This window comes from Metabacillus sp. 22489, from assembly GCF_052044855.1.
Taxonomy (GTDB): Bacteria; Bacillota; Bacilli; order Bacillales; family Bacillaceae; genus Metabacillus; species Metabacillus niabensis.
In genome coordinates this window covers 115343-172504 of sequence record NZ_JBQENT010000006.1, presented here as the reverse complement: position 1 = coordinate 172504, position 57162 = coordinate 115343, and the positions used below count along the sequence as shown (strand labels likewise).

The following is a 57162-nucleotide window of genomic DNA, read 5'->3' as shown; positions in this document are numbered from 1 at the left end:
TTTCAAGTGTAGAAATAAGCTCCATTTTCCCTGAAATTGTTGGGATGAAGAATTTTTGGACAGCGAGATCCTTTTTTGCTAAGACATCGTCTATGTTTTCAAAGATTTTAACTGTATCTGTTTCTTTAGGTTGTTCAGTTAAAAATTTATATTCTTTTGAAGATAAATTGTTACAAAATTCTTTGTTTTCCTCTAAAAATGCTAATATCCGTTCAGTCCAAGATGAAGCAACATAAATGCCGTGACTTGTATAAACTTTAAATGGATATTTTTTTTCATTTAGAATCTGTGCGACTGTGTTAACATTTTCTTTATTAATCGAGATTTGACTTAGTAGTTTTCCGTCGGCAACAACCATTGTCCCATTGCTCCCTGCTAATGGGCATGATAGGGGAGTTTTAGCAAGAACGTTCTTAATATCCTCTGGTGCACGACCGGAACAAATCATAACGATATGACCAGCATCTTGTGCTTTTTGGATAGCTTGGACATTTTCTTGAGATATCTCGATATGGGATGACAATAATGTGCCATCAAGGTCGATTGCGATTAGTTTTTTCATTTGTTTGTCTCCTTTACTACTTGTCATTTCTTAGGCTATGTAGTGTGATTCATTCCCCTATTATGACATATTTTTAGTCAGAAGGTAAGGTGACAACTAGTAAAGTTCTACTAGCTGATAAAGTCAAATCTTTTTCTTCTTTGAAAAAAGCGATATACTGTCCAAAGAAAAAGCTTTTGGAGGGATTTTAATGGTTCGTTTCGGAATTATCGGTACAAACTGGATTACAGAGCGATTTTTACAAGCTGCGAGTAAGGTTGAGGATTTTTCACTTACAGCGGTTTATTCAAGAACAGAGGAGAAGGCAGTTGAATTTGCTAAGAAATATGAGATTCAACATACATATACAGATTTAACGGAATTTGCACGAAGTCAGGAATTCGATGCAGTTTATATAGCAAGCCCGAATTCATTACATGCTGAGCAGGCAATTCTTTGTATGACAAATGGCAAACATGTTCTTTGTGAAAAACCGATTGCTTCAAATACAAAGGAAATAGAAGAAATGATTTCTGTTGCTAAAAAGCATTCAGTTGTTTTAATGGAAGCAATGAAAACAACATTGTTGCCGAATTTTCTTCAAATTAAGGAATCGTTACATAAAATTGGGAAAATCCGCAGATATTTTGCAAGCTATTGTCAATATTCATCTCGTTATGACAAATATAAAGAAGGAATTGTCCTAAATGCATTTAAGCCGGAATTTTCAAATGGTTCTTTAATGGATATTGGGATTTATTGTGTATATCCCGCGGTCACACTATTTGGTGAACCAAACAAAATTCAAGCTTCAAGCTATATGCTAGAATCAGGTGTCGATGGTGAAGGGAGCATGCTATTAACTTACGATGAGATGGATGCTGTCATTATGTATTCGAAAATTACAGATTCTCATATCCCATCAGAAATTCAAGGGGAAAATGGTAGTATCATTATTGATAAAATTCATACCCCAGAGAAGGTGACGATTCGATACAAGGATGGAACGGAAGAGGATATGACAGTCGCACAGGATGAAAATAGCATGTACTATGAAGCAAAGGAATTTGTCAGCCTAGTTAAGAAGAATCAGATCGAATCAGAAATAAATTCACATGAAAACACGTTGATAACTGGGAGAATAATTGAAGAGGCTAGGAAACAGATTGGGCTAACGTTTCCTGCAGATAAATAAAGATTAGAAAATACTTGGGACCTTCTCCAAGTATTTTTTTATGTAAAATTTCGGATATTAATTAAAAAATAGGAAACATTAACTAGTGGAATAAATCCATGTATAAGACATTCGAGGAGGTTTAGAAATGACAACGGATAATACAAATCCAACAAATGAGGAACATGAGGATACGTTAACAAATAGGCAAGGACATCCTGTGACAAATAACCAAAATATTAGAACAGTTGGGAACCGTGGTCCTGCAACATTAGAAAATTATGATTTTATCGAAAAAATAAGCCATTTTGACCGTGAACGGATCCCTGAACGGGTTGTTCATGCAAGAGGTGCCGGAGCACATGGATATTTTGAAGCATATGGAACAGCAGGTGATGAACCTGTATCAAAGTATACAAGAGCAAAGCTATTCCAAGAAAAGGGGAAAAGAACCCCTGTATTTGTTCGATTTTCATCTGTTATTCATGGCGGACATTCGCCTGAAACACTACGTGACCCTAGAGGATTTGCTGTCAAATTTTATACCGAAGATGGAAACTGGGATTTAGTCGGTAATAACTTGAAAATCTTTTTTATTCGTGATGCACTTAAATTTCCAGATATGATTCATGCGTTTAAGCCAGACCCTGTTACAAATATTCAGGATAGTGAACGCTTTTTTGATTTTTGTGCAAATTCACCGGAAAGCTTTCACATGGTTACATTTGTTTATTCTCCTTGGGGAATACCAGCAAATTACCGCATGATGCAAGGATCTGGAGTAAATACATACAAATGGGTTAACAGTGAAGGGGAAGCGGTTCTTGTTAAATATCATTGGGAGCCAAAACAAGGAATTAAAAATTTAACACAAAAAGAGGCAGAGGAAATTCAAGCGAAAAACTTTAATCATGCAACACAGGATTTATATGAAGCAATTGAACGTGGCGATTATCCAGAGTGGGAGTTGCTCGTTCAAATTATGAGTGATGATGACCATCCAGAACTAGACTTTGACCCATTAGATGATACAAAACTATGGCCAGAAGACCAGTTCCCATGGCTTCCAGTTGGAAGAATGGTTTTAAATAAGAACCCTGAGGACTATTTTACGGAAGTCGAGCAAGCGGCATTCGGTACAGGGGTTTTAGTTGATGGTTTAGATTTTTCGGATGATAAAATGCTCCAAGGACGGACATTCTCATATTCAGATACACAAAGATATCGTGTTGGCGCCAACTATTTACAATTGCCGATCAATGCGCCGAAAAAACGAGTTGCTACAAATCAAAGTGGCGGACAAATGCAATATAAGGTTGATCGTGCACCTGGGCAAAATCCGCATATTAACTATGAACCATCTATTTTAGGCGGATTAAAAGAAGCAAAGCAAAATGGAAAAGAATATACGCCAAAGGTTGAAGGTCGTCTCGTCCGTGAATCGATTGACCGTCAAAGCAATACGAAGCAGGCTGGTGAAACATACCGTCGCTTTGAAGAATGGGAAAGAACAGAGCTTATTACAAATCTTGTGAATGATTTATCAAAATGTGATCCGAGAATTCAAGAAAAAATGATTGCTCTAGCGGAGGAAGCCGATGAGGAATACGGAAGACGTTTGAAAGAAGGGCTTGCCAATGCTTCTAAGGAAGGGTCAACACAAAAGCCTCTTGGCAATCGTGATGGTGATAAATCTGTAGAATTAGCAGAAGAGCTAGGACATGACGCTGATCCATACTAATTAAGGACAAAAAGTTGCATAGGAGGGGAAAGAATGGCTAGAAGAAGCAATCATAAAAATCAACAAAAGCAAGTAAAAAAGGCGAGCGATGCCATTGCTACTGACAGAGATTTTGGCAATGATTTAGCTGAAAAGAATCATAACGAGAAAAAGTAAAAGGAAACATTAAAATTGAGAAAAATATGAAAAAAGTGGTAATAAACTATGTGTCCTCCTACTATCATTTGTGTAGATACTAGTTTGTACCACTTTTTCATTTACATAAGGACGTAATGGGCGGAATGCATATCAGTCCTTATTTTTGAACATATACGATATAATGTTTCTTAAGCGCTTGAAAATAATTAAATGAATTAAAGCATCCATTTAGTTTATTTAAATATTTTTTAAGCTTTAACAAGAGAAAAAAAGAAATTAATGAATGAAGGGGGAAATATATGACAGAAATACCGATGGAATTGAAGGAACAGTTAAAAAAACATCAGGGCTCTTCAAAATCAAAGATCGCCAAACGTGCTTTTTTTATCTTTATTGGTGCGGTGTTAATGGCGGTTGGATTAGAAATATTTTTAGTACCGAATAATGTAATCGACGGAGGAATTGTTGGGATTTCCATCATTCTTTCACATTTATTAGGGATGAATCTTGGACTGTTCATTTTCATTTTAAATATCCCGTTCTTTTTCATAGGCTATAAACAAATTGGTAAAACCTTTGCATTGTCTACATTGTTTGGGATATCTGTTTTATCGATTGCAACAGCTATTTTTCATCCAGTACCAGCGTTTACCGAGGATATCCTCTTAGCAACAGTGTTTGGTGGGATTATTCTAGGTGCTGGGGTCGGAATGGTGATTCGCTATGGTGGCTCACTTGATGGAACCGAAATATTAGCAATCTTGTTTAATAAAAAGCTTCCGTTTTCTGTTGGTGAAATTATTATGTTTTTTAATATATTTATTCTCGGAAGTGCTGGTTTTGTCTTTGGCTGGAATCGCGCGATGTATTCCTTAATAGCCTACTTTGTTGCCTTTAAAACGATTGATATTGTCCTTGAGGGACTTGATGAATCGAAGTCAGCGTGGATAATAAGTGAGCAATATCAAGAAATAGGAGATGCGATCATCGCACGATTAGGTCGAGGCGTAACTTACCTAAATGGGGAAGGTGCTTATACGGGCGATGATAAAAAGGTTATTTTCTGTGTCATCACTCGTCTTGAGGAGGCAAAGCTAAAATCAATTGTTGAGGATCATGACCCAACAGCGTTTTTAGCTGTAGGTAACATTGCGGAAGTCCGTGGTGGCCGGTTTAAGAAAAAGGATATTCATTAAAACTCTGTCATAGGCAGAGTTTTTTTCTTTTCGAAATGGGAACATGATATTGTATTTTGTCGAATGACAGATTTTTATTGAAAGTTGACAAATTATTTTCTAAAGTTGGGAGATTTAAACGTATAGTTGATAGATTTCACGTAAAAGTTGACAGATTTTTTTAAAAACGACCGTGCTAGAGGATTTTTCGGCTAAAATAGATGGATTTTCAATAAAAGTATCTCTTTACAAAAAATAAGTTATTTTGAAAAAAATCGCTCATACGATAGTAAGGACAAGGAATGCTTGGACGAAATTGAAGATAGGGTGTGAACGGACGAATGGAGGAAGCGATTCTACGTTTGTTAGAATGGGTAACAGACCTAGGGTATTTTGGTATTGCCCTTGGATTAATGCTTGAAATTATACCGAGCGAAATTGTCCTTGCTTACGGTGGGTATATGGTTCTCTTAGGAAAGATAGATTTTGTCGGAGCTGTCATCGCAGGTGTTGTCGGTGGAACAATTGCACAGTTATTTTTATATTGGCTAGGAAGCTATGGAGGGAGACCTTTTCTTGAAAAGTATGGCAAGTTTCTTTTCATCAATAAACACCATTTAGATGTTTCGGAGCAATGGTTTGAAAAGTATGGAACAGGTGTCATCTTTGGGGCGAGATTTATCCCGGTTGTAAGACATGCCATTAGTATTCCTGCGGGCATCGCGAAAATGTCAGTTTGGAAGTTTATGATTTATACAACGGCAGCAATGATTCCTTGGACAATCTTCTTTTTATATTTAGGAGTAGAATTAGGTAGTAACTGGATGTATATTAAAGAAGTAGCAAGACCGTATCTTATTCCGATTATGTGCTTTGCGTTTTGTATGGCAATCGTTTATATTCTAGTAAAAAAATTCAAACGGCCAAAATTAAATTAAGCGGATAAACTAAAAAAGGGTCAGACCCCTCAACAAACACTAGTATAAACTTATCATTAGTTTATATATTGTGTTTAGGGGTCAGACCCTTTCGTTTTGAACCACTTTCAGCCCTGTTAATTCATTCCTAGATAAATGAGAATCGCATCGCGTAAAAACTTCGTACCACCTTTTACGGTTTTGTCATAGTAAGCGGTGAATCGTTCATCGGCAACGTACATTTCAGCGAGCCCGGCATGTGCTTCCTTCGAATAACTTGACCATGAATACATTAGCCATTCTTTATGCTTTGCAGCAAGCTCCTGTGCTAATTCTGATGAAGGGTCACCCGTTTCATAGGCTTTCTTAAGTAAGGTGTTGATTTCCTCACCTAAGCTTGTCATTGCTTCATATTTCTCTTGTGACATCCCCATTAGCTTCGCATTGCTGGCATCAACTGTTTCATCACCATATTTTTCACGAATTTCCTTACCGTATTTCGCTTCATTTTCTTCGATCATTTTTTCCTTTAATCCTTCAAATTTATCTTTATCTTGCATATCAATTCCTCCTTCTTTACTCGCAATCGTTTTTTCGATCGTTTCAATCATTTTGTCAAGACGGTCCCGTTTTTTTGTAAGATTTTTATAGTGATTTTTCAATGCCTCTGTTTCATTAAAACTAGGCTTGGAGATGATGTTCATAATGTCCTCCAGGCTTACTTCTAATTCGCGATAAAATAAGATTTGTTGAAGAAGATCGACTTCCTTATCACTATAAATACGGTATCCAGATTCATTGATTCTAGCTGGCTTCAGTAAACCTATTTGGTCGTAGTATCTAAGTGTGCGGCCGCTAACACCTGATAACTGAGCAAGCTTGTTGACTGTATATTCCATTGCTAACCCTCCTGACAGTTTCATCATAAACGTTGACGTTGCGTAAAGGTCAATAGGAGAAAATAAAAATTTTACATTTGTTTTTTCATTAATAGTCTGGATTGAAAATTGTACTTTAGCTTTAACCGTTGAGCTTTAGAAGAGTCCTCATTACTTTAAAAGAACAATCATTCTAAAAGTGTACCATTTATTTATTAGGATAATCATAATAAAAAGACCAAATCGTAGGAGATTTGGTCAAAGCTTATTACAAGTCATCAAAGCCATTATCAACATGGTTTACCTTAGTATATTGTCGAGATTTTTGTTCGAAGAAGTCTGATTTACCTAAATCAACTTCTTCGTATGCTTTAATCCATTTTAATGGGTTTGTTCGATAGCCTTCATATGGACGATCAAATCCAAGCTGATTACAACGGACATTTGTGTAAAATTTAATATAATCCTCAACATCCTGCATATTAATTCCATCAATTTTGTTTCCGATGATTGTGCGGCCCCATTCAATTTCAAGCTCTGCTGCTTTCATAAACGTTTCTTTTACAAATGTAGCGAGCTCTTCATTATCATATTCTGGGTTTTCCCTTAATACTTCTTTAAAGATTTTAACGAATAAATCAACATGGATTTGCTCATCACGATTAATGTAGTTAATCATTGTGCTCGTTGCAACCATTTTTTGATTACGAGCAAGGTTATAAAAGAATGCAAAGCCGGAATAGAAGAATAGCCCTTCTAAAATGACGTCATAGACAATTGATTTTAGAAGGTTTTCTACTGTCGGGTTCTCAGCAAAGTCTTGATAGCCTTGAGTTACAAATTCATTTCGCTTACGAAGTGTAGGCTCACTTCGCCAATATTCAAATACATCGTCCTGTACTTGTTTTGGGACTATGCTTGAAAGGACATATGAATACGAATGATTATGAATAACTTCCTGTTGAGCGAGAATAATCATTAATGCATTTATACTTGAATCTGTTAAATAATCTGCTACTTTCCCAGCATAGTCTGTTTGAATACTATCGAGAAGGGCAAGGAGGCCGATAATTTTAAGAAAGGCATCCTTTTCATTATCTGAAAGGCTAGGATATTGCTTCGTATCCTGTGCCATATTGATTTCAAATGGTGTCCAGAAGTTGCTTAGCATTTTTTTATATTTAGGAAATGCCCATGAATACGCAACATCATCCCAGTTTAAGACATTAGAGCTTTCGCCGTTAACAATCGCAGTTGAACGATTAGGTGCATCTGCATCCATAATTTTTCGTTTTGTTAATAGTTTTTCCGTCATTTAATATGTCTCCTTTATAGAAGGTTTCCTCATCTTAAAACATGCTTGTCCAATTTAATAAATCGTAAACTCCTAGCAAACTAAATGTAGCTTAGCTTGCACAGGAGTCACATTCTTCAATTGTGCTTGAAGTAGAGCGGACATAGTAGGTAGTCTTTAAACCTTCCTTCCATGCAGTTAAATGCAACTCTAATAAATCTTTCGCTTTAATAGTGTTTTGTACATAAAAGTTAAAGGAAATAGATTGGTCAATATGTCGTTGACGAGCAGCATTTTGTTTAATGCTCCAACGTTGGTCAATTAAATAGGCTGATTTGTAAAACCATGTTGTCGTCGGATTTAAATCAGGCACAGTTACCGGAATCTTATAATCTTTCTTTTCCTCTGAATAAACCTTTTGGAAGATTGGATCAATACTTGCAGTACTTCCAGCAAGAATCGATGTTGAAGCATTCGGAGCAACCGCCATTAGATAGCCGTTACGGATTCCATGCTTGCTTATCTCAGACTTTAATGAGTCCCAATCAAGGCTGCTGTTATCTGAGCGATAGCCTTTTTTGTCAAAATAAGCTCCAGTTTCCCAATCAGAACCTTTAAATACCGGGTAAGAACCCTTTTCTTTGGCAAGCTCTAAGCTTGCTTTAATCGTTAAGTAGGAGATTTTTTCATAAAGCTCATCAGCATAATGAACTGCTTCGTCATTTTCCCACTTTAATTGTTTTAATGCTAATAAATGATGCCAGCCGAACGTACCTAAGCCAATTGCACGATATTTTTGATTCGTTAATTTCGCTTGCAGTACAGGGATTGTGTTTAAATCTATGACATTATCAAGCATTCTTACTTGAATACTTATTAATTTTTCAAGAACATCTTCAGTAACTGCTTTCGCAAGATTAATAGAGGAAAGATTACATACAACAAAATCACCTGGTGTTTTCACCGTGATAATTTTACCATCCTCTGTGTATTGCTCTTCTACTGTTGTTGGACTTTGGTTTTGCGTAATTTCTGTGCAAAGATTGCTGCAGTAAATCATTCCTTGATGAGAATTCGCATTATGACGATTTACTTCATCACGATAGAACATATAAGGAGTGCCACTTTCTAACTGACTGATCATAATTCGTTTCATAATTTCAATTGCAGGCACTTTTTCCTTTGATAGCTGTTCATTTTCTACACATTCCCAATATTTTTCGCGGAACGAACCATTGCCTTTTTGCTCATCATAAAAATCCTCAATGCTATAGCCCATCACTTGGCGAACCTCATGTGGATCAAATAAATACCAGTCACCACGTGCTTCTACCTGTTCCATAAAGATATCTGGAATACAAACACCAGTGAATAAGTCATGTGTTCGCAACCGTTCGTCACCATTATTAAGCTTTGCATCTAAAAAGGAGAAAATATCTTTATGCCAAACGTCTAAATAAACAGCAATTGCTCCTTTTCGTTGCCCGAGCTGATCAACACTTACTGCTGTATTATTAAGCTGCTTCATCCACGGAATGACACCTGAAGAAACACCTTTGAAGCCTTTTATATCACTGCCACGGCTACGGATTTTACCGAAATATGCTCCGATTCCGCCACCTGATTTAGATAAATTGGCAATATCGGTATTGCTGTCAAAAATGCCTTGAAGACTATCATCGATCGTATCGATGAAACAGCTAGATAATTGGCCTACAGGCTTTCCAGCATTTGATAAAGTTGGTGTAGCTACTGTCATATATAAATTACTCATTGCCCAGTAGGCTTGTTCAATTAAGGCAAGACGATTTTCCTTCTTTTCATTTGCCATTAAAGTCATCGCAATGATTAAAAAGCGCTCCTGTGGAAGCTCGAAAATCTCTTTTGTAAAATCGCGTGTCAAATAACGATCAGCTAAAGTACGGAGACCGATGTATGTAAATAATTGATCTCTTTCAGGCACAATGAATTTACCGATTTCTTCAATTTCTGATTTCGAATAATTCTCTAATAGCATTTTATTGTAAAGACCCTTTGAAACAAGAGTTTGAATCAATTCGTAAAAGTCGCCATATTGTTTTTCTCTATCATAGCCTCTATTTGCAGCAGCTTCCTTATAAAGCTTTTTTAAATAGATGTGTGCACAAAAGTATGTCCACTCTGGCTCTTGTTCATTGATACGGGAGAGCCCTTCTAAAATTAAGAGATTCGTAAGTTGATCAACCGTGTACGTATCACGTTGCATAACTGTATGAATGATTCGATTAAGATAGTCATCAATATGTAGTGTTGGATAATGCTGATGGATGTTTTTTATAAAAGAAGTTAATTTTTTTTCATCAAAAGGGATCTCGTTGTTGTTGCTATCAATAATAATTGGTGAGTAAGTGGTTGTAGTCATAGTATTTCCTCCATCTGTGTTCAATTAGTGCTCAGGGGATTAAGCGACAAAACGACAGATAAGAGCAGAGTGTTAAACCCTGTTTAAAAACTTACTATCGTTCCCGCTTCTCATTCCCCGGAGAAGGTGAAACTTTAGCGAATACTAGGCAGGTCTCCTGACTTATGCTCTTCCTACTATGAGTCCTTCCCATACTTGATGTACAGTGGTTATCTCAGTTCGTCACACTTACAGTTGCGGGGACAGCTCTGGACTTTCACCAGATTCCCTTATTAAGCCTATTTTGGCACCTATCATTCGCAAAGAATACAATATATAGTTATTTTATCAAGAAAACTATCAATATATAGTTTTCGTTGAGTTCTATTTACAATCATAATGCAGAAGAATAAATTAATCAACTAATAGTTATTAAATGTCGAAACATATTGTGACAATTAATCTAAAAAAAGAAAGCTGCCATAATTTTCACGGGGGAAACCCTTATGAGGCAACTTTCTATAGCCATACTATTTATGCTTACTCATATATCCAAATAAAATCGAAAAGAGTGGAGATAAATACAAAAAGAAAACATATGGTAAATAATCAATAACCTCTACGCCAAGTGTTTGAGCAAAGAATGCTCCACTCACCGCCCATGGGAATAACGGATTGACTAATGTTCCAGCATCCTCGAGGGTTCTTGACATATACTTACGACTGATTTGCATATTATCATATAAGCCTTTAAACGATTGTCCAGGTATAAGGATGGACAAATATTGCTCTCCAGTTAATAGGTTGACGCCAAAAGAGGAGGCTGCTGTTGATAAAATAAGCTGTCCCTTTGTTTTGATTCGTTTCATTAATCCATTTAATAGAACAGGAATAATCTTTAAAACATCAAGTAGTCCACCAAAAGCAAAGGCAATCATGATAAGGGAAATTGACCACATCATCGATTGAAGCCCGCCACGATTGAGCATGGACATAAGCAATTCGTTATCAATGGAATAGGATGTCCCAAATTGTAAGATCGTAAGGAATTTCCCTATTGATACTCCTTGTAATGCTCCTGCAGTCACACCGGCAGTAATAATTCCTATGATGAGAGAAGGAATCACAGGTACCTTTCGAATAGCTAGAATAACAACTAATAAAGGAGATAATAGCGTAAGAGCATTAATATCAATTTCACTTTCAATGATTGTCACCATCTTCGCAATTTCAGAAAATGATGCTGTCTCAATCGGAGTGATTTTGCCTAGTACGATAAAAATAATCGTTGTTATGATGATGCTTGGCACAGTTGTGATTGTCATATGACGAATATGTGTGAACAAAGGAACAGAGCTTACACCTGAAGCAAAATTTGTCGTATCAGACATAGGTGACATTTTATCCCCAAAGCAAGCTCCAGAAATAACGGCTCCAGCAACCCATTCAACAGGTAAGCCAATTGCCATTCCAACCCCCATTAAAGCAACCCCAACTGTGCTAACAGTCGTAAAGGAGCTACCAACAAGACTTGAAATAACCATACAAGAAAACAAGCTAGTCACTAATAAATAGCTAGGGTCAATAATTGATAAAGCATAGACCATAACAGTAGGAATCGTTCCACTAGCCATCCATGCGCCAATTAACATTCCGATTAAGCCTAGGACGATGATTGGTTGGATTCCGTTTTGGATTCCTTTCACGATGCCTGCTTCTAAGTCACTCCAATTAAATCCTTTTAGAAGTCCGATGAGAGAAATCACGATAATACAAAGTAATAAAGCTAAATGCGGCTCTGACTTTAATAAAAATAAACTAGTAAAAATAATAGCTAAAATAAATACAACTAATAGTAATGCTTCACTTGTTTTGAAACTTTTATTTTTAGAAATCATTTGTTTGCTCCTATATTAATTAAATTTCGTCATTGCTGAATAATAAGCCATAATGCTAAGTTAGTTAGAATGTATGGCGTAAGACACGTATATCAATGTTTAGTTAACAATGCCTTTAAAACAATTGGTTTACGTTAATCCTTTAGCTACTTTATAACTTAAACGCTTTTATGCATAAAAGTATTATATCAATCTAATAAAAGAAGTCAAATGAAATCTTAAAATTATAGGAAAAATAATATTGTGGTTGTAGTTGTGGAAAAATAATACTTTACTAAGATAGAATGTTTCATAAACTACCTCAGCTGGATATCTGATACATTGGGGAAATACTAGCAAAATTTGTTGAACGATTCATAAAGAACCTTCATTGACGGTGATATCACTTGAGAGGTATAATTCAACTCAGATAATTGGAAACGGTAACAAAGGGGAATTTTGGTATGTCCTTTCATTCTCAATTTTAAAGTGATGTAAAAATAAATACGTGTTCATCTTTAAATAAATGGGAGAAGATTCTAATAGTTAAGTGAGAATAAGGCTTTTGATGGAAAATAAATTGAGGTTCTTTTCGAGCAAAAGAGAACATAGTTATACCGTATATTTCTATTGAATAAACGCGCGTTTATTAAAAAGTGAATTATCTGGCATATTAAGTGCCTTTTTTAGGAGAGGAATCATGTGAAAGAGATTAATAGTACAGAAATTGCAAAAATAGCAGGAGTTTCAAGAAGTACGGTAAGTAGGGTAATAAATAATTATCCAAATGTGCCGGAAAAAACTCGAAAAAAAGTTATGGAAATCATTCAGCAATATAATTATTATCCGAATTTATCTGCACAGGTGCTTGCAGGTAAGCGAACAAGTACACTAGGACTTTTCATGATCGAAAGAGGGCAAGTTTCTGCTGATAGTCTATCAAACTTATTAATTACAAGTATTATTGAAAGCGCTTCTTCACTTGGCTATTATGTGTTAACGAATATTATCCGTGATACGAATCACCCAAAAACTATTGAAAGTATGAAAGAGGTATTTTTTCAAAGAAGAGTCGACGGTGGAATTTTTATAGGTGCGAACAATTATGAGCCATTAATTGAGGAATTAATTAAAGAAGGTTTTTTTATCGGTATTGTTGATCAGAAATTGCCTGGAGCGAATGAATCGAATCGAATTGTTTCTAATTTTGACAATGAACAAGGTGCACGAAAGGCAGTTGAGTATTTAGCAAATTTAGGACATCGAAAAATAGGTGTTATTAATGGGAATATGAATAGAATTGCAGGACCTCAAAAGTTTCAAGGGTATTTAAAGGCGTTAAAAAAATTTGGCATTCCCGTAAATGAGGATTGGATCCTTGATGGAGATTTTAGTAAACAAAGCGGATATGAGGCGATAAAAGGATTGTTAGAAAAAGACATTGCATTACCAACTGCTTTTTTTGCAGCGAATGATAGTACAGCTTTTGGAGCAATGCAAGCCTTTAAAGAGCATGAGATTCGTATTCCAGATGATATATCAATTATTGGCTTTGATGACCATATGTTAAGTGAGCATACGAGTCCAACCTTGACAACAATGCGAGTTGATTTTACAGAAATGATGGAAAAGCTGACAACAAATGTCGTGAATGCTGTTGAAGGAAAACAACTTGAAGCAAATTATTTTAAAGTTGGAGCATCTCTCATTGTGAGAGACTCCTGTAAGGAAGTTAGGGTTTAGTAAGGGAAAAGCTCATTTTACCCCGTGAAACTAACTTGTAAAAGTATGCCTTTCAATAGTTTAAGATGGGCTATGCCTCTGCTATGGCTTGGGTTCTCTTCATTATCGCTTTATCTATTACATTCGTTTTCTTTAAGCTTTCTAAAAAATGGGGCTTTGAAAATTGAAAAATATTATTAAATGAATTGAAGGAGAGATGGATGATGTTAAAGGATGTACTAGGTACAAAGGTGATTACGCAGATAGGGATTATCGTTCATGATATTGAAAAAACATCACAGGCATATGCAGACTTTTTTGGGGTAGAAAAGCCCCAAGCTTCTTGGACAGATGCAGTCGATGTAGCTCAAACAAAATATAAAGGTGAGTCATCACCAGCTAGAGCAAAGCTAGCGTTTTTCGATATGGGGTCACTTCAGCTTGAATTAATACAGCCTGATGAGCATAAAAGCACGTGGAGGGATTATTTAGAGGAGCATGGTGAAGGTGTGCAGCATATTGCATTTGTTGTCGATGGACTAAAAGACAAAGTGAAAATAATGGAAGCAGGTGGGATGTCACTTATTCAAAAGGGTGAGTATACCGGTGGGAGATATGCATATATGGATACGTTAAAAGACTTAAAGGTGATTTTTGAATTGTTGGAGAATGATTAATGTAAGGAGGGGAAAGTGTAGGATGAATATTTTAATTACTGGTGCTAACCGAGGGCTAGGCTACCATTTAGCAAAGGTAGGCTTAGAGAGAGGGCATTTTATCTTTGCTAGTGTAAGGGCGAGCACTCCACAAGCAATACAGCAACTAGAGCAGCTAAAGAACGATTTTCCGCAAAATATTGAGATTATTGAGCTAGATGTTAGCTGCGAGGAATCGGTTAAACGGGCAGCTCAAATCGTAGCGGAAAACGAGCAGCATCTCGATTCAATTATCAATAATGCTGGGATTCTTCTTGAGCGCGACAAGCAAATTGATGAATTAAATATTGATGAAGTGACAAGATCGTTGGATATTAACACAATCGGACCAATTCGTGTCATTAAGCATTTCTTAGCTTTATTAGAGAAGGGGAAAAAACAATCGATTATAAATATTTCCTCAGAGGCAGGTAGTTTAACAAATGCTTATAGTGGTGACTTTCCATATGGTTTATCGAAGGCTGCGCTTAATATGTTATCTGAGAAGCTTCACGTCGCTTTAAAAGATAAGGATATTCATGTCTATTCGATCCACCCTGGTTGGATGAAAACGGACATGGGTGGGAATAAGGCACCAACTGAGCCAAGCGATACCGCAAAAGGGATTTTCGAGATAATTGAGCGAAAACTAGAAATTCAAAGCCAATATGTGTTTATTGATTATAAAGGTCAACCGATGACCATTTAGAGGTGAGGAGATGACAAAACGAATTGTCGCAGTATTAGGAGATTATTATCATGATGCTGAGCTTTCAAAGAATGCGCTACAATTAGCAGTTCAGCAAATAAATGATGTTGAGGTTGAATACAGGACTGTACAGGAACTAAATAGCTGCTTGAAACAAGCGCCTGATGCAGTCGTTCTCTTTGCAGAAAATCGTTTAAACCCTCAGGATGAGATCATTAATACGTGGATGGATGAGCAAATTGCTAAAAATATTTCTCAATATGTCCGTTCAGGTGGTGGATGGCTCGCATGGCATTCAGGTCTTGCCGGATATGAAATAGTTGAGGAGTACGTTGAGATGACACATGGTTATTTTGAGTACCATCCAAAACAGCATGAAATGGTAACATACTCATTTGATCAGAACAGTGAGTTTTTTCAAAAAGGGGAATTTGCTTTTCTTGATGAGCATTATTTTGTTAAATGTGATGAAGAAAAGACAAATGTTTTTTTAACCTCTACATCTGTTGATGGGAAATCAATTGCTGGCTGGCATCATCAATTTGGGAACGGAAGAGTTGTCTGCTTAACACCTGCACATTTAAAAGAGGGATTGGATCATCCCGTTTTAGTACAGCTTTTAGCTGATTCGATGAAACGAATTATTTCTTAAACGAGAAACGCTCTAATTATAGTTGGTTAACCATTGATTAGAGCGTTCCCTTTTGAATACATTATATATTTTTTGCAAGCTCTTTTAAGCTCTCGGAAGTTTCAGCAATTTGAATAATCGATGTAGATACATCATCCATCACAGCGGATATATTTGTTATTTCAGTCTTTGCATGTTCACTTTGTTTTTTAGAATTGTTCATCATTTCTAAAATTGTATCAAAAAACGAATTCATCTCATTCATTTGTGCGGAGCCTTTAGTTGATAGGTCAGCGACATGGTTAATTGATTCGGACATACTATCAATTTGTGTATGAATCGTTGAAATTAAATTTGATACACCTTGTACAGATTTTTTTGTTTCCTCTGCAAGCTTTCTCACTTCACTGGCAACGACGGCAAACCCTTTTCCATATTCTCCAGCACGTGCAGATTCAATTGCAGCATTTAGAGCAAGTAAATTCGTTTGCTCTGCAATTGACGTAACAATTGCTACAACATCATTTATCTTTTCCGAAGTTTGTTCCAACACTTTCATTTGCTTTAAAATTTGGCTTGTATTTGATTCAATAAATGTCATGATTTCATTTTGCTTTTCTAAATCCTTTTTACCGCTAAGTGCTTGATTTTCTGCAGAAGCAGCTACCTGATGGTCACCAATTGCGTTATAGGCAACTTCTTTTGATTTCGCAAGGAGCTCTTGGACAGAAGAGCTTGTTTCCTCACTTGCGCTTGCAAGGTTCAAGGCGAGCTGGTTAACCTCTAAACGGATCTTTTCCTTTTCAGACTCGTTTTCTCTTCGAATTGATTCATATTCTTTATCATATGCTTCGAGAACGATTTGTTGCTCAAGACTAAATAGTTTTGTACAGCTTTGAATGGCATTGAGTAGCTCAAGTTTTGTTTGGAAATGAGGCTCAATGGCTTCGATAATTTTTGATAATAATGGTTGGAACGCTGCCATATACCACTTAGCCTCAAGGCCGATTTTGACATGAATATGAGCAATTCTGCGAATACGTGCAACATCCTCTTGTGTAAATTGACCATTGAACAGTTTTATGAAATGTTTGGATAAAGTTGTTTTTAATTTATCAACAGAACTATACGTATTAATGATTGTTATGAGTGCTTGCTCTGATTCAAAGGATGCATAGAAGGCATTAACAATCTCGTCTATTTTCTCCTCGATATAAGGCTTTAGCTTATAAGAAATGAAAAGATCCTCTTTTGTTAAACTGATCATTTGAATTTGCCTTTGCAAGGAAGGCTCATCAATTTGTAAGACGATCTGCTGCAATAAAGTTTGCTCATCCTCAGTTGAACGAGTTGCTGTTAAATTTTTTTTGTTTTTTTGAAACGAAATAATCCCCATAGACTTATGCTCCCTTAAAATGATGTTAGTGATAATTATATCGGCAAAATTTCACGATTTTAAATCCCTTTGGCAAAAAAAGTAATTAGCGATATTTTTTTGCTTAGTTGTTATGATGGGAGTGAGGGGAAAGGAGGTTGCAGATGGAGAGAATAAAAAAAATTAGTATGATGACTGCAGTCTTCACTCAAATTTTAGGAATTATCTTTTTATTTGTTCAAGTGAAAATAGCTCTTTGTTTATTTTTACTGTATGGAATTTCTTTATTTGTGTTGTTTTTAGTGCTTATTAAACAAAGGCTGGATGAGAAAAGGGAGGATGAACAAAATGATTATCGTAACTACTGAAGCTGTACCAGGTAAAGCAACGAAGGAATATAAGGGCTTTGTGAAGGGAAGTACGGTGCAATCAAAGCATATCGGAAAAGACATTATGGCGGGGTTAAAGACAATTGTAGGGGGAGAGCTAACAGAATACACGGAAATGATGGAAGAGGCACGAAAGAAGGCAATCGCAAGAATGGTTGACGATGCAAAAGCAAAAGGTGCGAATGCGATAGTATGTATGAGACTAGAATCATCTTCCGTGATGCAAAATGCTTCAGAAATTATTGCATACGGTACTGCTGTTTATGTTGAGGAATAATCATAAATCTTCTGTTCGTTTAGAGGCTTGGGATATTCCAAGCCTTTTTATATATTGCTTTAATTTATCGCTATAGGATGAGTAAAAAAGAAAAGAAATGTTGAACAGGATATAGAAGGTATATGATTTTGAAGAAAAAGGGAGAAGGGAAGAAGCTATTTCAGTTCATCATCGTGCTTTTTTTGTACCTCCCAATAATAAAGCTGTGGAAAACGGATGTGCACAACATATTCATGGAATAACGTAAACCCAACAAACCCAACCAACTTCCAATCGATTGCATCAAACATGTAATCCGCTCCTTTACCTCAAATTTCTTAAAACAGATTAAGCATTTAAATGACCATATATTATGGAAAATAACTATTTCCAATAATATATGGTCATATAAACTTGTTTGATACTTGTTATTCACATGAATCCTACATTTATATAAAAAATGAAAAGACCGGCTTTGTGCCGGTCTTTATAGCCATTATATGAAGTTATTATCGTTGTGAAAAACCGCTCATTGATTGTTGAGCCATTGATACTAAACGTTTTGTGATTTCTCCACCTACAGAACCGTTGGCGCGAGAAGTAGTTTCAGCTCCAAGGTTTACACCGAATTCAGAAGCAATTTCAAGTTTCATTTGGTCAATTGCTTGAGATGCTCCAGGAACTAAAAGTTGATTAGACGAATTGCTGTTTGAACTGTTTTGTGCCATCTGTCATTCATCTCCTCATATAGTTTTAATGGTTGGGTTAATTGGATTTGCACCAATTTTATGAATCCCTTAAAGGTTCATAGCCTTCTCGGCTTAACCCATTGATTAATTGAATGGAAGTTTTATATTCCGTTGTTATTAAGTATTATGGATCGTTTTTTTTTATCTATACAAAAAATAATAGGTAAATTTTTCATTTCTTCTCACTTGAAATTACCTTTATACATAATAGATGAAGATTTAGAGAATCTAATGATATGAAGGAAATAAAAGGGGTTGGAAGAAATGGATTTATGTCCATTATGTAACGGTCTAGAGAGTCGAATCATCCAATGTCCAAATTGTCAGACGATCATGGAGGATAAAGGGAAGGTAACAGATTATCTCGATGATTATAGCGCATATATGGATATTGATATGATGAAGCTTTTTGATGGGGAGCAAAATTCATTAGAAGAACATGAATGTATCCATTATTTTTATTGTTCTTCATGTGAGCATGAGGAAGTAAATGCAATTAAGGAATAACAAAAAAGGTCTGACCTTATTGTCAGACCCTTTCCTATATATTATTCACCAGCTGGGCGAATTCTGCTTTCTGTTTCAGTATCGAAGAAGTGAGCTTTGTTCATGTCTAATGCTAATTCAAGTGCTTGACCTGGTTTGATGTCAGTACGTGAATCAACACGTGCAACGAATGTTTGACCGTCAATTTCTGAGTAAAGCATCGTTTCAGCACCCATTAATTCAGCAACTTCGATCTTAGCGTTTACCTTTGTACCTTGGCTAGCTTCGATGAATACTGGCTCATCATGGATATCCTCAGGACGTACACCCATTAATACTTCTTTGTTTACGTAGCCTTGTTCGCGAAGATATTTCATTTTTCCTTCTGGAACTGCTACAGAAGTATTACCAATTGTAAATTTACCATCTAATAATTTACCAGTGAAGAAGTTCATAGCAGGTGAACCGATGAATCCACCAACGAATGCATTCTCAGGCTTGTCATATACTTCTTTCGGTGAACCAACTTGTTGAATAATACCATCCTTAAGAACTACAAGGCGAGTTGCCATTGTCATCGCTTCAGTTTGGTCATGTGTTACGTAAATTGTTGTTGTTTGTAAGCGTTGGTGTAATTTTGTGATTTCCGCACGCATTTGTACACGAAGCTTAGCATCAAGGTTTGATAAAGGTTCATCCATTAAGAATACCTTTGCATCACGAACGATTGCACGACCTAATGCAACACGCTGACGTTGACCACCTGAAAGAGCTTTTGGTTTACGTTGTAAGTATTGTTCAAGACCAAGAATTTTAGCAGCTTCATTTACACGACGGTCAATTTCATCCTTTGGTAATTTACGAAGCTTTAATCCGAATGCCATATTATCATAAACGTTCATATGTGGATAAAGAGCGTAGTTTTGGAATACCATCGCGATATCACGATCTTTAGGAGCTACATCGTTCATACGTTTTCCGTCGATATAGAAATCACCTTTTGAAATTTCCTCTAATCCAGCAACCATACGAAGTGTAGTTGATTTACCGCAACCAGAAGGACCAACGAATACGATAAACTCTTTATCTTGAATATGAAGATTAAAATCTTCAACTGCTGTTACTTTGTTATCATAAATTTTATAAATATGCTCTAATTTTAACTCTGCCATCTTAATTCCTCCTCAATTTTGAAAGCGTTTTTCATAGGTTCATTGTAAGGGATTTCAATTGAAGAAGTAAACGTACAAGTTGCACGAAAAAAAATGGGCTCTTTTGTGCAATTTGTAAACCCTTTCTGAATGGACAGGAATTTAGTACATTTGACTAACGATTTATCCCGGTTTAATAAAAGCCTTAAGCTAAAAGTCCGAATTAATCACGTTGATGTCTTACAAGAATGATAGCTAAAAAGATAAAAGCAGCATTGGAGAAGGTTCGTATATCTAATCCGGTTTTTTCGAGAAGCTTTTCCAAGCGATATTGAAAACTATTCCGGTGGATGAATAATCGTTTAGCAGTAGATGAAGCATTTAAGTTTGCTTGTAAAAAAGCCTCGATCGTTTGTAGTGTTTCTTGTTCATTTAATGCCTCGATTAATTGATTTGATAATATGTCCTTTTGAATGCTTGTTGGTGATTGCATAATGAGCAAGGGCAGCGCTTCATAAAAGGTTAAAGCTTTCTCCTGAATTGCTGAGCGGTATAAGCTTTGAAAGCACTTTTGTTCCAATGTGAATTTTTCTTTCAGAGCCGCATCATTTTTTTGTAATTGTCCAACATATAGATAAGTTTCTACATATAGATCAGTTGTTAAAGTACCACATAAATCCTTGATCATTTCAACATCAACTGTTATCGATGGTTTTTCCTCAATAATAATCCCATTAGAATAACTAAGCCAGATAATGAGTTCTGAATTTATAATTCCTTTAATCGCCTCTTCGAAATTTTGTTTATCGTCGATTGGTCGTTTTAAATAAAAATAATAAAATCGAACCGTCGCCTGATTGGTAGGGAGAGGTGCTTGATTTTGCTCAGCTTGAAACAAATAGTTATACCATTTACGCTCATTTGTCGTATATGTATCCTCAAAGGTTGGAGTTACTTGCTGAAATAACGTGATTAATAAGTCTCGTTCCTTTTCAGTTAAGGCTGTTTTTAAAATGCCAAATATTTGACCGAGGTCAGTTCGAAACCATTCGTAGTTTGTATCTGTTACGTTATTATCTAATGTCATAGCATCCTTGTAATGCTGCTTAAGATTTTCTAGCATATTTGTTTCTCCTTTTGCTGCAATCAGTGTTTTATTCATTTAAATAGCATAAATTTGTGTCGAATGTGTAAAAATTAGCTTGCTTACTTTTATTATAGAAAAGAAAGAGATGCCATTAAAGAAAATTTTTAGAAATAAAAAGACCGCAACTGGTGCAGTCTTCAAAATCAATGCTATTCTACAAAATGCGGTGGTTCCTCTTTTGTTATTTCCGTTGTTTCACCGATATTTGTCGAGTTCTCTCTCATATGAACAGAACCACCTGATAAGCCTTCATTAATGATTCGATCAATATCTAAATATGCTTTATCCTTACCTTCATAATTTAAATCTTGTTTGACTGGTTCATTTTTTTTTGCCAATTACATAACCCCCCTTATAAAAATAGATTTTGCGAAAGGGAGGCTGTTCATTCATCAATTTTAGGCTCAGCAGCTAATGCGACAAACAATTTGGATAGACGTTTTATTCTTTCTATTTGGATATCTTGTTCATCAAACTTCATCGGCTTTGAGTTTACTTCAAATAAAATCGGCTCATAATCTCTCGTTAGCCCAATGTCCATTGAAAATTCTCCAACAAAGCCATAAAACGATGATAAGCTTTGCCCGATTTGTTCTGCTAGCGATTTTAGAGTGTCTTCGTTAAGCCTATGTTTTATTTCATCAACAGAAATGATATGACCACCATGGGGTACATGTGTCATAATCGAATCTTGTGCTGCTTTCCTGACGCCAATCCCAGTTATCGTATGTTTCCCACGATTATATAAGCAATGAATTCTTAAATCATATTTGCACCTATCAATCGTATCCGTATGGATTTCCTCTTGAATTAAGTACTGCTTTTTTTCGCATATTTTCTTTATAAGAGAGACAAATTCATAATGAAGGTAGTTTGTTTTTTTGCTTCCATGATAAACCGTGAAATAGGTGCCATTAGCAGCAAGCTTGTAAATTCCCTTTCCTTTATAGCCCTGTACGGGTTTTATAAACAGCGTTTGATAGATAGACAGCTTTTTTAGTAAATCCTCCATTGACGTATACGGCCACGTTTTTGGTAGAAATGGTTGTAACGTCCTAATGCTTGAAAGAAGTGTATAGCATTCTATTTTATTGAAAAAACAAGGGTTAAAGAAATATCTGTTTTTTTTCTTATATAATTCCTTAAGCCTTAAGAAGGAAGGATTCGATTCCTCTGCACGGGAGGAAATTCGGTTGTAAATTAAGTCAGGATAAGGAAAATGTTGCCTTCTCCATTTATTTTGACCTTCATAAAACATGTAACCAGTAATCGAATCTTGTTGAATCCCTTCTAGTAAAAATAAAAATAAGCTTCCCCCATTACTAGTCATTTCCTTTTGTAAGTCTTTGAAAAAAGCTATGTCACCAAGAAAGGTTTCCTCTTTGCTACCTTTACTAACAAGAAGTCCAACTAGAGGGGCAGGCTTAGCGTTGCTCATTTTGTAATTCCTCTGGTGAAAAAATTGATTTTTTGAACAAAAATAGACCATATTCAAAGGAGGCCTTTCGTGAAAGAAAATCAGCTTCCTTTAATTCCGGGTGCGAGAAAATCGAGCGTCCTGGCTTTGAATTTGCTTCAAACATCCAAACAGAGCCATTTTGGTCAATTCCTAAATCAAAGCCTAATTCACCAATAAACCCTTGTAACTTTTCATCGATGCTTTGACTTAAGATAATCGCCGCTTCTGTTAAGTCATGATAAGCTTTAATTCTTTCTCTAGGATCAACATAAATTTCCTCAAGTGTTTTAACGACACCGCCATTATTTAAGTGGGTTGTAACACTTCCTCTTCCAGCAACCTTAGCAGCAATGGCTGTTACCTTCCATTCACCATGGACATCTTTATTCGTATGAACTCTAAAGTCGATTGGCTTTTGGTCTAAGCGAATAAGCTTAATACCTTGCTGAGCTAAATAACTAGATAATCGATTATCCTTAAAAGAAGCCTTTAGAAAGTGTTCAAGTGAAGGGTACTTTCGCAACCTGTTTTTTTCTTCATCACGAAATCTCGAATAATAAACATTATCCTCTCGAGAATACATCAATTGATATACTCCTAAACCTAAGCTACCATTTGCCGGTTTTAAATAGATGCTCTGGTAATCTGCGAGCATTTCTTCAATTTGACTAATAGATGGAGGATGGATTGTTGCAGGTAAATAGCTGGTCGTTTTCTTGTCTTTGATAAGTAGCTGATGAATGTCCCATTTATTGAAAAATCCAGGGTTATACCAAGGGATTGAGTAGTCTTCCGTTAGTCGCTTTTTCACTAGCTTTAATGCTTGGTGATTTTCAATTCTCCGGTTTGGCAATCGATCATACACTACGTTTGGAAAGGGGAGGGTGATTTGCTTCCATCCGCTTTTTCCATAAACAAACCCGTCAATTGTGCCATCCTCCCAATTTATATGGTGTGCACCAAATACAAATGAATAAAGGCCAACAGTTTGATCTAACGATAATAATTTTGCAAAAAATAAAGAGCGTTCTCCGATTGGTCGAATTTCTGATGATGTGAATCCTGCAGTAAATATTCCGATTAGAGGTCCTAAATACAATATCCCATCATGATAAATCAGGCGTGTATTTCCGCTTTTAGGTAGCATTAGCTCTTTAAATGTAGCTGATGGTAAAATAATACTTGATTTTAAATCATCACGATAATGGATCTCACAAGGAAGAATGATTGTACCAAAAGAGATAGATGTAATTTTCCCATATTTTTTTAATAGTGTCGGTAATTGTATGAAATGATGCTGTGTTGTTGTTTGAATTGTATAGATTTCATCCATTTAGGTTAACTCCTTTAACCTGAGATTTACTGATTAAATATTGACAATAGGCTAGAGGTGCTTCGTAAAGTCGATCAGCTAATTTCGGATTTGTTTCAATAATCGTTTTTCGGCCGGGCTTAGAATTAATATCTAAAATCCAGACAGAGCCATCTTGGGCATACCCGATATCGATTCCTAATTCGAATAAATGATGAAATTTCCTTTCTAACAATGGAGGTAAGTGGTCAACAATCGTTTTTAGTTCATCCTCAAGCAAAATTCGTTGTCTGTCTGTTAAATCTAAGGAAAAGCGTTCGTAGGATAAACTATCACCACCGCTAAATAAATTGGAAAGAAAGGAGCCAGAATAGCCCCTTCTAATTCCTTTGCCGAGTAATTCCCAATTTCCTTGATGATTTTTTTGAACAAATAATCGGATATCAAAAGGATAGCCACTTGTATCATGAAGCGGGAGTAATGGTTGTAGTAGATAAGGTCTTTGTTCAATTAATTTCTCACACCATAATATAAAATCCTTTATTGTGTTGAATTGTTTTGTTTTTTTATCGCGACCATGGTGGTAATGAATTTTAATAATCTTTGAATCATAAAAAACCGCGATGATTCCTGCACCACGTGAACCAGTCCTTGGCTTTAGTATACAGGATGAATGTTTTTTCAAATGCTTCATCATCTCGTCTGGATGTTTTAACATAACCGTATGTGGAAGGTAGCTGTTTATTGTTGAATCCGTGTTGAGAGCTTTATAAATTGCCCATTTATCTGGTAAACCAATCCCTAAAAAGGAGGTTTCTCGATATTTTTTAAGCCAATCAACAATAGGCTTGCTTTTTTGCCTCGCCTCTTTTCTGTGAAAAAAGCAGCGATCGTAAATGTATTTCGGAATTGGAAACATTGCTTCCTTCCAGCTGTTAGTTTCGACATCGAACTTCTCACCATTGATTAGTAGTGTTACGGGATCTATTGATGTTGGCTCAAATCGAACACAATCAATCGAATAGCTGGAACTGCGTTTAGCTACTTCTGTTAAATACGTATTTTCATGCTTAATTTGAACAACTAAAAAGCCTAAAGTTACTTGGTTCAATAATGGTCACTCCAATCAATCGTCCTTTTCCACATTTCAAGTACCTATTAATCAAAAAACTGTGTTAAAAATAAGCAATAATTCAATATACCTCTTGCAGAGGGCCGGATTTTTCCATTAGTATGATCGTCATTTGACTTTGAAGGCTTTGTGTTTACCTCAAGTATCCATGGATGACCATTTTCATCAATTGCGAGATCAATACCGAATTCTCCGTATTCCCCTCCCGCATACGTGTAAAGTGTTTGAACAATCTCTAAAGAAAGCTCTGTTAAGATTTTACGGAGATTCCTCGCTTCCTTTTTTGAAAATAATTCTTCAAGAACATTCTTTAATGGAAGGAGCTCGCCACCTCTTGCTAAATTGGAAACAATTTGATTGCTCCCTGAAACTCTTGCAACTGCAGATGAAACAGACCAAGCTTGATAATTCTTTTTATGACATAAAATTCTAAAATCTAATGTGCGATTTTTATATTTTTTCAGTTGGATTGTTTCCTGAAGAAGGAACTGTTCTTTTTTTAATCTAGGATATAACGTTTTATAAAGTTGGATAAATGATTCGTATTCATTTGTTAGCTCACCAGAAAAGGTTGTAAAGTCAAGGTGAAAGGAACGGTCCTCCATTTCCTTTACTCGAAATATCCGCTTCCCGAGACTGCCGTAAATCGGTTTAACAAAAAGATCCTTTTTAACGCTAAGCATATGCTCAAACTCTTGCCTAGATTCTAACAACTTACTTTCAGGTAAATACGGCAATAAATGATCAGCCGCTGATAAAATTTGATGGACCTCCCATTTATTTAAATACCGATTATTAAAGTAGGGGATATTTTTCGCAATTAAATCAGTAGTGACAAATAAAAATTGATTTGAATGTTCCCTTTTACGCGAGTGAATGCGATTGTGTACAACATCAGGGAAGGGGACAGTTGTTTTGTGCCATTTATTTTGAAAGAAGTAGTATCCTGTTACACGATCTTTTGAGTAACCAGATAAGGAAAATACATAAAACAAAATCCCTTTAGCCTCACATAACAGCGCCATCTCTTCACAGAAGCCATGTATAGTGCCAAAATGAACATGATCATCCTTATCGTTTATTTCTGTCAAAATTGCAATCGTCGGGCCTAAATGCAAAATGTGATGAGACATTTTTCCTTGGATTGTTAGATCGTGTGGTGGGAGATGTAACTTCTCACGAATATGAGTAGGTAATGTTAAGCAGAAGCGGTCCTCATTTATAAATACGAGTGGACATAGTTCAGTATGCATTCCACACTTAATTTTAAGTGAGCTTAACCGCTCTGATAATCCTAATTCCTTTCTAAGCTTATGACTCATTTCACAACGGTTCGATTGTGATGAATCATCTAGTGATATAATGTCAATCTGTTTTGCACTCAATAAAATCCCTCTTTTACTCACAATGCGGAATAACAAATGATAAATAGGCAATTTATCTATATGACATCGTATGTAATCGGAGAGGGAATGGGGACAGAACTTAGTTCCTTAATGAAAGAAAAGATGAAAAAATCATATTATGGAAATGAGGAATTAACGATGCATTTCTGTGAAACGTTTGTTATAGTAGAAAAAGAGCCTACATAGGTCCAAACTTGAAAGGAGGCTCATCATATGTCAAATAATTTATATGATGTTGCGTACGATTTAGAAAAAGCATTACGTGAAAGTGAAGATTTTAAAACGTTAAAAAAGCTTTATGATGAAGTTAATGCTGATGAATCAGCTAGCAAAATGTTTGAAAACTTCCGTAATATCCAACTAAATCTTCAACAAAAGCAAATGACTGGTGAAGAAATTACAGAGGAAGAAATTAACCAAGCACAAAAATCTGTTCAGCTTGTTCAACAGCATGAAAAAATCTCACAATTAATGGCAGCTGAGCAACGATTAAGCATGGTTGTTACTGAATTAAATAAAATTATCATGAAGCCGCTTGAAGAAATGTATGGCAGCTTATAAGGATAATGAAAGTATGAAAAGTAACAGAGTGGAGCGATTCCACTCTGTTTTTTCGTTTAAACTTCAAATCTCCTTCTGTTGTTCTAATTTTAAAAATAAGGACATAACCTCTTAATAGGATTTTTTGACATCTTTAGAAGGGGGAACCAAAGTGACACAATATCAATTACTTGCACTAAATATTGATGGTACTTTGCTTCGTTCGAATGGTCGCCTCCAGCCGTCAACGAAAGAAGCGATAGAGTATGTTAAGAATAAAGGGATATATATTACTCTTGTAACAAATCGGCATTTTCAATCGGCGAAAAAGCTTGCAAAGGCGTTAAAGCTAGATTCTTTATTAGTATCACATGGAGGAGCATTTATATCTGATAATTTAGATAATCCTTTCTATGAAAAAAGAATTAGTGAGGAAATGACATTTAATCTTGTTCAAGTCCTTGAAAATTTCAAATGTAATATTCGAATTGTCCAGGAGCGTTTTTCAATTGGTAATAAAACGAAGGTTGCCTCAAACCTATTAAGTAAATCCATTTTAAATACTTCTGATTCCATGTTCTATCCGGTGCAATTTGTTGATTCATTAGGAGATGCTTTACGAGATGAACCTGTAACAGCATTGAAAATTGATGTTCATTTTACAACAGATGAGGAAAAAGAGGAGGCTTCTCAAATTATAAGTGAAGCATTTGAGGGAATTGATGTTCACGTAAAATCAAAGAAAATTGAGATTGTAAAAAGAGGCGTGTCAAAAGAAAATGGCCTTCGTGTTTTAACAAACCATTTGAAAATCCCGATGGATAAGACCGTTGCTATCGGTGATGGAGAAGATGATATCGAAATGATTATTTCAGCTGGTTTAGGAGTAGCAATGTGGAATGCACCTTTTGAAGTAAAACGGGTTGCAGATTGGGTTACGCGCTCAAACAATGAACAAGGTGTTGCCTACATGATAAAAGAGCACTTTCGCAAGCAACAGCGTGAGGAGTTTTTACGGAAAATTAAAAATTAGTAGTACGAAAAGAGACTGTCTCATAAAGGGGGCAGTCTCTTTCATTATTCCTTTCTTTGAAGATTTGCGAAAAAACGAGTGAGCCAATAGGCAATAATTGCTATCACTACATCTATAAGAAATAGATAAAAATAATTCATCCCGTTAAAAAAGGTTAAAAGATTAAATGCTTTTGAAATAGGTGCAAAAATAAAGGCAAATATCATAGATAGAAGAATAACGTATAGATAAAAGTATTTACCGCGATTCGTGCAATATTGATAAACGAACATAAAAGCAACTGGTAATAAAACTGCTGTCACAGTTATGCCTACAGGTAGAAATGAACTAAGCGTATGTGGATGAATGAGGTAGTTCATTGATGATAAGACAGAATCAACATTTGACCACAGTACATGTACTGTGTAACCGAAAAAGCATATTTCAAATATCCGGTTACGGTCGATTTTTTTATAAAGAATGAGCAAAGGAATAATGACACAAATAAGATTAAACCAAAAATACCATGTGCCTATCCCTGAATAATCATGCCAATATTGTTGGATTAAATCGTTTAGCTTGTCCTTTTGCTCCATTATTTTATGTAATCGTTCATTTTCCTTCATGGTGAACCCCCTTACCTTTCAAGTCAATTTTATTTTTTTCGAAAGTGAGGGGAATTATTCGAATTGGGCAATAATAATTTAAATATTTGCATATGCCGTACTATATATATTTATTTATTTTGTTTTAGCTAATTTCAATCATTATCATTGAAAGAGGGTATAAAAAAATGCCTCATTTAAAAAGCTTAATGAGACATCGTTTTTTCCACAGGCGTTCGCCGCATTCTCTTTCAAAAAAGGAACTCAATCTATTTTATTGCATCATAGTCAAATAATTTTCCTTCATATACAAATTGTAATTCTTCGCATTTTCTAAAGTCATCAGGTGTTACTAGTGCAGGAAGCTTATCCCATAATCTGATTCCTGAACGATGAAGGACTTCAGCAACAAACTGTGAGCAAAAGTAGGAATTGCTAAATTCGACAGGTTCATTTAAAGAAACTCCAAGTACCCCAATGAGATTGTAAAGAAATTTCTTTTGATTTTTAATAAAAACATTCAGTACCCGCTTCATTTTGTCAACTTCGCGCTTTGTAACTTCTAATTTATAAATAACACAAGTTGTTTCAGGATATTTACTATATGTACCGGTGAAAATGTCTTCCTTTACAAACCCACCATTTAATGGGTTATTCGGGTTTTTTCTACCGAAGCTGTACATTTCCGTTAATTCAGCGTTAAACGAAATAGAGGCATGATTATATGGGGCCTTTGTATATTTCTTAATAGATTTTGTGAAAAGTGTCCCAGTATCGGTTAGTAAAATATAAACATAGATTTTCTGTGACATGTATAATCCCTCTTTAATATTCTTCCATTATATTCTATTCTTAGTATACAATAATTTTTAAATTGAGTAGGTGTGAATTTTGGTTAGTACTCTTTGGACTTTGGCAATTATTTTTCTTGCCTTATTAATTGTCACAATTGCAATATATGGAGTAAAAAGGAAAGAACCTAATAAAGATTTTACTGATGTGTCAATGAGGGTAAAAACATGGTGGGGGATGTTTGTCGTATTTGGGATGGCAACCCTCTTTACACAAACTGTCTCATTAATTTCACTTGCAGTGCTTTGTTTTTTTGCATTAAAAGAGTATTTTTCGATGATGAAAACGAGAAAGGCAGACCGTAGACTGTTTCTTTGGTCTTATTTGGCTATTCCTATCCAATTTTACTGGATTTATATTGGCTGGTATGGCATGTTTATTGTTTTTATTCCTGTCTATGTTTTTTTGTTTTTGCCATTACCGCGTTTATTAGGAAAAGGTACGAGCGGATTTTTGCGTTCTGTCAGCTCGACACAATGGGGCGTCATGCTCATGGTATTTGGTCTAAGCCACTTGGCATTTTTCCAAATAGCATCACCACAATATGGGGCAAATCTAGTACTCTTTCTCGTCGTTTTAACCCAAGTGAATGATGTAGCTCATCATTTTATATCTATTTATTTTGGGAAAAGAAAGGTTGTACCTTCAGCAAATCAGAATATTACGTGGGAGGGTTTTATTGGAGCGGTAATTATTACTGTACTTGTTGCCTATTTTATCTATCCACATTTAACACCCTTTAGTGTGAAAGCTGCATTGCTATCGGGCTTGCTTATTAGTATAACCGGCTTTTTTGGTAGCTTAACAATCTCAGTGTTAAAACGAGACCTACTATTAGGGAATGAAGAGAAGCGTCGTACAATCAAAGGAACATACTTAAATCGTGTCGACAGCTTAACCTATACGTCACCAGTCTTCTTACATGTTATAAGGTACTTTTTTGATTTTATGTGAAAATGGGGACAGAGGGTGGCTCAAAACCAAAGGTTCAGACCCCTCAAACATAATATATAGACTAATGATGAGATTTAGTTAACTATATACCGATGTTTGTTGGAGGGGTCAGACCCTTTTGAGTCCCACAACTATTATTCCTTGTATCTTAAGTATTGATAATTGTCTGTCGGAACGCTTTCAATTGTGTTTCCTTCTTCATCTTTGTAAACCTCATATTCTCGGTAGACCTCAACTGTGTAGCCTTCATCTTCAACTACGTCAACGAGTTTCGTTTCAAGCGAATAGATTTGATTATCCTCTTCACTTGATTGTTCATTTGTAGCATTTGTCGATACTTCTTCATCAGATAGCTCTGGAAAACTAGCAATTACATGTTGCTTTTCAAAAAAATTTGCCGAGTCAAAATAGCCAATAAATCCGATTGTTGCAACAATGATTAGAATAGGAGCAATTTTCTTCAAAATGGTGTAGCGCCTCCTGTAAACTTTAAACTTATAATCATTGTATGTTTGTCTACTAGAAAAATATGCTTAGTTGAAAGACTCAATAACAATTTTTCCGATTGTACTTCCTGTTTCTACCTTTTCATGCAAATGGAAAGGTGTCATTTTATATCATCTGTTCGATCACCAAAACGATTTGGTGAATTGAAAAAGCTAATGCCTGGTATTACTCAAAGAATCTTATCCCTTCAATTAAAAGAATTGGAGCAGGATGCTGTTATACAAAGATAGGTATTTCCTGAGGTTCCTCCGAAGGTCGAATACTCACTAACTGAGTTTGGAAAAACATTAGAAACTATTATTAGTGAAATGTATTTATGGGAGAGGCATATAAAACAAAAGTAAATGAACCAGCTTCTCCTAACATCTAACATTGACCTATAACGAATAACTTTTGTAAACTAAAAGGAGTTTTGATAAAAGTAAAGGTGAGAACAGATGAAAATATATATTAAAGGAATAGATGATGAACGTTTCCATAGGCTATTACGCTTAATTGGAAATTTATTTTTCGAAGAAACTGAACTCTGCTTTTCAGAAGGAGATGCCTCACTAGAAGCAGAGTTTTTCATTGAGGATAATGGAGAAAATGTTAAGATTAAAGGGATTTTACGTGTAGATGGGAAGGAGTATGCTGCGAGTAAAGATCAACAAATTGCAGCAGATCTAGAGGGGAAGGACCGCTTGCGAGTTGTGAAAAATACCCTTTCCTACGTATATTTAACCATTTTGCAGGAATATACAGGAATCATTCAAAAATGGGGAATATTAACGGGAATTCGCCCTACAAAGCTATATCATAAAAAACGGCGTGAAGGAATGTCTGAGCAAGACATTCATAAAATGTTTAAAGAAGAATATTTACTTTCTGATGAAAAAATTGACCTTATGAAGCAAATAGTCAATAGACAGCTGCAAACTGTCCCTGACCTTGATACATTATCGAATGAAGTCAGTATTTATATTGGAATTCCTTTTTGTCCAACAAAATGTGCCTACTGTACTTTTCCGGCGTATGCAATCAATGGACGTCAAGGCTCAGTGACATCCTTTTTGGGCGGCCTACACTATGAAATGCGCGAAATAGGCAACTGGCTAAAAAGCAAAGGAATTAAAATAACAACAGTATATTATGGTGGCGGAACACCAACGAGTATTACGGCTGAAGAAATGGATATGCTCTATGAAGAAATGGTGACATCCTTCCCAGATGTTGAAAAGATAAGGGAAATAACCGTTGAAGCTGGGAGACCAGATACGATTACAAAGGAAAAGCTCGATATTTTAAATAAATGGAAAATTGACAGAATCAGCATAAATCCACAGTCCTATATTCAAGGGACGCTTAAAGCAATTGGTCGCCATCATACCGTTGAAGAAACGATTGAAAAATTTAAGCTAGCAAGAGAAATGGGTATGAATAATATTAATATGGATTTAATTATTGGTTTACCAGGTGAAGGAATTGAGGAATTCGATTATTCATTGGCGGAATCTGCGAAATTAATGCCTGAATCATTAACTGTTCACACCCTATCCTTTAAACGTGCCTCTGAAATGACGAAAAACAAGCATAAATACAAGGTAGCAAGCCGCGAAGAAATCAGTGTTATGATGGACCATGCAGTAAAATGGACAAAAGACCATGGCTATGCTCCTTACTATTTATACCGGCAAAAAAATATATTAGGGAATCTAGAAAATGTCGGCTACGCGTTGGAAGGACAAGACAGCATTTATAATATAATGATAATGGAAGAACAGCAAACGATTATTGGCATCGGCTGTGGTGCTGCGAGCAAATTTGTCCATCCCGAAACAATGAAGATTACCCATTTTGCAAACCCAAAAGATCCTAAATCTTATAACGATGGATTTACACATTATACAGAAGAAAAAATAAAAATTTTAGAAGAATTATTTGTGTGAAGACTAGCTGATGCTAGTCTTTTTTTATACCAAAGCATGATTATCCTATGTAGTTATTCTGAGAAGTTTGTAAGGAGAACTATCGGAATGGTAACTCAAAGAGAGAAATGATAAACAAATCACTCCAAAAAGAAGGAATCCTATTTCATTGTTACGAAAGGTAAAGAGAAAACAAAAAAAGGGGTGGAAAGTTTTGAACTATGAAACGATTGAGCTTGTTAGAGATGGGGATGCTGCAACATTATTACTAAGCCGTGTGAATGCATTAAACGCAATGGATGTACAAATGCTTCAGGAATTAGAGAGTGCCTTAAAGGAGGTAGCTTCCTCTAACATACATATATTATGTATTGCTGGGAAAGGTCGCTCGTTTTCTGCTGGGGGTGATATAAAGACGATGCTATCAAGCGCCGATAATACAAATTACCACTCAATTATGGATACAATCAAATCAATCATTACGACGCTTTATACGATGCCAGCAATAACAGTTAGCTTTATTCATGGTGTTGCTGCTGGGCTTGGATTTAGTTTTGCTCTAGCCTGTGATTATGTAAAGCTTGAAAAAAATGCGAGAGTAGCGATGAATTTTATTAACATTGGACTTATCCCTGATGGAGGCGGTCATTTCTTTTTGAAGAAGAGAATTGGTGAGCATCGTGCGAAACAGCTTATTTGGAGTGGGGAGATAGTGAACTCAGAAAAAGCGTACAAGCTAGGTTTAGTTGATGATTTGTATGAAGGAGATCCGATAGAGCAAATTCAACTAATGAAAACACAGCTTCGCACACGTCCAATTCAAGCAATGATTGCCTCAAAAATGATTTATTGTAAGCAGGAGGAGCAAGCATTAAGGGAAATCCTTGAAGCCGAAACTAGCAAACAATTTGCGATGAGACAAACAGAGGATCATAAGGAAGGAGTTGCCGCATTTATTGAAAAGCGCAACCCGCAATTTTTTGGTCGTTAAGTTATTGGATACTATGTCGTGCTCTAAATTTCTTAGGTGTTATCCCGTTATATTTTTTGAAAATTTTTGTGAAGTAGCATTAGGCAGAAAATAGAAGCTGTGTACAAATCGTTGCAATTGGCAAATTTGTTAGCGATAATAAGTGCTTAGCTTCGTTAATTCTTTCGTTGAGGTCTAGCTTTTTTTGTATAGAAAGTAGTATATGAGTATACTTGTTTTTATGAATCAAGTCCGTATTGAGGTGCTTTTTCAAAAAAGCGTGCTTAATGACAAAGGAAATGGGATAACAATTGGCTTTGGTTAAAGCGAAAAAGACTCGTCAATTGACGGGTCTTTTGATTTTACTGTACTTGAGCTAACGAATATTCCATTAAATCTCCTTTTATAGAATAATAACGATTAAATCATTTTACTTTTTCTTTTCTTCCCATCTTATACAATATGTATCCTGTAATATATATTAACAAAATTAAAATTAAGGCACTTGTAAAATTATTTAGTCCGTAATTTTTCTCAACAGTGTCTAATACACCAGAGTAGATTCCTGCTAATACCGCGATTAAAAGAATTTTAGCCGGTCCCATTTAACTTCCTCCCCTTTTCCATTCGCTTGCTAAAATGCCATAAACGATATGGTCAACAAAATGGTCGTACAGCCATTCTGCTTGTCTAATCGTTCCTTCGTTTACAAACCTTAATCTTTCGGGAACACTTCTACTTTTTTTATTTTCCACAGCAGCACGTATCTCTACTTTATTTAGATGGAGGTGATTTATTGCATAGTCTGTTAATGCTTTCGCAACTTTCGTCATAATTCCATTTCCTTGATATTCTTCGCCTAGCCAATAACCGATATAAGCCGTTTTGTTAGACCAGTTTATGCTATTGAAGCCTGCTACTCCAACAATTTCTCCTTTGAATAAAATAACGGTATTTAAACTTTTATTCTCGGCATATTCTTTTAAACAGCCTTGAATAAAAGCTTTTGTATCCTCGAGCTTATTTGTGATGTCAAGCCAAGGCAACCATTCTCTTAAATATTTTCTTGATTTGTCAGTTAGCTCAAATACTCTTTCAGCATCATGTAATTCAATTAATTTTAATGAAATATCATCATCAACCTTATGTATGAACATAAATCTATCCCCCTAATTTGTTATTTGTTTTATTTTACTATAGATACCAAAAAATAGTATCTAAAAAATTCTCGACTGTATTTCTTTATCATGAGGCTCACCACCTACTGTGAAAAGCGATCACTGCACGAGGAAATCAACCAAAACGAAAACTAAAAAAACAACAAGGTTTACGAAAACAGCTAATAAGATACATTACGATGAAAATGAAACTTTTTGGAAACTCATTCGTATTGAAATAGTGGAAAGGAGAGATGAAATGAGCCTAATAATTAACGGGGTAACAAAAAGATTTGGGACACATACTGCAGTTGACAAGCTTTCGATTACGATTCCTGAGAGTGAAATTTTTGGATTTCTAGGGGCAAACGGAGCTGGTAAAACAACAACCTTTCGAATGATTTTAGGATTGTTAAACCCAACGGATGGGGAAATCAAGTGGAAAGGAAATAAAATTACATACAATGAAAGTGAAGAAATTGGCTACCTACCTGAGGAAAGGGGATTATATCCAAAGCTTAAGGTGAAGGAACAGCTTATCTATTTAGGCAGATTGAAGGGCATGACGAAACAAGAGGTACTTACTCAAATGAATCATTGGTTTGAAAGATTAAAGGTACCTGATTATACAAATAAGAAAATTGAAGAGCTTTCTAAAGGAAATCAGCAAAAAATTCAATTTGTCGCAGCGGTTATACACAAGCCGAAGCTGCTTATTTTAGACGAACCATTCAGTGGGTTAGATCCAGTAAATGTTGAGTTACTAAAGAAAGCTGTCGTCGAATTAAAAGAAGCAGGGACGTCTATCGTGTTTGCTAGTCACCGAATGGAGCATGTTGAAGAGTTATGCCAGCATTTGTGCATCATGCATCATGGTAAACCGGTTGTTCATGGTTCTCTTCGGGAAATTAAACGGGCATTTGGGAAGAAAAATGTCTTCATTCAAGGTGATTTTGAAATGGATTTTCTTGAAAACATACCAGGCGTGACTAAATTCAAAAAGACGTATGATGGTGTTGCGCTGCAAATTATGAATGAGGAAGTGGCAAGTACGATTTTCCATGAACTACAAAATAAAGGTTTTGTTCGTAAATTTGCTCTTGAAGAACCTTCATTAAACGATATTTTTATTGAGAAGGTAGGTGCTTCCTATGAATAAATTTTGGATCATGGTTGCACATACGTATTTAAGTAAAGTAAAAACGAAATCATTTATCTTTACTACGTTAATTATGTTATTACTCATTTACGGATTATCAAACATTGGCAATATTATCAACTTCTTTGATGATGAGCAAGACAAACAAACATTTGCTGTAATAGATGAGACAAATGAACTTTATCAAATGTTCGAGGCAAATCTGAAAGTAAGCGGGAATCCCTTTGATATCGAAAAGGCTAGCAAAACTGAGGAAGAACTTGATAAACAAGTGTTAGAGGAAGAATTAGATGGCATCATTATTTTAGAAAATGATGCTAGTAATTTACCTACTGCAACAGTTAAAACATTGTCTATGACTGATAGCTCTATTTTTATGCAGGTTGAGCAAGTACTTCAGCAAACAAAGCAGGAAATCGGGAGACAGAAGTTAGGTCTAGAGGCTGAGGAATTAAACCAATTGTTTACACCAGTCGAAATAAGCAAAGTTGCACTTGAAGATAATGCAAAAACCGAGGATGAGTTAAATCAAGCAAGGGTGCTTGTTTATGTCCTATTATTCTTTATTTATTTTTCAGTGATTCTCTATGCAAGTATGATTGCAACAGAGGTCGCAACAGAGAAATCTTCACGTGTAATGGAAATTTTAATTTCTAGTGTATCTCCTGTTAAACAAATGTTTGCTAAATTAATAGGTATCGGCTTACTAAGTTTAACGCAAATGTTGATCATCTTTGTCTCTGGTTTTGTGACCATTCGTTCTAAAATAGATGACCTAAGTGCGCTGACAGGTGGAGAGCTAGGATTTACTGATATCCCAGTTTCAACATTTGTCTATGCAGGAATTTACTTTATTTTAGGTTATTTCCTATTTGCAACATTAGCTGCATTCCTTGGCTCGCTAGTAAGTAGAATTGAGGATGTCCAACAATTGATTTCACCGATGATTTTCCTAATTGTTGGGGCATTTATGATCGCTATGTTTGGGTTATCAAATCCTGACACACCATTTATTACAATCAGTTCATATATACCGTTCTTTACACCAATGATCATGTTTTTACGGGTAGGAATGCTAAATATCCCTCCATGGGAAATCGCACTCTCGATCATTATCCTTGTAGCATCGATTACAGCATTGGCTATATTTGGAGCACGGGTTTACAAAGGTGGAGTCCTCATTTACGGAAAATCTTCTTCGTTTAAAGATTTAAAACGAGCATTAACAATGTCTAAAGATAAATAATAATAGGAAGAGGTGTACACATAATTAGTTTGTGTACACCTCTTTGTATTTTACAATTATTCCCTGTCTTAAATCTCCTCATTCTATATAATAATCTATTTCTAATCTCTCCTCAATTCGCATTCATATATCCCCGTTTTCGAAATTCCTTCCGCATATCCTCATAACAGCTAGATACAAAAAAGCGGAGAGAAAAGGGATTCTCATGCCAAGGCATAATGTATGCAAAAGACGAAAAAGAACGATTAATCTTATTATTTGATAGAGAACGTGCATTCGTATTTTATCAATGGTAAAATAAATGAAGGAAATTGTGGATATAATAAAAATTTATAAATGAAATGATCTAGCATCAGTAGATTTTTAAGGATGGGAAGAAAATGAGAGATTCGATAAAATTTATCCATGCGGCTGATTTGCATTTAGATAGTCCATTTGTTGGTTTAAAGCATTTGCCCCCAGAGTTGCTAGAAAAAATGAGAGAGAGTACCTTTTTGGCATTTTCTCGGCTTGTTACATTTGCAATTAATAAGCGAGTAGATTTTATTTTGCTGTCAGGTGATTTATATGATGAAGAGGATAGAAGCTTAAAAGCACAATTAAAATTAAAAAAAGAATTTGAAAGATTGGCTAATGCGAATATCGAAGTGTATGTTATCCATGGAAATCATGATCATATGGGAGGGAATTGGATCGAGCTATCCTGGCCGGAAAATATCCATATTTTTTCCTCTGAACAAGTGGAAATGAAAATCTTTGAAAAAAATGAACAACCTCTTGCTTATATTTACGGCTACAGCTACCCTTCACGTTCTGTACGGGAAAATATCACGGCAAAGTATCAAAAAGTGGATAATTCTTCTGTTTATCATATCGGTATGCTCCATGGCTCTATTGAAGGAAACGATGAACATGATGTTTATTGTCCCTTTAAGTTAACAGAGCTCATAGAGAAAAAATTTGATTATTGGGCATTAGGCCATATTCATAAGCGGCAACTATTACATGAGGACCCTGTGATTGCCTATCCAGGGAATATCCAAGGGAGACATCGAAAAGAGGCAGGGGAAAAGGGTTTTTATTTTGTTGATATGAAAGAAGATGCCCCTATTTTGACATTTGTTTCAGTTGAGGAAGTCATATGGGATAAAATACAAATTTCAATTGACACACATACGACGATGACTGATTTACTTCATGAATGCAGATTGTCTATAGAGCAACTACGCCAACGAGGAAAGCCAACGTTGCTAACGATTGAATTTATAGGAACAGGAAATCTAGCGGCAAATTTACATAGTCATGAAACATTACAGGATATGATGGATGATTTAAATGAAGAGGAGCATAGCAATCAACCCGTTATTTGGATTTATAAAATGACAAATCAAACATATCTTTATGAGGAAAATACTAAGCTTGAATCCTTTTTTAATGACCTGCATGAGTCTGTTGAACAATATGACGCTTTTAATGATGTTCTTCAACCACTTATGAGCCATCCATTATATAGACGCTATATTGATGAGTTTACTAGTGAGGAACAGCAGCAGCTTTTAAAGGAAGCGGAAAAGCTTTTGCGCCAGGAGATATTGCTGCAAAGTGAGGTGAAATAAGAATGCTAATCGAAAAGCTGATGATCTACGGATACGGGAAATTTGAAAATCAGTCCATTAATTTTAAAGATCAGAGCTTTCAAATGATTTACGGGCAAAATGAAGCGGGAAAATCGACAATTATGTCTTTTATTCATAGTATCTTTTTTGGTTTTCCTACGAAACAACAAATGGAAAATAGATATGAACCAAAAAAGAGTAATGCATACGGCGGATACATTGTTGTACGAACAGATGACAATCAATCAATCAAAATTGAGAGGACTTCGGGAAAGGCAAGTGGAGACCTAATAATAGAGAATGAGGATGGCACTAGGCTAGATGAGGCATACCTTCAAGCTATATTAGGTGGTATTGATCGGGAAACATACCGTTCTATCTTTTCCTTTGACATCCATGGTCTGCAAAGGATACAAAAAATGAATTCTGATCAAATAGGAAAATATCTATTCCTCTCAAGTATTTATGGGGCGGATGCTTTATTTACGATCGAAAATACATTAACTAGACAACAGGATATTCTTTATAAGCCAACTGGAAAGAGGCCAATCCTTAATGAGGCTCTTACGACATTAAAGGATAGTCACAGCAGACTTCTTGAGGCAAAACGTAACAATCATGATTACCAAATGCTTATTGATAAAAGAAATGATCTGAAACGGAAGCTCGAGGCAACTGCACTTGAAAAAAAACAAGCGTTAGCTAGGCAAAGGGAGCTCGAAAGAATTCAAGCGGTTCTTCCGCTACTTCGTGAGCTTAATTGGTGTGAAGAACAGCTTTTACGTCTTCCAGATACTAAGGAGTTTCCCGAGGATGGTTTACAGCAATTAGATTATTACAATGTTACTTTACAACCATTAGAGGCAGAGCTTCATGTTTTACATAATAAGCAAGAGCAATTAATTAATGAGGAAAATGGAATCGTTGTAAATCAAGCTGTGCTAGACCTTTATCCTAGCATTACAAGCTTACGTGAACAATTGCCAGTTTATAAAGAAAAAAAGAAAAAACGTGATCAGTTTATAGAGCGCATTGATCAAACTGGGCATGAGATTCATATGTATAAGCAGAGAATCTATCCAAATGTTTCGGATGAGGATTTACTAACTATCAAAGCAACAGTACTTATGAAAGAATCAATAAAAAATGCAATTATCGCTGAGCAACAATTAAAACAACGGAAAAAAACATTAGATGAGCAATTTGAGCAAACGAAGAATTTACTAGAGGAAACAGAATGGAAAATATCAGAGTTAAAAAAGAGCATACTTTCAGATTATGAACGGCAAAAGTTAGAACACGAAATATCAAAAAGGCAATCGACGAACCGTGACTATTTAAAAGAAGAGCAAAAGCAGCTCACAAATCAGCTAACTATTCGTAAAAAAGAGCAGCAAAAGGAAAAAAAACAACGGCTGTCTATCATTAGCATGTTTGCTTGTTTAGTAGCAGCGGGTACTGGATGGGCGATGTTTTCCCAATATTGGCTAGTCTCGATCGTTTTAATTATAGGGTTTTTCATCTCTTTGTTCATCATTAAACAGGTGACGATGAAAAAGGACGCGTTTGCCGAACATTTAAAAAGACAGATAAAATCTATTGAAGAAGAACTGGCAAAATTCACAGAGGCTGATTCCGAGCAAACCTCGATGTCGAAGTTATTACTGGAAATGGAAAAGGATAATCAAACGAAGCAAGCTCTACATCATGAGCAACTTCTTTTTAAGCAGTATGAAAGAAACTATGACAGAGTAATAAGTCTTTTTGAAGAATGGGAAAAAGAACAATTTCATCATGAGGAAACGTATAAACAGCTTGCAAAAGAGCTGCTAATTGATAGAACAGCAGCACCTGAAATTATTTTAGAAGCATTTGAACTACTTCAGCAGCTTCAGGAGCTGTTGTTAAAACGAAATAAAGATATGTCTGAAGTACAAATTCTTAATGAAGAAATTGACCAATATGAACGAAGAATAATAGAAATGCTCGAGATTTGCCAACTATCATATTTATCAATAGAAGAGGGTGCTATTGAAATCCATAAGCTGTCACTACAACAAAATGAAAAGGTCAAAATGCTAACAAATCTTCATGAACGGAAGGATGAACTTGAAGAATCGATTCGTTCGTTAAAGGATAAGATTTCTTATTTAAAGACAGAAAAGGAGAGTCTTCTAAAAAGGGCTGGGCTTGAGGACGAAGAACAATTTCGGAGATATGCTCACCATCATAGTGAGAGAGAAGAATTAATTAAGCAGAAGCTATGGATTGAAAAACAGCTTACAACAGAACGAAATGTGAATCTCGAACAACTAACTATTAAGGAATACGATGATATTGATGAACAGCTTTTAGCGATAGAGCATGAAGTAGAGAAGTTAACTAAATTCGAGAAGGACCTGCATCAGCAATATTCAACAGTTGATGTTAAAATCCACAATATTGAACAAAATGGAGTGTATTCAAATTTATTGCATTCCTTTGAAATGGAAAAAGCGGAAGTAAGAGAATTATCTGAGCAATGGGTTGTTCGCGCATTAGCGAAAGACTTATTACATCAAACGGTTGAACGGTATCGGCAAACAAAGCTTCCGGCATTAATCCGTCATATTGAACAGTTTTTTCGTACTTTAACGATGGAGCAATATCACCGAGTATTTTTACCTAACCAAAAGCAATCGTTTATTGTCGAGAGAAATGACGGTATGAGATTTTTTGCTGAGGAGCTAAGCCAAGCAACTGCCGAACAATTATATTTATCGATTCGTTTAGCACTTGTTAAAACGATAAACGAGCAGGTGACATTACCGATTATGATTGATGATAGCTTTGTTCATTTTGATCATGAAAGAACGGCCGAAAGCATTAAGCTTATGCAGGAATTAAAACAGGAAAACCAAGTGATATTTTTTACATGTCATAAGCATATCGCTGAAAACTATCAATCGGATACGGTGATTCATCTAAATGAATTAGCTGGAACCTCCAAGCTATATCACCCGTAGTACTTAGAACTATGCTATACTATCCATACACTGGGGAAAATCGTATTAAAAATTTATGAATTCATAACAAATAGAATAGACAAAAATGTGAGAGGAGCTTAGTTTATGGTGAAAGGAATACTCCATTATGATGTTGGGGAACAGGTAGATGTTCATCTTCTCATAAAATCTTCTACTAAGGGAATTGCAAGCAATGGAAAGGCATTTTTAACATTAATACTTCAAGATACGTCAGGTGAAATTGAAGCAAAGCTTTGGGATGCATCTCAGGAGGATGAAGTGATCTATTCACCTCAAAAAATTGTAAAAGTATATGGTGATATTCATCATTATCGTGGTCGAAATCAATTGAAAATTCGCAACATCAGACCTAAACATGATGATGAAACTGTTGATATAGCTGATTTCCTAGAAACAGCTCCCGTTGCAAAAGATGTAATGAATGAGAAAATTACGCAATATATTTTTGAAATGAAAAATTCTAAGCTACAACGAATTACAAGATATTTATTAAAGAAGCATGGTGAAGCTTTTATCGAATATCCGGCAGCTACAAAAAATCACCATGAATTTGTATCCGGCTTAGCCTATCATGTTGTCTCCATGTTGGATTTAGCAAAAGCAATTGCAACATTATATCCAAGCCTTGATACCGATTTACTTTATTCGGGAATTATCCTTCATGATCTTGGAAAGGTCATTGAATTATCTGGACCAATTAGTACGACTTATACTGTTGAAGGAAACCTAATTGGACATATTTCAATTATGGTAAATGAAATTGCGAAAGCAGCCGAGCATTTACAAATTGAAGGAGAAGAGGTTGTCATTCTTCAGCATTTAGTATTGAGCCATCATGGTAAAGCAGAGTGGGGAAGCCCGAAGCCGCCAATGATAAAAGAGGCAGAAATTATTCACTATATCGATAACCTTGATGCAAAAATGAATATGCTAGACAGAGCACTAGAACGAGTGAAGCCAGGGGAATTCACGGAAAGAATATTCGCCCTTGATAATCGTTCCTTTTACAAACCAACCTTTATAAAAGAGTAAAATGAAGAAGCGTAGAATAAGGAATTCATTCCTGTTCTGCGCTTTTTTCCTTTAAAAGCTTAAACTCCATCACTTCTCTAAGGGAATATGTAATAAATACTAGATTAATTCCATTTCCTTGGAATAATTCAATACCATCATTCATATTTTCTAGTAATAGAATAATCTAGGCGAATCGGTAGAATGAAATGATTCTTCTAGCAAAGAAGATGGAAGTATGCTTAGATGCTTCTTAAAAATTGTACGAGTTATAAAAGGGGGATTGATTTATGCTTTTATTACCGTGGTGGATATATGTTTGCATTATTGGGATTCTCGTCAGTGGGTATATGGCCTTTAAAACGGCACGTGAAGATAAAAAGGTTGATCAGGAGTTCATTGAAAAAGAGGGACAAGTTTTTTTAGAACGTATTGAGCAAGAGCGGCAACGAAGAAAAGCGATGCAGCTTCAAGAAGAACCAATTGAAAAAGACCAATCAGCTAGTTAACATTGTTCCATTATATGAAAGAAGGCTGTCTTAATAGGAGTCAGATTCCTTAAAGACAGCCTTTTTATCATCATAAGCTGTTAGATTTATTTTTCAGATGGTGTATCTGTAGTCTTTTCATTTGTTTCAGTTTCTTCTTTGTCAAAAATATTTTTTAAATCCTCGTCCTTAACTTTGACATTTGCGTTCTCTAGCTCTTTATCAAGAGCTGATTGGATTGTATCTGGCTGTTGAAGCTTTTGTGTGCTTGCTTCTTCCTTTAAATAATCCTTCATTTTTTCAAATGTTGTAACTGTTTTCGTTACTTTAATGATGTGGTAGCCATAATCAGATTTTACAGGGGCACTTACTTCGCCCTCCTTTAGTTTAAAGGCAGTATCCTCAAATTCCTTGACCATAGACCCTTTAGCAAACCAACCTAAATCCCCGCCATTTTGAGCAGAACCAGGATCAGTCGAATATTGCTTTGCAAGGTCTTCAAATTTTTCACCCGACTTAAGCTTGTCCGCTATTTCTTTAGCAGTTTTTTCATCGGCAACTAAAATATGACTAGCTTTGATTTTTCCTTTTAGTGAATCGTAATATTCCTTAACTTCCTCATCGGTTACTTTCACTTCTGCCTCGGCCGCTTTTTTACGCAATAAATCAACCTTTAAAATGTCTTTAATGACATCTTCCCCTTGCATTTCGACCATGCTTGTAAATTGTGTACCTAATTGGGCTTGATATTTATCAAATTCGGCTTGGATTTCTTTATCCGAAACTTTATATTTTTCACTTAATACTTTTTCATGGACAAGCTCTGTAAGCACGTCTTTACCAAAGCGGTCTTTAAGAGCTTGATAAAATTCATCCTTTGTTATGTCACCAGCTTTTGTTTCAACAATTGTTTCTGACTCGTTATTGTTGCAAGCACTAAGTGTGAATAAACCTGTTGCTGCTACTAATGCTATTGACAATTTTTTCATCCTTACAACTCCTAGTTAAGAATTTTAATGAATTTTACATAGAAGATACTATACCATAATTTAACATGGATACAAAATTTCCATTTCTGTTTTATTGTATTTCTAAACGAATAGGCGATCGTCCAATCATGATAGAGCATTTAACCATAGAATACATTGAAAAGATAAAGGAGGTAATTAACATGGGGAAAGAATTTGGCTTTTCAAATAACTTTGCATTGCTAGTTGTATTGTTTATCTTATTAATTATTATTGGTGCTGCCTATATTTATTAAGTGTAACTATAGAAATTTAGCTACTATGGAGCAATAGCCTATTCGTTTGTAGGCTGTTTTGCATAGGATATCGTAATAAAAGCTAAAGGGGGTGTCAAAATGGGTGGAGCATATGCAGGTGGATTCGCATTGATCGTTGTATTGTTCATCTTGTTAATCATTGTTGGTGCAGCTTGGTTATAAGATAAAATAAAAGGAAAGAGGGTGACTCAAAAGGGTCTGACCCCTCCTACAAACACGAGTAAATAGTAAACTAACCTAATCATTAGTCTATTATATTAAGTGTTTGAGGGGGTCTGTACCTTTGGTATTGAGTCGCCCTCTTTCCTTTTTAGAAAATCGCCGACAGAAATTATGTCAGCATACTACTATGTAGTTTGTATCGTTCTTATATTTGTCAAAAATCTAAGCAAACAAAATTTCTACGTATGAAGAGATTAACAAAATCGTAATAAGAACATTGATTGTTCGAAAAACCTTTGTTTGTCGGTCTTCAGGAATCTCACGAACTAAGCATAACGTATTTGTTAGCTTATTTATGTAAAACAAGATAAAGACTGCAAACAAAATGAAGAGAATTAACATTGGAGATCCCCCTTCCCTCATTATACATATTAGATTACCAAACTATTTATGAAAAAGATAGGTTTGAAGATTGACAAAAAAAGAAAATTGTTAAATTGTGACAGAGGGGCTTGCGTTACATAGGATGATTAAATTGAAAGAAGTCTCTCTGGAAATCAGTGGGAACTCGGGTCCCACTGATCGCATTATCAATGAACACTAGTATTTTTTTATCAATACTTCATAACCATCTTCATATTCTTCTATTAAACTCATTTTTGGAGCAAACAATAACTGCTTTAAAAAAATGAAATCTGGAACACATAAACCGATATGAAAGGCCATTGCAATACAGATATAATGAACATATGGAGTAAAATAGATACTAACTAAGCATAAAATTGCGGTCATAAAAATAAATGGGAATAGGAGAGACAAAATCATATTTCCCTTTTTTATACTATTACAGGCTTTTACTTCTAGAACTGGAATCATATAATACTGCTTAAATTTTACTGAGACACGATTTCCGCTAAAAAGTAATGGTAAAGCATGACACAATTTATGAATTGGCATCAAGCTTATAAATAAAACAACAAATAAAAAGAAATGTTCGTCTTTTAGATGAATGTTTGGCAATAGTAAATTAATAGGTAGATAGGTTAAAATAAATACAAAGATCATGGTAATAATTGAAAGAAATAAGATTCTGTTTTGGCCAACATCTTTTTGAAGGTTTATTGTTTTCCAACAATTCATCTTTTCACCGTCCAAACTCTCTCATTAACTAAAGTACTATCATACTTTACGACGGTGTGATAAAAAATGCAATATGAAAAAGTGAATTGGAAACGCTTAATTTAAAAAAGTAAGAAAAGACTAATGAAAACAACTAAATTTATCATCATTCGCTAAAAAAATTCAATTTGTCGCCTGACTTATTTAAGAATGCGGTTTATCATCCTAGTCTAACCATATGCTCTATGTTAGACTAGAATGATGTGACCTCCATTGATTATTTGCTTTTCTAAATAAGATAAATACTATAAAATAAAGAACAATAATGTTCATTGTGAAGGGTGTTTAAAATGGAATCTTTAGAGACTCGTTTGGAAACATTGGAGTACTATCAAAAATTATTGTTACAAATGATTGATTCACAGCGATTTCCATTTTACAAATTAGTAATGGAGCGAGGATTAACGAAAAGAGAGGTTGATGAGCTTTTTTCATTATGTGATAAGTTAAATCTCCAGCTCGAGGAACAAAAAGCGCAAGGATTAGTCATATATACAGACCTCCTTACGCAATTTGCAAATCAATTAAATGACAAGCTTAATGCAAATGAAACGATTCAAGCAATGTCAAAACAGGGAATGTATCCTTTATTAATGAAGGAATTTATATCCTTATTGAAATAATCCTTTGCATTCTAAATTAGCTTGATGGTAACAATTGTTCTGATGTTTCTTTCGTTGGAGCCTTCTTTGTTAGACTTCCATTCTCCTCGTAAAACGAATCCTCTAAATTATCAAAGGAACGCTCGAAGATTTCCATGAAATCATCGCCATAAATATTTCGAATGATGCACATCATATCGAGCATTTCTGGGAATTTTCCATATAAGTTTTGTAATGGAAGTGCTCCTTTAAAGACAGAATTTCGATCGGGACTAAAATCTTCTAATAATTGTTCAAGAACTTCTTCGCCTTGCTTTGTCAATTTGATATACGTATTCCGCTTATCGTTAGCTTTTTTAGAAAACTCAAGATAACCTCGTTCCTCTAACTTTTTCGAAAAGTTAAACGCAGTTGAGACATGCATAACTCCGAATTTAGCAATCTCTGAAATTGAAGCTCCATTTAAATGATCTGCAATCCAAAGTATATGATGCTCATTAATATTTAGGTCATATGGCTTAATCCATTGTTGCCAATCTTTTTCAATTGTTTTCCATAATGCCTTACTAAGCTGCGCAACTCGTTGACTAAATAATAAGGCTTCTTTTATAGTATAATCCTTTTCATTATGTTTCATCACCGGTCACCCCCGTACTTCCAAATTGTATTATTCTCTATTATGCCAATAAAATAAAGATTAATAAAGATATAAATTTATGAAATTTTAAAATATTTACATAATTCCTTGTTTAGCAGCTTTTAGGGATGAAAAAAAGTGTGTTGATCACATATATCCAGCACACTTTTTTATTTTGAATCAAAAACATTAATGTAAAGTTTGTTCAAGTTGTTTAATTTTCTTTTCAACCTCGTCAATTTCCTTTTGTAATTCAATTTTATGAGGCTCTATTTCTTGTTTGAACTGATTGATAGCATTTTTTATGTCGGCTGAAACTTCCTTCACGACTTGAGTGCCCTCAATTGCAGCTTCCTTCATTTGGTTTTTTAGAATAATACTTTCATTCTTTAATTGCTGAAGAGTTGTATCTAATCTTTTTCGGTTTGCTTGCAAGTTTGCTCGCAATTCTTTACCAGAAGAAGGGGTTGTTAATAATGTAGCGATCCCACCGACAATTCCTCCTACTATTAACCCGGTAAAAAAGGATGTATTTTTTGCCATCATTCATCACTCCAAGCATCTCAATATATTCATTGTATTCTTTCCATAATCTATCTTACTTAACATTATACATAGATAATTAAAACTTCGCATACCTTTTATAAGGACATTTTTGAATAAACCAAAAATTAAAATGTCATGCAAAATAGGACATGTTTAACCGTATCACCCTTGAAAAGAAGCTTGCAATATTAATAATATTCGGAGAATAATGTCCTTCCGAAAGATTAAGGGGGTTCGTATGGCAGGGGTAATCTTTTTATTCTTTTTTTTAAGTTTCCTTTCATTTATTGGAGTATTTCATTATTTTCAGCTTTTTCAACGATCGGCATCTTATCCACCTAAAAGGGTGATAAAACAAAAATTAGTGGTCTTAGCAGCAGCAGGTTTTCTCTCTTTGTTAATCGGAATTATTTTACTCAGTGTTAAATAGATAGAGAGAGGTATAGAAAAACCCGATCTTATAGAAGATCGGGTTAGAAGTCTATGCTGTAATAAAGTTGGAACGTTTAAATATTGCTTGAACAATTGGTAGAACAATAATCGTTGCTGCTCCATTGAACAGTGTCGCCGGAAGGACAACAGATAAAAATAATGCTGTAAAGGCAGCACCGCCAGGCAATCCAACGATTATTAATGCAGATGTCAAAAAGATCGTTCCAGAAACAATTGTTCCAATAACAACTAACACGGTTGCTACTACAATATTTTGCGCATGTTTCTTTACGAGCAGAAATAGACCATAAAATATGAAGGCTGTTATAAGCTTATCAATGATATTTGGAATTTGTCCCCCAGGAAAATTCGTTGTTAATGCTGATAAAATACCAGTAACAATACTAAGTAATGTAACGTTTTTTAAACTAGGGAAAAGCATAATTCCAATGAACATCATAATTAACATCATATCCGGCTTCATTCCGTTGTAGAATGGCGGCATTACCATATGAAGCACTGCCCCAATTGCAGCAAAAAGTGATAATGTAACTAAAACTCGTGTTTTCATTTCTCATCTCTCCTAATCTCATCTCTTATATCTCTCCAATAGTGAACTATTTCCTATTGCGAGAGATTATCAATATTATAACAAGATATATGATTAACGTATAGAATTTTTTAAAGGCAATTAGCTATTTTTGTTTTTAAATTCTGTCATAAAGTTGGCTAGTGCAAGACAAGCTTCCTTAGGTACTGCATTGTAAGCAGATGCTCTACAACCGCCAACAGAACGGTGTCCAGCAAGTCCAATAAATTGACGTTCTTTTGCTTCCTGAAGGAATTTTTTCGTTAATTCTTCATTAGGCAATGTAAACGTAATATTCATTAAAGAACGGCTATCTTCTGTTGCATGAGCTTTGTAAAAGCCTTCACTTTCATCGATTGTACTATAGATATAGCCTGCTTTTTCTTCATTTACCTTTTGGATTGCCTTTACGCCACCTTGTTCTTTTACCCATTCTAAAACAAGTGATAGCATATAAATCGCAAATGTTGGTGGTGTATTGTATAAGGAATTATTATCAGCATGTGTTGAGTATTTTAAAATAGTCGGTACGTTTGGACGTGCTGTTTCTAAAAAGTCCTTTTTCACAATCACAACAGTAACACCAGATGGGCCGAGATTTTTTTGAGCTCCTGCATAGATAAGGGAGAATTTCTCTACATCAATTTCCTTGCAAAGGATATCACTAGACATATCAGCAATTAAAGGAATTGGACTCGTTGGATACTCATTCCATTGTGTACCAAAAATTGTATTATTAGATGTAATGTGTAAATAAGCTCCATCTTTTATATCCTCTAAAGAATAGTCAGTTGGAATTCGAGAATAATTTTCTTCTTTGCTTGATGCTAAAATCCGTGTTTCTCCGAAGGCTTTTGCTTCTTTAAGTGCCTTCTCAGACCAAGAACCAGATAGAATGTAGTGTGCAGTTTTATTTTCTTGCAAAAAATTCATAGGAATCATCGAAAATTGTAAACTTGCTCCACCTTGTAAAAATAATACTTCATACGTATCCGGAATACCTAATAGTTCTCTTAATAGAGCATTCGCACGATTATGAACTTCTTCATAATCTTTACTTCTGTGGCTTAACTCCATAACGGACATTCCCGTATTGTTGAAGTTAACTAATTCCTTTTGCGCGCGTTCAAGCACTTCTAATGGTATAGCTGCTGGTCCTGCATTAAAATTATAAGCTCGCAATTTCATTGCCTCCTCGAAATGTGTGAAGGATAAAAGAGTATGCAAATCTCATATTTCCTTCATCTTTTGATGATGTGTTAGTGAATCTGTCAATTAAAATAGTTAAATAATAATCATATCCTATCATGAAAAGATAAGGAAATATAGACTGAATATTTTCATTCTTTATGAAAGTTTTCAGGAAAACGTTAACATGATTTCTTTAGCTTTAATTACTAGTTTTTATTTATTTCTATTGTGAGTTTTTAACACTTTGTTTTAAGAGAGAATACGAAAAGGGAGACGCTACAGGTATAACACAAAGAAGACTCCTAGACCTCTTTGTGAAAGGGAAGCACTACATGAGGAAAGAAACAACTAAGATGAATCGACAATAACTAAAAAAACCAAAACTGCTTGCCGCAATTTTGGTTAATTAGAGAGCCCTTTTTGAATAGAAGCTGCAATTTCCTGTAATTGTTCAGAAGAATATTGGCCAGAGTGATCTTTCCAAACTGCGCCAAAACCATCACCTTTTCCATATCTTGGAATGATGTGCATGTGATAGTGGAACACAGATTGTCCTGCCTTTTCACCATTATTGTTAAGTAAATTCATGCCTACAGGTTGAAATTGCTCTTTAATCGAATTGGCGATTTGTGGTACTACCTCAAAAAGCTTACTCGCAATGTCTGGTGTTAGCTCATAAATATTTTCCTTATGTACTTTTGGTACAACGAGAGTATGTCCCTTTGTTACTTGACTAATATCAAGGAATGCGTAGACATGTTCATTTTCAAATACTTTTGCACTTGGAATCTCACCATTAATAATTTTGCAAAAAATACAATCGCTCATTATTTCACCACTTTCAAATTATTGAGTAGTAAACAAAATTCAACAGCTTTTGTAAAAACATTATGCTATGATCATTCGTAAATGAAAAGTCATGCTGAATATTGTCTAATACAGATTTGTTAACCGTATTTTACCATAATTCTTCTTGAAAATCATAGGGCATGGACATACATAAAAAGAACAGGGTGATGTGGATGTCACCCTGTTCTAAAGAAGGGAAGGAAACTCAGGTTTTGAAAGGAAGTTATTTTGATAAACACCTCATTTAACATGTTTATGCTAATTGATGTGTAAATCACCATTGTTCAAAGCAATCATCCCCCAGTTAAGTGATCTTATCTGCTTAACTTTATGATCGATTATCTTTGACAAACACCTCATTATGAAATGACGTTAAATGCGAGCGTTTCATTACAGAAAAGTACGGCCCGTAAACACCTCATTTTCTAAAGGGTTGTATAACCAATGGTTTTGTTAACAATTACTTTCATATAAAGAAAGGAAATTGTCTTTGACAAACACCTCATTTACTTTTTAGTAAATGCTAATTAGTTTGTTTTTTCACCATTGTCCAAAGCTACCAACTCCCTGTTAAGTCGTGATACACTTCTTAACGCTGTTGGAAAATGTCTTTGACAAACACCTCATTTACAAGGATGTTAACTTAATGAGCGTCTATTTCTCGAAATAACGGCCCGTAAACACCTCATTTATAATTCGTGTATACAATGGTTTTTAAACTTCCTTACTTGAGGAAGTCTTGGACAAAGCCTTTAAAGACTTGTCTTCGACAAATTGTCCCTTCCTCATACATTATGATGTCCTTTAAGGATTTGATTATGCATAAAATTAGGTCATGATAAAAGGAAGAATTTACGTACTGAACCGCTCTTTTTACAGCTTGTAACGGATTTAAGTAACGAAAGGATGATATAAGGATTAGTAGTATCTTTTTTTATAATGTGGTCGCTCTTTTCCACGTTATATGTTGGAAAGCAATTTATCTAAATTGCAAGAAATAAGAAAGAAAACTTTCACTGAATGAAGTCTCGCAAGCTTTATGATAAGATAAAAAGAAAAAGGAGTTCCCATAAAATATGACGTTGTTAAAAGTTAATCAATTAACAGGTGGATATACAAGATACCCTGTTTTAAAGGATATTTCCTTTGAAATAAACGAAGGGGAAATTGTCGGATTGATTGGGCTAAATGGAGCTGGGAAAAGCACAACGATTAAACATATTATTGGTCTTATGGAAGCACATAAAGGGCAAATTACAATTAATAAGAAAACATTTGCTGAAGATCCAGCTGCATATCGCTCACAATTTAGTTTTATTCCTGAGACGCCTATATTATATGAAGAATTAACACTTTTCGAGCATTTGGAATTAACTGCAATGGCCTATGGTCTTGATAAGAAAACATTTGAAGAGCGTCTTCACCCACTTCTTAAAGAGTTTAGGATGGAAAAACGGCTTAAATGGTTTCCAGCTCATTTCTCAAAGGGAATGAAGCAAAAAGTAATGATAATGTGCTCATTTTTGATTGAGCCAGCATTATACATTATTGATGAGCCATTTGTCGGTCTTGATCCGTTAGCGATTAATTCATTGCTAGAGATGATGGAAAAGGCTAAGAAGCAAGGCTCAGGCATTTTAATGTCAACACATATTCTTGCAACAGCTGAAAGATATTGTGATTCATTTATTATCTTACATAATGGTGAAATTCGCGCCAAAGGTACTTTAGAGCAATTACGTGAACAATTTGGAATGAAAGACGCAACACTTGACGATCTTTATATTCAGTTAACAAAGGAAGAGCAAGATGAAGAGCATTGATGAGATTTGGAAGACGAGGGTTAATCACCATATAAATGAAACAAGGTCATATCTGAAATATATGCTAAATGACCATTTACTGTTTGTGTTTATTTTTTTAGCAGCTGGGGGAGCAGTTGCCTATCAAGGCTGGCTTCAGACAATTCCTGAAAATTTTCCTGCCGTGATCATCATGTCGATAACCTTTGCCTTTATTGTTCTTACATCAAGTGTAAGGACGCTTGTGAAGGAAGCGGATGTTGTTTTCTTACTTCCGATGGAGCATCAAATGAAGGGGTATTTTCAAAAGGCTTTTACATATAGCTTTGTAACCCAGAGCTTTATCATCGTCGTTACGTTTATCCTTTTTGCACCATTGTATTTGAAAATAACCTCGGCAAGCGGTTTAGTATTTCTTGCAAGCTTAATCCTTATCTTAATCGTTAAGTTTTGGAATTTGCGAATGGGCTGGAAAATGGAGTTTTTTACAGAAGCTTCAACAAAATGGAGTGACCTGATCGTACGATTCATTATGAATTTTTGCACAATATTTTTTATCCTGTCAGAAAACTATCCATTTGTCCTTGTTATTTTTCTCATAATGGCTCTATATGATGTTTATTTTTCAAAACTAATTAAACCGAAAGCGCTCAAATGGGATCAGTTTATTAAAAGGGAAGAAGAGAAGAAGCAATCGTTTTACAAAATAGCGAATTTGTTTACAGATGTTCCTAAATTAAAAAAGCGTGCAAAACGTCGGAAATATTTAGATTGGCTATTAAACCAGGTTAAATATGATAGGCAGCATGTTTTTGGCTATTTATTTTTAAGAGCGTTTCTCCGCTCTGGTGATTATAGTGGTATTGTTGTACGGTTAACGATTATTGGAAGCATCATTATCTTCTTTACGAGCGAGCAAGTTTTAGGCAATAGTATTGTTGTTGTTCTCTTTTCGTTTCTTACTGGTATTCAAATCATGAGCTTATATAAACATTTTGATTTACTTGAGCTACCGAATCTTTACCCATATGCTGAGGAGAAAAAGCTGGCAAGCTTTTTACAAATTATGTTTAAGGTTCTCATTAGTCAATCAATTATTTATTCGATTGTGACGCTATTAACAGCTGATTTTGTCCTGTTTGCCATTACATTATGTGTGAATGTGTTATTTGTATGTATATTCGTATTTGTCTATATGAAAAATCGAATAAAAAAAGGTGAAAAAGGTGTTTAATTATGGGCTATGAAAGTCAAAAGGCTGAAGAGGCAAAGCTATGGAAGCATAAATTGCTTAGGAAGCCTTCACTTCTCGAACGCACGTCAAAAAAAGCACAAACGAAAGTGAACCAATTTATCCCAGAAAAGGTGCATCATACAATAACAGAAAGTATAAAAATGATGGTCCAAGCAACAATAGTCGGATCTGATATAACCACTTTTCCAAAAGGAGCGGAAAACCTTACATTTGAGGAGCGAGAACAATTAGTTCAAAAAGCAATTGAAAATTATAAAAAAACGGCAGCAATCGAAGGGGCAACAACTGGTGCTGGTGGAATACTTCTCGGATTAGCAGATTTTCCGCTTTTCCTTAGCATTAAGATGAAGTTTTTATTTGAAGTTGCAAGTATATACGGATACAGCACAAAAGAGAAGAGTGAGCGTTTGTTTTTATTATACGTATTTCAGCTTGCATTCTCGAGTGAGGCACATAAAGCGGAAGCACTTGAGTTAGTCGAACATTGGGATACGTATAAGTTTAAAGTAGAGGATGTAGATTGGCGGATTTTTCAACAGGAATATAGAGACTATATTGACCTCGTGAAAATGATGCAATTGGTCCCTGGCATCGGTGCGATTGTCGGTGGTGTCGCTAACTATAATCTCGTGCAGCATCTAGGAGATACAGCAATGAATTGTTATCGATTGAGAATTTTTTCAAAGCCAAAAGCAAATTAAAGGGTCAGTCCCCCGAAATTGGGGACTGACCCTAATAATTATATAAAGATAAAAATTAAGAAGAACTATATTCTAGCTGGTATTGAATTGCCGCTTTGCAAAGAGTTTTAGCAGCTATTAACAATGCCCGTTCATCAATATCAAATTTAGGGTGGTGGTGTGGGTATGCATCAGTATCATTTGCTGGCATCGCTCCAGTAAAGAAGAAAGTCCCTTTCACATGTTGTAAATAATATGCGAAATCTTCACCACCCATTTGTTGTGGGCTTTCCTCTATCAATTCTACACCAGGCACTTGCTGAGCAGCCTTAATTAGAAACATTGTCTCGTCTAAATGGTTTACTACTGCTGGATACCCTCTCACAAACTGATAATCATAAGTAGCACCGCTCATCGAACATGTTCCAGAAACAACTTTTTCGATTTCTTCTTCTATTTGTTTGCGAACATCCTCCTCGAATGTTCGAACAGTGCCTATTAATTGAGCTGTATCAGCAATAATATTAAAAGCATTTTCGGCAACAAATGATCCAACAGTAACTACTGCGGGTTGGATAGGATCTACCTTTCGGCTAACGATTTGTTGGAGATTTGCGACGACTTGTGAGCCTATAACAATTGCGTCCTTCGTCTTATGAGGCTGTGCACCATGGCCGCCTTTCCCATTTATCGTCAGTTCAAATCGATCTGCAGCAGCCATAAATGCTCCAACACGATATTGAATTTTTCCAACAGGCTCTGTCGCCCATAGATGTGTACCAAAAATGACATCAACACCATCTAAACAACCGTCTTCAATCATTGATTTTGCCCCACCTGGAGCATATTCCTCTGCATGCTGGTGGATAAATACAATGTTTCCATTTAATAAATGGCGGTGATTGAAAAGTACCTTTGCTAGTACAAGTAATGTTGCTGTATGCCCATCATGTCCACAAGCATGCATAACCCCAGGAACTGTTGATTTGTAAGGAACGTCTTTTTCATCCTGAATAGGGAGAGCATCAAAGTCTGCGCGTAAAGCAACAGTAGGTCCTGAATTATCACCTTTAATTGTGGCAACAACACCATTTCCACCTACATTTGCCCGTACATCAACACCAAGCTTTTGGTAAAAGTTATAAATATATTTTGCTGTTTTCACTTCTTTAAAGGACACCTCTGGGTGCATATGTAAATATCGGCGAATTTTAACCATTTCTGAAAAATGATTATCAAGGCTCGTGAACAAATGCTCGATCATTTTTAACTCCTCCTCTATTTAGTTAGACACTCTATAGATTGTAAAAGCATATGTCTTTTGCTGGAAATATATTAAACTAGTATCGAAATGATTAGATTGATTGTAGTCAAAAAATTTAAAAAATTCAAGGGAGAGGGAAGGGAGCAAATAGAAAATACCTATAGAATAAGCATACTTTTCATATTTGAAACATTGTTATGTTTAATGTAAATTTAATACAAGCAAATATTATATTTAATCAAAGCACATATACTCCATAATATTTTCGGTATTAATTAATCAAAGAAATTTAATTGTAGCGTTCATTTTTATTTTTATTTGTAAGATCCTTCGGTCATTCATCCATTTGTTTTTAAAAGGTTGCAACTGTTTAATAAAGAAACTAGTATATTGAAATAATAATTCAGAAAAATTAATCATTATTTTTTTGTGAAATTCCGTTGACAAAAAAATAATAAAGTGATAGGATAATTAAGTCGCTGCTGAGGCAACGATTATTATTTAAAAATACTTTTATCATTTGATGATGCGCCCGTAGCTCAATTGGATAGAGCGTTTGACTACGGATCAAAAGGTTAGGGGTTCGACTCCTCTCGGGCGCGCCATAATAAATTTGGAGGAATACCCAAGTCCGGCTGAAGGGATCGGTCTTGAAAACCGACAGGGGTGTCAAAGCCCGCGGGGGTTCGAATCCCCCTTCCTCCTCCATAAAAAATATTGTAATTATCTACCCATGATGGAGGGGTAGCGAAGTGGCTAAACGCGGCGGACTGTAAATCCGCTCCTTCGGGTTCGGCAGTTCGAATCTGCCCCCCTCCACCATTTATTTTTACGTGCGGGTGTAGTTTAGTGGTAAAACCTCAGCCTTCCAAGCTGATGATGAGGGTTCGATTCCCTTCACCCGC

The 57162-nt window shown here is 35.3% G+C and carries 58 protein-coding genes, 4 tRNA genes, 2 pseudogenes and 1 riboswitch (2 of these 65 only partly in view); of the genes and pseudogenes, 35 read left to right on the top strand and 29 right to left on the bottom strand.

The genetic code is table 11. The annotated features are described in order from the left end of the window. Positions 1-562, bottom strand: partial view of a Cof-type HAD-IIB family hydrolase gene (locus tag ACTJJ9_RS05905; RefSeq protein ID WP_440768530.1) — the 5' portion only. Its footprint begins 299 nt before the window's first position; only the first 562 of its 861 coding nucleotides appear in the window; it begins with the start codon at positions 560-562; the stop codon falls past the left edge of the window. 190 nt (positions 563-752) lie between these two features. On the opposite strand from ACTJJ9_RS05905, the gene ACTJJ9_RS05900 reads away from it, so the two are divergent. From ACTJJ9_RS05900 to ACTJJ9_RS05880, 5 genes are all read left to right on the top strand, one after another. Beyond that, a complete protein-coding gene (locus tag ACTJJ9_RS05900; protein ID WP_440768529.1) occupies positions 753-1736 on the top strand; it encodes a Gfo/Idh/MocA family protein in 984 nt (327 codons plus the stop codon). Positions 1737-1863: 127 nt separating this feature from the next. Then, positions 1864-3456 carry a catalase gene (locus ACTJJ9_RS05895; protein ID WP_440768528.1) on the top strand — a complete coding sequence of 531 codons (1593 nt, stop codon included), beginning with the start codon at positions 1864-1866 and terminating at the stop codon, positions 3454-3456. Positions 3457-3489: 33 nt separating this feature from the next. Continuing rightward, positions 3490-3612: a hypothetical protein gene (locus ACTJJ9_RS05890; protein WP_255451970.1), complete on the top strand. Its 123-nt coding sequence runs from the start codon at positions 3490-3492 to the stop codon at positions 3610-3612. 296 nt (positions 3613-3908) lie between these two features. Further along, on the top strand, positions 3909-4790 hold the full coding sequence (locus tag ACTJJ9_RS05885; protein ID WP_412962488.1) for a YitT family protein: 882 nt from the start codon (positions 3909-3911) through the stop codon (positions 4788-4790). Positions 4791-5110: 320 nt separating this feature from the next. Further along, positions 5111-5707: a DedA family protein gene (locus tag ACTJJ9_RS05880; RefSeq protein ID WP_145583405.1), complete on the top strand. Its 597-nt coding sequence runs from the start codon at positions 5111-5113 to the stop codon at positions 5705-5707. A gap of 116 nt (positions 5708-5823) precedes the next feature. On the opposite strand, the gene ACTJJ9_RS05875 is transcribed toward ACTJJ9_RS05880, so the two are convergent. The 4 genes from ACTJJ9_RS05875 to nhaC form a co-directional block, all read right to left on the bottom strand. Then, positions 5824-6585 carry a MerR family transcriptional regulator gene (locus ACTJJ9_RS05875; RefSeq protein WP_440768527.1) on the bottom strand — a complete coding sequence of 254 codons (762 nt, stop codon included), beginning with the start codon at positions 6583-6585 and terminating at the stop codon, positions 5824-5826. 247 nt (positions 6586-6832) lie between these two features. Continuing rightward, positions 6833-7879, bottom strand: coding sequence for a ribonucleotide-diphosphate reductase subunit beta (locus tag ACTJJ9_RS05870; RefSeq protein ID WP_174881521.1), 1047 nt, complete (start codon positions 7877-7879; stop codon positions 6833-6835). A 91-nt stretch (positions 7880-7970) separates the two neighbouring features. After that, positions 7971-10259: a ribonucleoside-diphosphate reductase subunit alpha gene (locus ACTJJ9_RS05865; RefSeq protein ID WP_440768526.1), complete on the bottom strand. Its 2289-nt coding sequence runs from the start codon at positions 10257-10259 to the stop codon at positions 7971-7973. Positions 10260-10389: 130 nt separating this feature from the next. Further along, positions 10390-10568: riboswitch (cobalamin riboswitch) on the bottom strand. A gap of 200 nt (positions 10569-10768) precedes the next feature. After that, on the bottom strand, positions 10769-12133 hold the full coding sequence (gene nhaC / locus ACTJJ9_RS05860; protein WP_440768535.1) for a Na+/H+ antiporter NhaC: 1365 nt from the start codon (positions 12131-12133) through the stop codon (positions 10769-10771). 684 nt (positions 12134-12817) lie between these two features. Between nhaC and ACTJJ9_RS05855 the strand changes: the two genes are divergently transcribed. The 5 genes and pseudogenes from ACTJJ9_RS05855 (at position 12818) to ACTJJ9_RS05835 (ending at position 15893) form a co-directional block, all read left to right on the top strand. Continuing rightward, complete coding sequence (locus tag ACTJJ9_RS05855; protein WP_174881524.1) at positions 12818-13858, top strand: LacI family DNA-binding transcriptional regulator; 1041 nt, start codon at positions 12818-12820, stop codon at positions 13856-13858. Positions 13859-13917: 59 nt separating this feature from the next. After that, a pseudogene (locus ACTJJ9_RS05850) lies at positions 13918-14025 on the top strand (sugar ABC transporter permease); the annotation flags it as partial. A 36-nt stretch (positions 14026-14061) separates the two neighbouring features. After that, complete coding sequence (locus ACTJJ9_RS05845) at positions 14062-14514, top strand: VOC family protein (protein ID WP_174881525.1); 453 nt, start codon at positions 14062-14064, stop codon at positions 14512-14514. A 22-nt stretch (positions 14515-14536) separates the two neighbouring features. Beyond that, entirely contained in the window at positions 14537-15241 is a 705-nt protein-coding gene (locus ACTJJ9_RS05840; protein ID WP_440768525.1) for an SDR family oxidoreductase, read from the top strand. Between the two features lie 10 nt (positions 15242-15251). Then, entirely contained in the window at positions 15252-15893 is a 642-nt protein-coding gene (locus ACTJJ9_RS05835) for a ThuA domain-containing protein (RefSeq protein ID WP_412962406.1), read from the top strand. Positions 15894-15954: 61 nt separating this feature from the next. On the opposite strand, the gene ACTJJ9_RS05830 is transcribed toward ACTJJ9_RS05835, so the two are convergent. Next, positions 15955-17268 (bottom strand): protoglobin domain-containing protein, encoded by a 1314-nt coding sequence (locus tag ACTJJ9_RS05830; protein ID WP_440768524.1) that lies wholly within the window; start codon positions 17266-17268, stop codon positions 15955-15957. A 143-nt stretch (positions 17269-17411) separates the two neighbouring features. Between ACTJJ9_RS05830 and ACTJJ9_RS05825 the strand changes: the two genes are divergently transcribed. Both ACTJJ9_RS05825 and ACTJJ9_RS05820 read left to right on the top strand, forming a co-directional pair. After that, on the top strand, positions 17412-17615 hold the full coding sequence (locus ACTJJ9_RS05825) for a hypothetical protein (RefSeq protein ID WP_440768523.1): 204 nt from the start codon (positions 17412-17414) through the stop codon (positions 17613-17615). After that, positions 17596-17913: a YbjQ family protein gene (locus ACTJJ9_RS05820; RefSeq protein ID WP_440768522.1), complete on the top strand. Its 318-nt coding sequence runs from the start codon at positions 17596-17598 to the stop codon at positions 17911-17913. The genes ACTJJ9_RS05825 and ACTJJ9_RS05820 overlap by 20 nt, the downstream gene beginning before the upstream one ends. A gap of 155 nt (positions 17914-18068) precedes the next feature. On the opposite strand, the gene ACTJJ9_RS05815 is transcribed toward ACTJJ9_RS05820, so the two are convergent. Together ACTJJ9_RS05815 and ACTJJ9_RS05810 are read right to left on the bottom strand one after the other, a co-directional pair. Next, entirely contained in the window at positions 18069-18203 is a 135-nt protein-coding gene (locus tag ACTJJ9_RS05815) for a hypothetical protein (RefSeq protein ID WP_267905727.1), read from the bottom strand. A 198-nt stretch (positions 18204-18401) separates the two neighbouring features. After that, on the bottom strand, positions 18402-18620 hold the full coding sequence (locus ACTJJ9_RS05810; protein WP_095301020.1) for an alpha/beta-type small acid-soluble spore protein: 219 nt from the start codon (positions 18618-18620) through the stop codon (positions 18402-18404). Positions 18621-18905: 285 nt separating this feature from the next. Between ACTJJ9_RS05810 and ACTJJ9_RS05805 the strand changes: the two genes are divergently transcribed. Further along, on the top strand, positions 18906-19148 hold the full coding sequence (locus ACTJJ9_RS05805; protein WP_095301019.1) for a hypothetical protein: 243 nt from the start codon (positions 18906-18908) through the stop codon (positions 19146-19148). Between the two features lie 41 nt (positions 19149-19189). On the opposite strand, the gene ACTJJ9_RS05800 is transcribed toward ACTJJ9_RS05805, so the two are convergent. The 7 genes from ACTJJ9_RS05800 to ACTJJ9_RS05770 all read right to left on the bottom strand — a co-directional run bounded on the left by ACTJJ9_RS05800 (position 19190) and on the right by ACTJJ9_RS05770 (position 26713). Beyond that, entirely contained in the window at positions 19190-20299 is a 1110-nt protein-coding gene (locus tag ACTJJ9_RS05800) for an ABC transporter ATP-binding protein (RefSeq protein ID WP_095301018.1), read from the bottom strand. Positions 20300-20501: 202 nt separating this feature from the next. Next, positions 20502-21401: a helix-turn-helix domain-containing protein gene (locus ACTJJ9_RS05795; RefSeq protein ID WP_170944379.1), complete on the bottom strand. Its 900-nt coding sequence runs from the start codon at positions 21399-21401 to the stop codon at positions 20502-20504. A 173-nt stretch (positions 21402-21574) separates the two neighbouring features. Next, on the bottom strand, positions 21575-21763 hold the full coding sequence (locus tag ACTJJ9_RS05790; protein WP_145583418.1) for a hypothetical protein: 189 nt from the start codon (positions 21761-21763) through the stop codon (positions 21575-21577). Positions 21764-21810: 47 nt separating this feature from the next. Continuing rightward, positions 21811-22863, bottom strand: coding sequence for a YheC/YheD family protein (locus ACTJJ9_RS05785; protein WP_170944378.1), 1053 nt, complete (start codon positions 22861-22863; stop codon positions 21811-21813). Continuing rightward, complete coding sequence (locus tag ACTJJ9_RS05780) at positions 22850-24217, bottom strand: YheC/YheD family endospore coat-associated protein (RefSeq protein ID WP_440768521.1); 1368 nt, start codon at positions 24215-24217, stop codon at positions 22850-22852. Before ACTJJ9_RS05780 ends, ACTJJ9_RS05785 begins: the two co-directional genes overlap by 14 nt. Continuing rightward, positions 24210-25307 carry a YheC/YheD family endospore coat-associated protein gene (locus tag ACTJJ9_RS05775; RefSeq protein WP_440768520.1) on the bottom strand — a complete coding sequence of 366 codons (1098 nt, stop codon included), beginning with the start codon at positions 25305-25307 and terminating at the stop codon, positions 24210-24212. The genes ACTJJ9_RS05780 and ACTJJ9_RS05775 overlap by 8 nt, the downstream gene beginning before the upstream one ends. A gap of 47 nt (positions 25308-25354) precedes the next feature. Next, on the bottom strand, positions 25355-26713 hold the full coding sequence (locus ACTJJ9_RS05770; RefSeq protein ID WP_440768519.1) for a YheC/YheD family endospore coat-associated protein: 1359 nt from the start codon (positions 26711-26713) through the stop codon (positions 25355-25357). Positions 26714-26947: 234 nt separating this feature from the next. Here ACTJJ9_RS05770 and ACTJJ9_RS05765 point away from each other — a divergent pair, with 234 nt between their 5' ends. Beyond that, complete coding sequence (locus tag ACTJJ9_RS05765; protein ID WP_095301011.1) at positions 26948-27295, top strand: YlbF family regulator; 348 nt, start codon at positions 26948-26950, stop codon at positions 27293-27295. A gap of 151 nt (positions 27296-27446) precedes the next feature. Beyond that, on the top strand, positions 27447-28307 hold the full coding sequence (locus ACTJJ9_RS05760; protein ID WP_440768518.1) for a Cof-type HAD-IIB family hydrolase: 861 nt from the start codon (positions 27447-27449) through the stop codon (positions 28305-28307). 44 nt (positions 28308-28351) lie between these two features. Here the strand turns inward: ACTJJ9_RS05760 and ACTJJ9_RS05755 are convergent, their stop codons facing one another. Both ACTJJ9_RS05755 and ACTJJ9_RS05750 read right to left on the bottom strand, forming a co-directional pair. Continuing rightward, positions 28352-28912, bottom strand: a complete 561-nt coding sequence (locus ACTJJ9_RS05755) for a hypothetical protein (RefSeq protein ID WP_440768517.1) — start codon at positions 28910-28912, stop codon at positions 28352-28354. A 248-nt stretch (positions 28913-29160) separates the two neighbouring features. Beyond that, positions 29161-29703, bottom strand: coding sequence for a hypothetical protein (locus ACTJJ9_RS05750; RefSeq protein ID WP_095301008.1), 543 nt, complete (start codon positions 29701-29703; stop codon positions 29161-29163). A 79-nt stretch (positions 29704-29782) separates the two neighbouring features. On the opposite strand from ACTJJ9_RS05750, the gene ACTJJ9_RS05745 reads away from it, so the two are divergent. Next, entirely contained in the window at positions 29783-30697 is a 915-nt protein-coding gene (locus ACTJJ9_RS05745) for a phosphatidate cytidylyltransferase (RefSeq protein WP_440768516.1), read from the top strand. Positions 30698-30831: 134 nt separating this feature from the next. Here ACTJJ9_RS05745 and ACTJJ9_RS05740 read toward each other — a convergent pair whose 3' ends face one another. Continuing rightward, positions 30832-31161 (bottom strand): hypothetical protein, encoded by a 330-nt coding sequence (locus ACTJJ9_RS05740; RefSeq protein WP_095301006.1) that lies wholly within the window; start codon positions 31159-31161, stop codon positions 30832-30834. A 126-nt stretch (positions 31162-31287) separates the two neighbouring features. On the opposite strand from ACTJJ9_RS05740, the pseudogene ACTJJ9_RS05735 reads away from it, so the two are divergent. The 3 genes and pseudogenes from ACTJJ9_RS05735 to ACTJJ9_RS05725 all read left to right on the top strand — a co-directional run bounded on the left by ACTJJ9_RS05735 (position 31288) and on the right by ACTJJ9_RS05725 (position 34102). Next, positions 31288-31548 (top strand): annotated as a pseudogene (locus ACTJJ9_RS05735) (winged helix-turn-helix transcriptional regulator). A gap of 93 nt (positions 31549-31641) precedes the next feature. Continuing rightward, positions 31642-33132 carry a coproporphyrinogen III oxidase gene (locus ACTJJ9_RS05730; protein ID WP_440768515.1) on the top strand — a complete coding sequence of 497 codons (1491 nt, stop codon included), beginning with the start codon at positions 31642-31644 and terminating at the stop codon, positions 33130-33132. A 193-nt stretch (positions 33133-33325) separates the two neighbouring features. Continuing rightward, positions 33326-34102, top strand: a complete 777-nt coding sequence (locus ACTJJ9_RS05725; RefSeq protein ID WP_440768514.1) for an enoyl-CoA hydratase — start codon at positions 33326-33328, stop codon at positions 34100-34102. A gap of 404 nt (positions 34103-34506) precedes the next feature. Here the strand turns inward: ACTJJ9_RS05725 and ACTJJ9_RS05720 are convergent, their stop codons facing one another. Together ACTJJ9_RS05720 and ACTJJ9_RS05715 are read right to left on the bottom strand one after the other, a co-directional pair. Beyond that, positions 34507-34686, bottom strand: coding sequence for a hypothetical protein (locus ACTJJ9_RS05720; RefSeq protein ID WP_440768513.1), 180 nt, complete (start codon positions 34684-34686; stop codon positions 34507-34509). After that, on the bottom strand, positions 34687-35238 hold the full coding sequence (locus tag ACTJJ9_RS05715; RefSeq protein WP_095301000.1) for a GNAT family N-acetyltransferase: 552 nt from the start codon (positions 35236-35238) through the stop codon (positions 34687-34689). A gap of 259 nt (positions 35239-35497) precedes the next feature. On the opposite strand from ACTJJ9_RS05715, the gene ACTJJ9_RS05710 reads away from it, so the two are divergent. The 6 genes from ACTJJ9_RS05710 (at position 35498) to ACTJJ9_RS05685 (ending at position 43805) form a co-directional block, all read left to right on the top strand. Beyond that, positions 35498-36397 carry an ABC transporter ATP-binding protein gene (locus tag ACTJJ9_RS05710; protein WP_440768512.1) on the top strand — a complete coding sequence of 300 codons (900 nt, stop codon included), beginning with the start codon at positions 35498-35500 and terminating at the stop codon, positions 36395-36397. Beyond that, positions 36390-37643, top strand: a complete 1254-nt coding sequence (locus ACTJJ9_RS05705) for an ABC transporter permease (protein ID WP_440768511.1) — start codon at positions 36390-36392, stop codon at positions 37641-37643. The genes ACTJJ9_RS05710 and ACTJJ9_RS05705 overlap by 8 nt, the downstream gene beginning before the upstream one ends. A 380-nt stretch (positions 37644-38023) precedes the next feature. Further along, a complete protein-coding gene (locus ACTJJ9_RS05700) occupies positions 38024-39259 on the top strand; it encodes a metallophosphoesterase family protein (protein WP_440768510.1) in 1236 nt (411 codons plus the stop codon). Positions 39260-39261: 2 nt separating this feature from the next. Then, complete coding sequence (locus tag ACTJJ9_RS05695) at positions 39262-42264, top strand: AAA family ATPase (RefSeq protein WP_440768509.1); 3003 nt, start codon at positions 39262-39264, stop codon at positions 42262-42264. A gap of 105 nt (positions 42265-42369) precedes the next feature. Then, positions 42370-43317, top strand: a complete 948-nt coding sequence (gene yhaM, locus ACTJJ9_RS05690; RefSeq protein ID WP_145584491.1) for a 3'-5' exoribonuclease YhaM — start codon at positions 42370-42372, stop codon at positions 43315-43317. 269 nt (positions 43318-43586) lie between these two features. Then, positions 43587-43805 carry a sporulation YhaL family protein gene (locus ACTJJ9_RS05685; protein WP_095300994.1) on the top strand — a complete coding sequence of 73 codons (219 nt, stop codon included), beginning with the start codon at positions 43587-43589 and terminating at the stop codon, positions 43803-43805. Between the two features lie 86 nt (positions 43806-43891). Here the strand turns inward: ACTJJ9_RS05685 and ACTJJ9_RS05680 are convergent, their stop codons facing one another. Beyond that, positions 43892-44773 carry a peptidylprolyl isomerase gene (locus ACTJJ9_RS05680; protein ID WP_440768508.1) on the bottom strand — a complete coding sequence of 294 codons (882 nt, stop codon included), beginning with the start codon at positions 44771-44773 and terminating at the stop codon, positions 43892-43894. A gap of 182 nt (positions 44774-44955) precedes the next feature. Between ACTJJ9_RS05680 and ACTJJ9_RS05675 the strand changes: the two genes are divergently transcribed. Then, complete coding sequence (locus ACTJJ9_RS05675; protein WP_141231527.1) at positions 44956-45048, top strand: YjcZ family sporulation protein; 93 nt, start codon at positions 44956-44958, stop codon at positions 45046-45048. A 99-nt stretch (positions 45049-45147) separates the two neighbouring features. Beyond that, positions 45148-45231, top strand: a complete 84-nt coding sequence (locus tag ACTJJ9_RS05670; protein ID WP_095300992.1) for a YjcZ family sporulation protein — start codon at positions 45148-45150, stop codon at positions 45229-45231. 222 nt (positions 45232-45453) lie between these two features. On the opposite strand, the gene ACTJJ9_RS05665 is transcribed toward ACTJJ9_RS05670, so the two are convergent. Together ACTJJ9_RS05665 and ACTJJ9_RS05660 are read right to left on the bottom strand one after the other, a co-directional pair. Next, positions 45454-45633 (bottom strand): hypothetical protein, encoded by a 180-nt coding sequence (locus ACTJJ9_RS05665; protein ID WP_095300991.1) that lies wholly within the window; start codon positions 45631-45633, stop codon positions 45454-45456. A 198-nt stretch (positions 45634-45831) separates the two neighbouring features. Further along, the gene (locus tag ACTJJ9_RS05660) at positions 45832-46371 is read right to left on the bottom strand and encodes a DUF3267 domain-containing protein (protein ID WP_095300990.1); all 540 of its coding nucleotides are present in this window, start codon (positions 46369-46371) and stop codon (positions 45832-45834) included. A 329-nt stretch (positions 46372-46700) separates the two neighbouring features. Here ACTJJ9_RS05660 and ACTJJ9_RS05655 point away from each other — a divergent pair, with 329 nt between their 5' ends. Next, positions 46701-47033, top strand: coding sequence for a DUF1878 family protein (locus ACTJJ9_RS05655; protein ID WP_440768507.1), 333 nt, complete (start codon positions 46701-46703; stop codon positions 47031-47033). 16 nt (positions 47034-47049) lie between these two features. On the opposite strand, the gene ACTJJ9_RS05650 is transcribed toward ACTJJ9_RS05655, so the two are convergent. The 5 genes from ACTJJ9_RS05650 to ACTJJ9_RS05630 all read right to left on the bottom strand — a co-directional run bounded on the left by ACTJJ9_RS05650 (position 47050) and on the right by ACTJJ9_RS05630 (position 51235). Next, positions 47050-47649 (bottom strand): HTH-type transcriptional regulator Hpr, encoded by a 600-nt coding sequence (locus ACTJJ9_RS05650; RefSeq protein ID WP_095300988.1) that lies wholly within the window; start codon positions 47647-47649, stop codon positions 47050-47052. A 189-nt stretch (positions 47650-47838) separates the two neighbouring features. After that, positions 47839-48192 (bottom strand): YtxH domain-containing protein, encoded by a 354-nt coding sequence (locus ACTJJ9_RS05645; RefSeq protein ID WP_440768506.1) that lies wholly within the window; start codon positions 48190-48192, stop codon positions 47839-47841. A 484-nt stretch (positions 48193-48676) separates the two neighbouring features. Next, the gene (locus ACTJJ9_RS05640) at positions 48677-49198 is read right to left on the bottom strand and encodes a tryptophan transporter (RefSeq protein WP_440768505.1); all 522 of its coding nucleotides are present in this window, start codon (positions 49196-49198) and stop codon (positions 48677-48679) included. Positions 49199-49318: 120 nt separating this feature from the next. Further along, positions 49319-50404 (bottom strand): 3-phosphoserine/phosphohydroxythreonine transaminase, encoded by a 1086-nt coding sequence (gene serC, locus ACTJJ9_RS05635; protein ID WP_145584484.1) that lies wholly within the window; start codon positions 50402-50404, stop codon positions 49319-49321. A gap of 405 nt (positions 50405-50809) precedes the next feature. After that, positions 50810-51235 carry an HIT family protein gene (locus tag ACTJJ9_RS05630; RefSeq protein ID WP_095300983.1) on the bottom strand — a complete coding sequence of 142 codons (426 nt, stop codon included), beginning with the start codon at positions 51233-51235 and terminating at the stop codon, positions 50810-50812. Positions 51236-52332: 1097 nt separating this feature from the next. Between ACTJJ9_RS05630 and ACTJJ9_RS05625 the strand changes: the two genes are divergently transcribed. Genes ACTJJ9_RS05625 through ACTJJ9_RS05615 form a run of 3 tightly spaced genes read left to right on the top strand, consistent with a single transcriptional unit; the run spans position 52333 to position 55014 of the window. Continuing rightward, positions 52333-53079: an ABC transporter ATP-binding protein gene (locus tag ACTJJ9_RS05625; protein WP_440768504.1), complete on the top strand. Its 747-nt coding sequence runs from the start codon at positions 52333-52335 to the stop codon at positions 53077-53079. Further along, a complete protein-coding gene (locus tag ACTJJ9_RS05620) occupies positions 53066-54292 on the top strand; it encodes an ABC transporter permease (RefSeq protein WP_440768503.1) in 1227 nt (408 codons plus the stop codon). The genes ACTJJ9_RS05625 and ACTJJ9_RS05620 overlap by 14 nt, the downstream gene beginning before the upstream one ends. A 2-nt stretch (positions 54293-54294) precedes the next feature. Next, entirely contained in the window at positions 54295-55014 is a 720-nt protein-coding gene (locus ACTJJ9_RS05615) for an EcsC family protein (RefSeq protein ID WP_440768502.1), read from the top strand. 55 nt (positions 55015-55069) lie between these two features. Here the strand turns inward: ACTJJ9_RS05615 and ACTJJ9_RS05610 are convergent, their stop codons facing one another. After that, on the bottom strand, positions 55070-56257 hold the full coding sequence (locus ACTJJ9_RS05610) for a M20 family metallopeptidase (protein ID WP_440768501.1): 1188 nt from the start codon (positions 56255-56257) through the stop codon (positions 55070-55072). A 528-nt stretch (positions 56258-56785) separates the two neighbouring features. Here ACTJJ9_RS05610 and ACTJJ9_RS05605 point away from each other — a divergent pair. From ACTJJ9_RS05605 to ACTJJ9_RS05590, 4 genes are all read left to right on the top strand, one after another. Next, positions 56786-56862: transfer RNA gene (locus ACTJJ9_RS05605), tRNA-Arg, on the top strand. Positions 56863-56872: 10 nt separating this feature from the next. Further along, positions 56873-56965: transfer RNA gene (locus ACTJJ9_RS05600), tRNA-Ser, on the top strand. A 30-nt stretch (positions 56966-56995) separates the two neighbouring features. Further along, a tRNA-Tyr gene (locus ACTJJ9_RS05595) sits at positions 56996-57079 on the top strand. 13 nt (positions 57080-57092) lie between these two features. Further along, positions 57093-57162: transfer RNA gene (locus ACTJJ9_RS05590), tRNA-Gly, on the top strand (it continues 1 nt past the right edge of the window).

Excerpts from the sequence above, each read along its gene's own strand:
- ACTJJ9_RS05900 (WP_440768529.1), top strand. The coding sequence starts at position 753 with ATGGTTCGTTTCGGAATTATCGGTACAAACTGGATTACAGAGCGATTT.
- ACTJJ9_RS05895 (WP_440768528.1), top strand. The coding sequence starts at position 1,864 with ATGACAACGGATAATACAAATCCAACAAATGAGGAACATGAGGATACG.
- ACTJJ9_RS05890 (WP_255451970.1), top strand. The coding sequence starts at position 3,490 with ATGGCTAGAAGAAGCAATCATAAAAATCAACAAAAGCAAGTAAAAAAG.
- ACTJJ9_RS05885 (WP_412962488.1), top strand. The coding sequence starts at position 3,909 with ATGGAATTGAAGGAACAGTTAAAAAAACATCAGGGCTCTTCAAAATCA.
- ACTJJ9_RS05880 (WP_145583405.1), top strand. The coding sequence starts at position 5,111 with ATGGAGGAAGCGATTCTACGTTTGTTAGAATGGGTAACAGACCTAGGG.
- ACTJJ9_RS05875 (WP_440768527.1), bottom strand. The coding sequence starts at position 6,585 with ATGGAATATACAGTCAACAAGCTTGCTCAGTTATCAGGTGTTAGCGGC.
- ACTJJ9_RS05870 (WP_174881521.1), bottom strand. The coding sequence starts at position 7,879 with ATGACGGAAAAACTATTAACAAAACGAAAAATTATGGATGCAGATGCA.
- ACTJJ9_RS05865 (WP_440768526.1), bottom strand. The coding sequence starts at position 10,259 with ATGACTACAACCACTTACTCACCAATTATTATTGATAGCAACAACAAC.
- ACTJJ9_RS05845 (WP_174881525.1), top strand. The coding sequence starts at position 14,062 with ATGTTAAAGGATGTACTAGGTACAAAGGTGATTACGCAGATAGGGATT.
- ACTJJ9_RS05840 (WP_440768525.1), top strand. The coding sequence starts at position 14,537 with ATGAATATTTTAATTACTGGTGCTAACCGAGGGCTAGGCTACCATTTA.
- ACTJJ9_RS05835 (WP_412962406.1), top strand. The coding sequence starts at position 15,252 with ATGACAAAACGAATTGTCGCAGTATTAGGAGATTATTATCATGATGCT.
- ACTJJ9_RS05830 (WP_440768524.1), bottom strand. The coding sequence starts at position 17,268 with ATGGGGATTATTTCGTTTCAAAAAAACAAAAAAAATTTAACAGCAACT.
- ACTJJ9_RS05825 (WP_440768523.1), top strand. The coding sequence starts at position 17,412 with ATGGAGAGAATAAAAAAAATTAGTATGATGACTGCAGTCTTCACTCAA.
- ACTJJ9_RS05820 (WP_440768522.1), top strand. The coding sequence starts at position 17,596 with ATGATTATCGTAACTACTGAAGCTGTACCAGGTAAAGCAACGAAGGAA.
- ACTJJ9_RS05815 (WP_267905727.1), bottom strand. The coding sequence starts at position 18,203 with ATGTTTGATGCAATCGATTGGAAGTTGGTTGGGTTTGTTGGGTTTACG.
- ACTJJ9_RS05810 (WP_095301020.1), bottom strand. The coding sequence starts at position 18,620 with ATGGCACAAAACAGTTCAAACAGCAATTCGTCTAATCAACTTTTAGTT.
- ACTJJ9_RS05805 (WP_095301019.1), top strand. The coding sequence starts at position 18,906 with ATGGATTTATGTCCATTATGTAACGGTCTAGAGAGTCGAATCATCCAA.
- ACTJJ9_RS05800 (WP_095301018.1), bottom strand. The coding sequence starts at position 20,299 with ATGGCAGAGTTAAAATTAGAGCATATTTATAAAATTTATGATAACAAA.
- ACTJJ9_RS05795 (WP_170944379.1), bottom strand. The coding sequence starts at position 21,401 with ATGCTAGAAAATCTTAAGCAGCATTACAAGGATGCTATGACATTAGAT.
- ACTJJ9_RS05785 (WP_170944378.1), bottom strand. The coding sequence starts at position 22,863 with ATGAGCAACGCTAAGCCTGCCCCTCTAGTTGGACTTCTTGTTAGTAAA.
- ACTJJ9_RS05780 (WP_440768521.1), bottom strand. The coding sequence starts at position 24,217 with ATGGATGAAATCTATACAATTCAAACAACAACACAGCATCATTTCATA.
- ACTJJ9_RS05765 (WP_095301011.1), top strand. The coding sequence starts at position 26,948 with ATGTCAAATAATTTATATGATGTTGCGTACGATTTAGAAAAAGCATTA.
- ACTJJ9_RS05755 (WP_440768517.1), bottom strand. The coding sequence starts at position 28,912 with ATGAAGGAAAATGAACGATTACATAAAATAATGGAGCAAAAGGACAAG.
- ACTJJ9_RS05750 (WP_095301008.1), bottom strand. The coding sequence starts at position 29,703 with ATGTCACAGAAAATCTATGTTTATATTTTACTAACCGATACTGGGACA.
- ACTJJ9_RS05730 (WP_440768515.1), top strand. The coding sequence starts at position 31,642 with ATGAAAATATATATTAAAGGAATAGATGATGAACGTTTCCATAGGCTA.
- ACTJJ9_RS05720 (WP_440768513.1), bottom strand. The coding sequence starts at position 34,686 with ATGGGACCGGCTAAAATTCTTTTAATCGCGGTATTAGCAGGAATCTAC.
- ACTJJ9_RS05715 (WP_095301000.1), bottom strand. The coding sequence starts at position 35,238 with ATGTTCATACATAAGGTTGATGATGATATTTCATTAAAATTAATTGAA.
- ACTJJ9_RS05710 (WP_440768512.1), top strand. The coding sequence starts at position 35,498 with ATGAGCCTAATAATTAACGGGGTAACAAAAAGATTTGGGACACATACT.
- ACTJJ9_RS05705 (WP_440768511.1), top strand. The coding sequence starts at position 36,390 with ATGAATAAATTTTGGATCATGGTTGCACATACGTATTTAAGTAAAGTA.
- ACTJJ9_RS05700 (WP_440768510.1), top strand. The coding sequence starts at position 38,024 with ATGAGAGATTCGATAAAATTTATCCATGCGGCTGATTTGCATTTAGAT.
- ACTJJ9_RS05695 (WP_440768509.1), top strand. The coding sequence starts at position 39,262 with ATGCTAATCGAAAAGCTGATGATCTACGGATACGGGAAATTTGAAAAT.
- yhaM (WP_145584491.1), top strand. The coding sequence starts at position 42,370 with ATGGTGAAAGGAATACTCCATTATGATGTTGGGGAACAGGTAGATGTT.
- ACTJJ9_RS05685 (WP_095300994.1), top strand. The coding sequence starts at position 43,587 with ATGCTTTTATTACCGTGGTGGATATATGTTTGCATTATTGGGATTCTC.
- ACTJJ9_RS05680 (WP_440768508.1), bottom strand. The coding sequence starts at position 44,773 with ATGAAAAAATTGTCAATAGCATTAGTAGCAGCAACAGGTTTATTCACA.
- ACTJJ9_RS05675 (WP_141231527.1), top strand. The coding sequence starts at position 44,956 with ATGGGGAAAGAATTTGGCTTTTCAAATAACTTTGCATTGCTAGTTGTA.
- ACTJJ9_RS05670 (WP_095300992.1), top strand. The coding sequence starts at position 45,148 with ATGGGTGGAGCATATGCAGGTGGATTCGCATTGATCGTTGTATTGTTC.
- ACTJJ9_RS05665 (WP_095300991.1), bottom strand. The coding sequence starts at position 45,633 with ATGTTAATTCTCTTCATTTTGTTTGCAGTCTTTATCTTGTTTTACATA.
- ACTJJ9_RS05660 (WP_095300990.1), bottom strand. The coding sequence starts at position 46,371 with ATGAATTGTTGGAAAACAATAAACCTTCAAAAAGATGTTGGCCAAAAC.
- ACTJJ9_RS05655 (WP_440768507.1), top strand. The coding sequence starts at position 46,701 with ATGGAATCTTTAGAGACTCGTTTGGAAACATTGGAGTACTATCAAAAA.
- ACTJJ9_RS05650 (WP_095300988.1), bottom strand. The coding sequence starts at position 47,649 with ATGAAACATAATGAAAAGGATTATACTATAAAAGAAGCCTTATTATTT.
- ACTJJ9_RS05645 (WP_440768506.1), bottom strand. The coding sequence starts at position 48,192 with ATGGCAAAAAATACATCCTTTTTTACCGGGTTAATAGTAGGAGGAATT.
- ACTJJ9_RS05640 (WP_440768505.1), bottom strand. The coding sequence starts at position 49,198 with ATGAAAACACGAGTTTTAGTTACATTATCACTTTTTGCTGCAATTGGG.
- serC (WP_145584484.1), bottom strand. The coding sequence starts at position 50,404 with ATGAAATTGCGAGCTTATAATTTTAATGCAGGACCAGCAGCTATACCA.
- ACTJJ9_RS05630 (WP_095300983.1), bottom strand. The coding sequence starts at position 51,235 with ATGAGCGATTGTATTTTTTGCAAAATTATTAATGGTGAGATTCCAAGT.
- ACTJJ9_RS05625 (WP_440768504.1), top strand. The coding sequence starts at position 52,333 with ATGACGTTGTTAAAAGTTAATCAATTAACAGGTGGATATACAAGATAC.
- ACTJJ9_RS05620 (WP_440768503.1), top strand. The coding sequence starts at position 53,066 with ATGAAGAGCATTGATGAGATTTGGAAGACGAGGGTTAATCACCATATA.
- ACTJJ9_RS05615 (WP_440768502.1), top strand. The coding sequence starts at position 54,295 with ATGGGCTATGAAAGTCAAAAGGCTGAAGAGGCAAAGCTATGGAAGCAT.
- ACTJJ9_RS05610 (WP_440768501.1), bottom strand. The coding sequence starts at position 56,257 with ATGATCGAGCATTTGTTCACGAGCCTTGATAATCATTTTTCAGAAATG.